At 45.5% G+C, this 57,671-nt stretch carries 60 protein-coding genes (1 of these 60 running past the window's edge); 4 read left to right on the top strand and 56 right to left on the bottom strand.

Translation table 11 applies throughout. From position 1 onward, the window contains the following. The 8 genes in view from lpdA to H8S18_RS00275 are tightly spaced (at most 15 nt apart) and all read right to left on the bottom strand, a layout consistent with a single transcriptional unit that may run on beyond the window. Positions 1–844, bottom strand: partial view of a dihydrolipoyl dehydrogenase gene (gene lpdA / locus H8S18_RS00310; protein ID WP_186856332.1) — the 5' portion only. Its footprint begins 824 nt before the window's first position; the window shows 844 of its 1,668 coding nt (coding positions 1–844); the start codon lies at positions 842–844; its stop codon lies beyond the left edge, outside the window. A 15-nt stretch (positions 845–859) separates the two neighbouring features. Further along, positions 860–1,807, bottom strand: a complete 948-nt coding sequence (locus H8S18_RS00305; RefSeq protein ID WP_186856331.1) for a dihydrolipoamide acetyltransferase family protein — start codon at positions 1,805–1,807, stop codon at positions 860–862. A 9-nt stretch (positions 1,808–1,816) separates the two neighbouring features. Continuing rightward, positions 1,817–2,794, bottom strand: a complete 978-nt coding sequence (locus tag H8S18_RS00300) for an alpha-ketoacid dehydrogenase subunit beta (protein WP_186856330.1) — start codon at positions 2,792–2,794, stop codon at positions 1,817–1,819. Further along, entirely contained in the window at positions 2,791–3,762 is a 972-nt protein-coding gene (locus H8S18_RS00295) for a thiamine pyrophosphate-dependent dehydrogenase E1 component subunit alpha (RefSeq protein WP_207721604.1), read from the bottom strand. The genes H8S18_RS00300 and H8S18_RS00295 overlap by 4 nt, the downstream gene beginning before the upstream one ends. Next, positions 3,759–4,631, bottom strand: coding sequence for a MurR/RpiR family transcriptional regulator (locus H8S18_RS00290; RefSeq protein ID WP_186856329.1), 873 nt, complete (start codon positions 4,629–4,631; stop codon positions 3,759–3,761). The genes H8S18_RS00295 and H8S18_RS00290 overlap by 4 nt, the downstream gene beginning before the upstream one ends. 15 nt (positions 4,632–4,646) lie before the next feature. After that, entirely contained in the window at positions 4,647–5,624 is a 978-nt protein-coding gene (locus H8S18_RS00285; RefSeq protein ID WP_186856328.1) for a transketolase family protein, read from the bottom strand. After that, on the bottom strand, positions 5,621–6,499 hold the full coding sequence (locus tag H8S18_RS00280; RefSeq protein ID WP_186856327.1) for a transketolase: 879 nt from the start codon (positions 6,497–6,499) through the stop codon (positions 5,621–5,623). The genes H8S18_RS00285 and H8S18_RS00280 overlap by 4 nt, the downstream gene beginning before the upstream one ends. 1 nt (position 6,500) lies before the next feature. Continuing rightward, entirely contained in the window at positions 6,501–7,445 is a 945-nt protein-coding gene (locus tag H8S18_RS00275; protein WP_186856326.1) for a sugar kinase, read from the bottom strand. 842 nt (positions 7,446–8,287) lie between these two features. On the opposite strand from H8S18_RS00275, the gene H8S18_RS00270 reads away from it, so the two are divergent. Then, positions 8,288–9,280 (top strand): choloylglycine hydrolase family protein, encoded by a 993-nt coding sequence (locus H8S18_RS00270; protein WP_186856325.1) that lies wholly within the window; start codon positions 8,288–8,290, stop codon positions 9,278–9,280. Positions 9,281–9,439: 159 nt separating this feature from the next. On the opposite strand, the gene H8S18_RS00265 is transcribed toward H8S18_RS00270, so the two are convergent. Further along, a complete protein-coding gene (locus tag H8S18_RS00265) occupies positions 9,440–9,625 on the bottom strand; it encodes a hypothetical protein (protein WP_186856324.1) in 186 nt (61 codons plus the stop codon). 254 nt (positions 9,626–9,879) lie between these two features. Then, positions 9,880–10,296, bottom strand: a complete 417-nt coding sequence (locus tag H8S18_RS00260; RefSeq protein WP_186856323.1) for an RrF2 family transcriptional regulator — start codon at positions 10,294–10,296, stop codon at positions 9,880–9,882. 361 nt (positions 10,297–10,657) lie between these two features. Here H8S18_RS00260 and H8S18_RS00255 point away from each other — a divergent pair, with 361 nt between their 5' ends. Both H8S18_RS00255 and H8S18_RS00250 read left to right on the top strand, forming a co-directional pair. Continuing rightward, positions 10,658–11,209: a hypothetical protein gene (locus H8S18_RS00255; protein WP_186856322.1), complete on the top strand. Its 552-nt coding sequence runs from the start codon at positions 10,658–10,660 to the stop codon at positions 11,207–11,209. Beyond that, entirely contained in the window at positions 11,210–12,529 is a 1,320-nt protein-coding gene (locus tag H8S18_RS00250; protein WP_186856321.1) for an HIRAN domain-containing protein, read from the top strand. A gap of 159 nt (positions 12,530–12,688) precedes the next feature. Here the strand turns inward: H8S18_RS00250 and fliW (H8S18_RS00245) are convergent, their stop codons facing one another. The 7 genes from fliW (H8S18_RS00245) to H8S18_RS00210 all read right to left on the bottom strand — a co-directional run bounded on the left by fliW (H8S18_RS00245) (position 12,689) and on the right by H8S18_RS00210 (position 22,549). Then, positions 12,689–13,396, bottom strand: a complete 708-nt coding sequence (gene fliW / locus H8S18_RS00245; RefSeq protein ID WP_186856320.1) for a flagellar assembly protein FliW — start codon at positions 13,394–13,396, stop codon at positions 12,689–12,691. A gap of 85 nt (positions 13,397–13,481) precedes the next feature. Further along, positions 13,482–15,377 carry a flagellin N-terminal helical domain-containing protein gene (locus tag H8S18_RS14760; protein WP_279288421.1) on the bottom strand — a complete coding sequence of 632 codons (1,896 nt, stop codon included), beginning with the start codon at positions 15,375–15,377 and terminating at the stop codon, positions 13,482–13,484. Between the two features lie 814 nt (positions 15,378–16,191). Beyond that, positions 16,192–16,653 carry an FMN-binding protein gene (locus tag H8S18_RS00230; protein WP_186856319.1) on the bottom strand — a complete coding sequence of 154 codons (462 nt, stop codon included), beginning with the start codon at positions 16,651–16,653 and terminating at the stop codon, positions 16,192–16,194. A 7-nt stretch (positions 16,654–16,660) separates the two neighbouring features. Next, on the bottom strand, positions 16,661–18,682 hold the full coding sequence (locus tag H8S18_RS00225) for a methyl-accepting chemotaxis protein (protein ID WP_186856318.1): 2,022 nt from the start codon (positions 18,680–18,682) through the stop codon (positions 16,661–16,663). Between the two features lie 389 nt (positions 18,683–19,071). Then, positions 19,072–19,473 carry a bacteriohemerythrin gene (locus H8S18_RS00220; RefSeq protein WP_186856317.1) on the bottom strand — a complete coding sequence of 134 codons (402 nt, stop codon included), beginning with the start codon at positions 19,471–19,473 and terminating at the stop codon, positions 19,072–19,074. Positions 19,474–19,508: 35 nt separating this feature from the next. After that, positions 19,509–20,795 (bottom strand): HD-GYP domain-containing protein, encoded by a 1,287-nt coding sequence (locus H8S18_RS00215; RefSeq protein ID WP_186856316.1) that lies wholly within the window; start codon positions 20,793–20,795, stop codon positions 19,509–19,511. Between the two features lie 35 nt (positions 20,796–20,830). After that, positions 20,831–22,549 carry an EAL domain-containing protein gene (locus H8S18_RS00210; protein ID WP_186856315.1) on the bottom strand — a complete coding sequence of 573 codons (1,719 nt, stop codon included), beginning with the start codon at positions 22,547–22,549 and terminating at the stop codon, positions 20,831–20,833. Between the two features lie 196 nt (positions 22,550–22,745). Between H8S18_RS00210 and fliD (H8S18_RS00205) the strand changes: the two genes are divergently transcribed. Further along, on the top strand, positions 22,746–23,453 hold the full coding sequence (gene fliD, locus H8S18_RS00205) for a flagellar filament capping protein FliD (RefSeq protein WP_186856314.1): 708 nt from the start codon (positions 22,746–22,748) through the stop codon (positions 23,451–23,453). Positions 23,454–23,567: 114 nt separating this feature from the next. On the opposite strand, the gene csrA is transcribed toward fliD (H8S18_RS00205), so the two are convergent. The 39 genes from csrA to H8S18_RS14755 all read right to left on the bottom strand — a co-directional run bounded on the left by csrA (position 23,568) and on the right by H8S18_RS14755 (position 57,043). Next, complete coding sequence (gene csrA, locus H8S18_RS00200; protein WP_186856313.1) at positions 23,568–23,816, bottom strand: carbon storage regulator CsrA; 249 nt, start codon at positions 23,814–23,816, stop codon at positions 23,568–23,570. Then, entirely contained in the window at positions 23,788–24,279 is a 492-nt protein-coding gene (fliW, locus tag H8S18_RS00195) for a flagellar assembly protein FliW (RefSeq protein WP_186856312.1), read from the bottom strand. Before fliW (H8S18_RS00195) ends, csrA begins: the two co-directional genes overlap by 29 nt. A 22-nt stretch (positions 24,280–24,301) precedes the next feature. Beyond that, on the bottom strand, positions 24,302–24,907 hold the full coding sequence (locus H8S18_RS00190; RefSeq protein WP_186856311.1) for a DUF6470 family protein: 606 nt from the start codon (positions 24,905–24,907) through the stop codon (positions 24,302–24,304). Positions 24,908–24,942: 35 nt separating this feature from the next. Next, the gene (gene flgL, locus H8S18_RS00185; protein ID WP_186856310.1) at positions 24,943–26,466 is read right to left on the bottom strand and encodes a flagellar hook-associated protein FlgL; all 1,524 of its coding nucleotides are present in this window, start codon (positions 26,464–26,466) and stop codon (positions 24,943–24,945) included. Positions 26,467–26,507: 41 nt separating this feature from the next. Next, positions 26,508–28,061, bottom strand: coding sequence for a flagellar hook-associated protein FlgK (gene flgK, locus H8S18_RS00180; protein ID WP_186856309.1), 1,554 nt, complete (start codon positions 28,059–28,061; stop codon positions 26,508–26,510). A gap of 11 nt (positions 28,062–28,072) precedes the next feature. Next, positions 28,073–28,570 carry a flagellar protein FlgN gene (locus H8S18_RS00175; protein WP_186856308.1) on the bottom strand — a complete coding sequence of 166 codons (498 nt, stop codon included), beginning with the start codon at positions 28,568–28,570 and terminating at the stop codon, positions 28,073–28,075. A 9-nt stretch (positions 28,571–28,579) separates the two neighbouring features. After that, a complete protein-coding gene (locus tag H8S18_RS00170; protein WP_186856307.1) occupies positions 28,580–28,864 on the bottom strand; it encodes a flagellar biosynthesis anti-sigma factor FlgM in 285 nt (94 codons plus the stop codon). A gap of 14 nt (positions 28,865–28,878) precedes the next feature. After that, positions 28,879–29,310, bottom strand: a complete 432-nt coding sequence (locus H8S18_RS00165; RefSeq protein ID WP_186856306.1) for a MerR family transcriptional regulator — start codon at positions 29,308–29,310, stop codon at positions 28,879–28,881. Positions 29,311–29,332: 22 nt separating this feature from the next. Further along, a complete protein-coding gene (locus H8S18_RS00160) occupies positions 29,333–30,097 on the bottom strand; it encodes a flagellar hook-basal body protein (RefSeq protein WP_186856305.1) in 765 nt (254 codons plus the stop codon). Between the two features lie 12 nt (positions 30,098–30,109). Further along, a complete protein-coding gene (flgF, locus tag H8S18_RS00155; RefSeq protein WP_186856304.1) occupies positions 30,110–30,868 on the bottom strand; it encodes a flagellar basal-body rod protein FlgF in 759 nt (252 codons plus the stop codon). Between the two features lie 72 nt (positions 30,869–30,940). Next, a complete protein-coding gene (locus tag H8S18_RS00150) occupies positions 30,941–31,423 on the bottom strand; it encodes a DUF6115 domain-containing protein (protein WP_186856303.1) in 483 nt (160 codons plus the stop codon). A 17-nt stretch (positions 31,424–31,440) separates the two neighbouring features. Continuing rightward, on the bottom strand, positions 31,441–31,776 hold the full coding sequence (locus H8S18_RS00145; RefSeq protein ID WP_186856302.1) for a hypothetical protein: 336 nt from the start codon (positions 31,774–31,776) through the stop codon (positions 31,441–31,443). Between the two features lie 31 nt (positions 31,777–31,807). Continuing rightward, complete coding sequence (locus tag H8S18_RS00140; RefSeq protein WP_186856301.1) at positions 31,808–33,451, bottom strand: DUF342 domain-containing protein; 1,644 nt, start codon at positions 33,449–33,451, stop codon at positions 31,808–31,810. A 36-nt stretch (positions 33,452–33,487) separates the two neighbouring features. Further along, positions 33,488–34,282 carry a sigma-70 family RNA polymerase sigma factor gene (locus H8S18_RS00135; protein ID WP_186856300.1) on the bottom strand — a complete coding sequence of 265 codons (795 nt, stop codon included), beginning with the start codon at positions 34,280–34,282 and terminating at the stop codon, positions 33,488–33,490. 43 nt (positions 34,283–34,325) lie between these two features. Next, the gene (locus H8S18_RS00130) at positions 34,326–34,904 is read right to left on the bottom strand and encodes a flagellar brake protein (RefSeq protein WP_186856299.1); all 579 of its coding nucleotides are present in this window, start codon (positions 34,902–34,904) and stop codon (positions 34,326–34,328) included. A 31-nt stretch (positions 34,905–34,935) separates the two neighbouring features. Beyond that, positions 34,936–35,841: a MinD/ParA family protein gene (locus tag H8S18_RS00125; RefSeq protein WP_186856298.1), complete on the bottom strand. Its 906-nt coding sequence runs from the start codon at positions 35,839–35,841 to the stop codon at positions 34,936–34,938. A 1-nt stretch (position 35,842) separates the two neighbouring features. Continuing rightward, positions 35,843–36,970, bottom strand: a complete 1,128-nt coding sequence (flhF, locus tag H8S18_RS00120) for a flagellar biosynthesis protein FlhF (RefSeq protein WP_186856297.1) — start codon at positions 36,968–36,970, stop codon at positions 35,843–35,845. A gap of 24 nt (positions 36,971–36,994) precedes the next feature. Further along, the gene (gene flhA / locus H8S18_RS00115) at positions 36,995–39,034 is read right to left on the bottom strand and encodes a flagellar biosynthesis protein FlhA (RefSeq protein WP_186856296.1); all 2,040 of its coding nucleotides are present in this window, start codon (positions 39,032–39,034) and stop codon (positions 36,995–36,997) included. 45 nt (positions 39,035–39,079) lie between these two features. Continuing rightward, a complete protein-coding gene (gene flhB, locus H8S18_RS00110; protein ID WP_186856295.1) occupies positions 39,080–40,147 on the bottom strand; it encodes a flagellar biosynthesis protein FlhB in 1,068 nt (355 codons plus the stop codon). Between the two features lie 7 nt (positions 40,148–40,154). Further along, complete coding sequence (gene fliR / locus H8S18_RS00105; RefSeq protein WP_186856294.1) at positions 40,155–40,958, bottom strand: flagellar biosynthetic protein FliR; 804 nt, start codon at positions 40,956–40,958, stop codon at positions 40,155–40,157. Between the two features lie 14 nt (positions 40,959–40,972). After that, positions 40,973–41,248: a flagellar biosynthesis protein FliQ gene (gene fliQ / locus H8S18_RS00100; RefSeq protein ID WP_330598624.1), complete on the bottom strand. Its 276-nt coding sequence runs from the start codon at positions 41,246–41,248 to the stop codon at positions 40,973–40,975. Between the two features lie 39 nt (positions 41,249–41,287). Further along, complete coding sequence (gene fliP / locus H8S18_RS00095) at positions 41,288–42,076, bottom strand: flagellar type III secretion system pore protein FliP (RefSeq protein WP_186856293.1); 789 nt, start codon at positions 42,074–42,076, stop codon at positions 41,288–41,290. 32 nt (positions 42,077–42,108) lie between these two features. Continuing rightward, positions 42,109–42,699: a flagellar biosynthetic protein FliO gene (locus H8S18_RS00090; RefSeq protein ID WP_186856292.1), complete on the bottom strand. Its 591-nt coding sequence runs from the start codon at positions 42,697–42,699 to the stop codon at positions 42,109–42,111. A gap of 21 nt (positions 42,700–42,720) precedes the next feature. After that, positions 42,721–43,032 (bottom strand): flagellar hook-basal body complex protein FliE, encoded by a 312-nt coding sequence (gene fliE, locus H8S18_RS00085; protein WP_186856291.1) that lies wholly within the window; start codon positions 43,030–43,032, stop codon positions 42,721–42,723. Between the two features lie 18 nt (positions 43,033–43,050). Further along, positions 43,051–43,488 carry a flagellar basal body rod protein FlgC gene (gene flgC / locus H8S18_RS00080; RefSeq protein WP_186856290.1) on the bottom strand — a complete coding sequence of 146 codons (438 nt, stop codon included), beginning with the start codon at positions 43,486–43,488 and terminating at the stop codon, positions 43,051–43,053. Between the two features lie 12 nt (positions 43,489–43,500). Beyond that, the gene (gene flgB, locus H8S18_RS00075; RefSeq protein ID WP_186856289.1) at positions 43,501–43,902 is read right to left on the bottom strand and encodes a flagellar basal body rod protein FlgB; all 402 of its coding nucleotides are present in this window, start codon (positions 43,900–43,902) and stop codon (positions 43,501–43,503) included. Between the two features lie 37 nt (positions 43,903–43,939). After that, on the bottom strand, positions 43,940–44,902 hold the full coding sequence (locus H8S18_RS00070) for a chemotaxis protein (protein WP_186856288.1): 963 nt from the start codon (positions 44,900–44,902) through the stop codon (positions 43,940–43,942). 47 nt (positions 44,903–44,949) lie between these two features. Then, positions 44,950–45,357, bottom strand: coding sequence for a bacteriohemerythrin (locus H8S18_RS00065; protein WP_186856287.1), 408 nt, complete (start codon positions 45,355–45,357; stop codon positions 44,950–44,952). Positions 45,358–45,372: 15 nt separating this feature from the next. Beyond that, on the bottom strand, positions 45,373–46,608 hold the full coding sequence (locus tag H8S18_RS00060; RefSeq protein WP_186856286.1) for an EAL and HDOD domain-containing protein: 1,236 nt from the start codon (positions 46,606–46,608) through the stop codon (positions 45,373–45,375). 21 nt (positions 46,609–46,629) lie between these two features. Then, positions 46,630–47,346, bottom strand: coding sequence for a lytic transglycosylase domain-containing protein (locus H8S18_RS14900; protein ID WP_186856285.1), 717 nt, complete (start codon positions 47,344–47,346; stop codon positions 46,630–46,632). Between the two features lie 14 nt (positions 47,347–47,360). Next, positions 47,361–48,173, bottom strand: coding sequence for a CheR family methyltransferase (locus H8S18_RS00050; RefSeq protein ID WP_186856284.1), 813 nt, complete (start codon positions 48,171–48,173; stop codon positions 47,361–47,363). 11 nt (positions 48,174–48,184) lie between these two features. After that, entirely contained in the window at positions 48,185–48,637 is a 453-nt protein-coding gene (locus H8S18_RS00045; RefSeq protein ID WP_186856283.1) for a YaaR family protein, read from the bottom strand. A gap of 12 nt (positions 48,638–48,649) precedes the next feature. Continuing rightward, complete coding sequence (locus H8S18_RS00040; RefSeq protein ID WP_186856282.1) at positions 48,650–49,075, bottom strand: hypothetical protein; 426 nt, start codon at positions 49,073–49,075, stop codon at positions 48,650–48,652. An 11-nt stretch (positions 49,076–49,086) separates the two neighbouring features. Then, positions 49,087–49,494 (bottom strand): flagellar export chaperone FliS, encoded by a 408-nt coding sequence (gene fliS / locus H8S18_RS00035; protein WP_186856281.1) that lies wholly within the window; start codon positions 49,492–49,494, stop codon positions 49,087–49,089. Positions 49,495–49,566: 72 nt separating this feature from the next. After that, positions 49,567–51,117 (bottom strand): flagellar filament capping protein FliD, encoded by a 1,551-nt coding sequence (gene fliD / locus H8S18_RS00030; RefSeq protein ID WP_186856280.1) that lies wholly within the window; start codon positions 51,115–51,117, stop codon positions 49,567–49,569. A 19-nt stretch (positions 51,118–51,136) separates the two neighbouring features. Beyond that, positions 51,137–52,738 (bottom strand): sensor domain-containing diguanylate cyclase, encoded by a 1,602-nt coding sequence (locus tag H8S18_RS00025; RefSeq protein WP_186856279.1) that lies wholly within the window; start codon positions 52,736–52,738, stop codon positions 51,137–51,139. A 216-nt stretch (positions 52,739–52,954) separates the two neighbouring features. After that, positions 52,955–53,536, bottom strand: coding sequence for an IbrB-like domain-containing protein (locus H8S18_RS00020; RefSeq protein WP_186856278.1), 582 nt, complete (start codon positions 53,534–53,536; stop codon positions 52,955–52,957). Positions 53,537–53,616: 80 nt separating this feature from the next. Next, positions 53,617–54,942, bottom strand: a complete 1,326-nt coding sequence (locus tag H8S18_RS00015; RefSeq protein ID WP_186856277.1) for a phosphoadenosine phosphosulfate reductase — start codon at positions 54,940–54,942, stop codon at positions 53,617–53,619. Between the two features lie 268 nt (positions 54,943–55,210). Continuing rightward, the gene (locus H8S18_RS14755) at positions 55,211–57,043 is read right to left on the bottom strand and encodes a flagellin N-terminal helical domain-containing protein (protein WP_279288420.1); all 1,833 of its coding nucleotides are present in this window, start codon (positions 57,041–57,043) and stop codon (positions 55,211–55,213) included. Between the last annotated feature and the right edge of the window lie 628 nt (positions 57,044–57,671).

The following is a 57,671-nucleotide window of genomic DNA, read 5'->3' as shown; positions in this document are numbered from 1 at the left end:
CACATCCGATCACGCCTCCGCCAATAATGGCGATAGAATCCGGAAGCTGCCCCATATCAAGAACCGTATCCGTTGTCTGGAGCTGTTCCGCCGTAGCTACCGCATGCGCGGCTTTGGCCCCCGTTGCCAGTACAATATGGCGGCAGCGGTAGGTCTTTCCGTCAACCTCTACCGTATCTGCTTTGCGTATCACGGCGTTCCCGTTGATTCGTTCAATACCGTTTTTACGGAGCAACGTTTCAATTCCAATGCGCAGTCTGTCCACAATTCCATTCTTACGCTCTAAAACACGTTCCCAATGGAAAGAAGCATCCTGAATTTCGATTCCGAACTGTGCGCAGTCCCATACCTCCCGCCAGCGGCGGGCGCTTTCATAATACGCTTTGGTTGGAATGCAACCCCGGTTCAGGCAGGTTCCCCCGGGCATATCCCGTTCTACAACCGCAACCTTCGCGCCCAATTGCGCGGCCCGCAGCGCGCATACATATCCTCCCGGCCCGGCTCCAACCACGATCAGATCGTAGTCGCAGGCCTGCTTCTGCTGCCCGGGCGCCGTATTTTCTTCCTGAAAAACGGTTTCGTTTCCTACGTCCGGAATCATTTCTCCTTCTTCGCCCACAAATGCAACCGGACTATTTACGGGAACCGTTTCACCTTCTTTGCGGTATATTTTCAGAAGTACTCCTCCTGTAAGCGCATCTGCCTCAAGGGAAGTTTTATCCGTCTCCACTTCAAAGATTGAATCGCCTTTTCCGATCCGTTCCCCTTCACAGGCCAGCCACTTTACAATTTTTCCCTCTGTCATCGTCATTCCGAGTTTCGGCATTGTAATAAAATCGCCCATGTTCAATCCCTCCAGTTACTCCATGCGTTCCGGGTGTTCTATCAATTCCGAAAAATCCCTCAGGAATTTTTCCCCGGTTGTTCCATCAATGTGCCGGTGATCTATCGTAAGGCTAAGACCCAATTGGGGCCGCGCTTCTATCGCTCCTTCGCGAACGACGGGCCGCTCCACCATATTTCCAATCCCCAGTACCGCGCTTTCCGGCTGATTGATGATCGGTGTGAAAAAACGGACCGCAGAACGCCCGAAGTTTGATATGCTGAACGTCCCGCCCGCGTAGTCGTCCGGCTCAAGCCTGCCTTCCCGGGCGCGTTTTACCAATTCCGCGCGCATCTGTACAATTTCACCAAGCGTCTTTCGGTCTGCATTTTTGATATTCGGAACGATCAATCCACGCTCTCCAAGCGAAACTGCAAGGCCGATGTTAATATCCTCATGAATCAGTATATGGTCCTCCATAAAGCGGGAATTAAGCATCCGGTTCTCTTTCAGTGCCAGTGCCGCTGCGCGGATAAAAAAATCAGAATAGGTCGGCTTTATCCCTACCCTTTCCATACAGCGTCCCGAGAATTCCTTCATTTTCTTTTGCAGCGCTCCACAGTCTGCTTCCCCCATCAGGGTATACTGTGCCGATACGGAGAGGCTTTCCCGCATTTTTGCAGCAATCGTCCGGCGCATTCCGTTTACTGGAATCCGCTTCCCTCCGGAGGCAGTCCCTTTCGCTGCAAGCACATCATTTTTGCGGATTACCCCATCCGGCGCGGAAGCGCAAATCTGTTCCAGCGGAATTTCCAGGTATCGTGCCGCTGCACGCGCGACAAAGGTTGCCTTTTGTCCACGATGCGCAAGCACATCCGCTTCCTGAATGTAGCCTCCGGCTCCCGTTCCTCTTACAGTCCAAAGGTCGATATTCCTTTCCTGCGCCACGCGTCTGGCGGCGGGCGTTGCCATTTTGTTCAGCATGCGCGCCTCCTATTTCAACAATTCTTTGGCTTTTTCATAGATTGTTTCCACCTGCGGGACAACCTGGGCTTCCAGGGCCGGGGAATACGGAATCGGCATATCTTCACCGCCAAACCGCCGGATTGGCCTGTCCAAATAAAAAAACGCTTCACTATCTGCAATCAATCCCGCGATTTCCGCGCCGACGCCGAATTTTTGAACGCTTTCGTGCACAATCAGCACCCGCCCTGTTTTTTTAGCGGATGCAATGATGGCTCTTTCATCAAGCGGCGTTAGTGTCCGCAGGTCGAGCACTTCCGCGTCGATCCCGTCGCGTTCAAGCATTTCTGCCGCACGCAGCGTCTTTTGCAGTGTCAGAGAATAGCTGATCATGGTCAGGTCTTTTCCCGGACGCTTAATATCCGCTCTGCCAATTGGAAGCAGATATTCTTCGTCCGGAACTTCTCCTTTCGTTCCATAAAGAAGCTTATGTTCGAAAAACAGAATCGGGTTATTTTCCCGGATCGCCGCTTTCAACAGCCCTTTTGCATCATAAGGCGTGGACGGCATCACCACCTTGAGTCCCGGGATATGACAAAACCATGCTTCCAGGCTTTGCGAATGCTGTGCGGCAGCTCCTGTCCCGCTTCCCGCAGGCGTGCGTACAACAAGCGGAATATCCACCTGCCCGCCGAGCATAAACCGCTGCTTTGCAGCCTGGTTGCAAATCAAATCCATAGCACATGTCACAAAGTCTGAAAACATGAATTCTACGACCGGGCGGTATCCCGCCATCGCGGCACCCACTGCCACACCCATAAATCCGCCTTCCGAAATCGGGGTGTCCATAATGCGTTCCGGACCAAACTCTTCCAGGAAGCCGCGCGTTACGCCAAAGCATCCTCCGTAAACGCCCATATCCTCTCCCAGAAGAAATACCTTTTCATCCCGGTGCAGTTCCTCCCGAAGCGCATCCGAAACTGCCTGTACATACGTAATTTCACTCATCTGCATTCCTCCGCCCTAAACACAAGCTCTTTCGCTTCCTCCAGCGTCAGTGTTTCCGCCTTTTGGGCATATTGCACCGCCTCTTCACATTCCCGCTTCACGCGCTCCTCGATTTCGTCAATCTCTTGTTGGGAAACGCCGTGTTCCAACATATACGCTGCGAAGGACCGAATCGCATCCTTCTTCTTCCATTCCGCTTCCTCCTCCCGTGTACGGTAGGCGCGTTTATCACTTTTGGAATGTCCAAGATAGCGGTATGTTTTGGCTTCGATCAGCGTTGGTCCTTCCCCGCGCCGTGCACGGTCCGCAGCTTCACTCACCGCATCCATGACCGCAAGCACATCCATCCCATCCACAATAACTCCCGGAATTCCATAAGCCTGGGCACGGATTGCAATATCCGGTACAGATACGCTTTTGGAAACCGGAGTAGACATCCCATACAAGTTATTTTCACACAGATACACAATGGGAAGCTTCCACAGTGCCGCCATATTGAGCGCCTCATGAAAAAGGCCTGAATTCGAAGTTCCATCTCCGAAATAATCCAGAATCACCTTACCGCTCCCTTCCTTTTTAATGGCCAGCGCAACACCCGTTGCCATCGGAATGGAAGGCCCCATCACGCCGTTCGCCCCGAAGTTCCCCACTGAAATATCTACAATATGCATAGAGCCCCCCAGCCCTTTGCAAAAGCCGTCCCGTTTTCCGAGAAGTTCGCACATCATTCGTTTTAAATCTGCTCCCTTGGCAATGCAATGCGCGTGCCCGCGGTGGCAACTCATAATATAATCGTCCGGTCTGAGTGCATTGACCCCTCCTGCCGCCGTCGCCTCTTCGCCGACAGCGAGATGCGTCGTCCCGTGGATCATCCCCCGCATAAACATTTCATTTACGCGTTCTTCAAATGTCCTCGAACTGAACATCTGGTCATAAATTTTTTTCATCTGTTCTTTGGTCAGGTTCATATTTTTTCATCCTTATTTGTTTTTTTACGCGTAATGCGTGGAGGCATACCCGTCTTTCCCTTTAGCACCATACATTCGGCTAAAATCTCAAGCACGCACATTTCGGCCGCGCGTTTCGACGTATTTTCCCCGTAAACCAATTCCGAAAATACCGCTGTTAAGAGTACTACATCGGAAATCTTTGCGAGGGGAGACGCCGGAAAATTTGTGATACTGATTACCTGGGCGCCGTTCGTTTTTGCCCGCCGTGCCATTCGCAGGGTCGGGTCCGATTTACCCGAATGCGATACCGCAAAAAACACGTCGCTTTTTCCCAGATGGAATGCCATCGTCGCTGTAAAATCCACGTCCTCTGCAAACTGAATCCGTATCCCAAGCTTCGCAAGCTTATACTGTATTGCGCGCGCCACCACGCTTGAGTCTCCCACACCGTATACAAGACAAGTCCGTGCGCCGATCAGAGTCTCCACTGCCCGCTCTATTTTTTCGCCGCTTAGCGTTTTAGCGGTATCTTCAAGCCCCTGGGCGGCGGAATGAAATACCTTTTCAATGATTTCATCTGTGGAATCCCCTTTTTGGATGCCGTCATAAAAAACGAAAGCGCGCTCGTTATTTGCTTTCCCAAGCTCGTGCTTCAATTCCGGGAACCCTGTATATTCGAGCTTTTTGGCAAGACGCGAAAAGGTAGGCTCACTGCACTGCGCGCGCCGCGCAACTTTTGCAATGCTGGAAGTCCGCACAAACTCCGGATCTTCAATCAGCAGGTCCGCCGCTTTCCGCTCTGCCGATTTCAATGTATCATAGATGGAAAAAAGCCTGACAACGCAGTCATGCGGAATCATCTCCAGGCTCTTTTTGCTGATATGCATAAGTCGCCCTCCTTCTTACCTTCTTGTAGAACGCAGCGCTTCCTCTGCCGCCAACACGATATTTTCTTCCGTAAGTCCGTAATCCGCAAGCAACTCACCAAGCTGTGCAGAATGCCCATAGCGGCCGTGCACGCCGACGCGCCGCAGTACAGTCGGCATTTTTTCACTCAAAAGCTCTGCGACCGCGCTTCCTACGCCGCCGGTAATGTCGTGGTTTTCCGCCGTTACAACCGCATTTGTCTTTTCACAGGAGGCGAGAACCGTTTCTTCGTCCAGCGGCCGGATCGTCCCCAGGTCGATGACTTCGGCAGAAACGCCCCTTCTTTCGAGTTCATCCGCCGCCCTCATACAGCGCACGGTCATCATGCCCGAACCAATAAGTGTCACATCCGTTCCGTTTCGCAAGATTGCTGCTTTTCCAATTTGAAAACGATAACTTTCAGGCAGGATATTCTTTTCATACTCTGGCAGATCTGCCCGTATAACGCGAATATAGGTAGGGCCCTCATGCTGCACACATGCGGCCATCGCCTGCGAAAGCGCATTTGCATCCGCACATTCGATGACGGCAATATTCGGAATACTCCGCATAAGCGCAATGTCGTTAAAGCTTTGGTGCGTCGCGCCTGTGCTTGCCGTGCTGATTCCTGCATAGCATCCCATCAGTTTCACATTTGCGTTTGGATATCCAATCTGCACAAACAGTTGATCATAAGCACGTCTGGTCAAAAAAGCCGCAAAAAGCGGAAGATAGGGCACCAAACCGCAGCGCGAAAGCCCATAGGCCATACTCACCGCACATTGCTCGGCAATTCCCGTTGTGATAAACCGCTCCGGAAACTGTTCTTTGAATCCCATTAAATTTGTAGCTACTGCTGTTTCCGCATCCACAACCACAATGCGTTCATCCTGCTCTGCCAAGTGCAGGAGAGTCTCGCCAACCGCCGCCCTCGCGCCTTGTATCTTATGTCCAAAAATGGTTTCTGTCGTCATTTTACCAATTCCTCCATGCAGGCCGTGTAACTGTCCTTCGTGACATGCGCCGAGTGGTAATTCACGGGAGTTTCCATCATAAAGCCAACCGGATAACATTTTTTCGTTTTTGCAATGCATACACGCGGTTTTCCTGGTGCGAAGGACGGCTTTCTCATTTCCGAAAGCACGTTTGTAAGCATCTCGGTGTCGTGTCCGTCCACCGTGCGCGCTTCCCATCCGAAAGATTTCCATTTTTCTTCAAGCGGCGCAAGCCCCGATACTTCGTCCGTTTTTCCGGTCAAGATATATCCGTTGTAGTCTACAATTGCCGTGAGGGAATCTAATTTATATTTTGCCGCAAACATGGCGCTTTCCCAAACCTGTCCTTCCGTACATTCCCCATCCCCTAAAATAACGAACGTATGGTAGTCCTGTCCTTTCTTTCGCGCTGCCCAGGCAAACCCACAGCCCACCGAAAGGCCCATGCCAAGCGACCCTGTAGGGGCCTCTATACCCGGAATCGAAGGATTACTGTGCTCCTGCAGGATTCCGTCCAGCCGGTTCATTTCGGTATAAAGCTGTTCCCGCCGCAAAATTCCCCGAAAAACAAGCGCGGCATATTGAATGGCAGAATTATGCCCTTTGGAAAGAATCAGCCTGTCCCGTTCCTCCCATTCCGGGTCTCCCTGTTTCATACGAAGAATCCCGCCGTATAAAACCGCCATAATATCCGCCGCCGACAGCTCCCCGCCAAGATGTCCTGAATGGGTTCCCGAGCAGTTTGCAATATCGACTGCATCCCGTCTCAGTTGGAGGGCCAGATCCTGTATTTCTTCCGCCTCCATGTTTTCATGCCACGTGCAAATCGGCTCATAATAAGGCTTATACGTCATTTCAGTTCCCCCCTTTTTGCCGTTCCATCAAATCCACAATTTCTTCATAAGATGGGCAGCTCATCGGTCCAGGCTGCGTTACATGCAGAGCGCCCGCTGCATTCGCAAAAAGCGCTGCCCGCTCAATTGCCTCTCCTTTGCACAGTTGTGCCAAGAACGCCCCCGCAAAACTGTCGCCTGCACCGGTCGGATCCGTTTCATCGACATGATACGGCGGAATATAAATATCCTGTCCTCCGGCCAATATTCTTGAACCCTGCGCCCCGTATTTCAGGACGATAATTTCCATTTCACAAAAATGGGCAGCCGCCAGCCCTTGTTCTACGCTTTGCGTTTCTGAAAGCGCCATAAGCTCTGATTCACTTCCCAAAAATATGCTGGTACATGATATAAGCGGCTCCCATAATTCTTTCAGAGATCCTTTGTGAAGCTCCGCGCGTACATTCGGATCAAAGACAATTTTTACGCCCCTCTCCATTGCGCATTCAATACACCGCAAAGACGCCTGCCACATGCTTGGCGTCGCCATGGCGTTTGATCCCGAAAAGAACATATACTTGCATCCGTCGAGCATTTCTTCTTCCACATCTTCCGGACCCATTTCCCCCATGGCGCTATTGGCGTAATGGAAAATATATTGCCTGCTTCCATCGCTGTTATACGTCACAAAATTCGCACCTGTCGGCGTACGTTCGGAACGCTTGACTCCCCGCAGGCTCACACCGTCTTTTTGGAGCCTGCCCATCACAAGCTGCGCAAACCCGTCACGCCCCACCTTAGCAAAGATTCCGGAGGACACGCCCGCCCGCGCCGCCTGGTCTACAAAAATTGCCGCGGACCCGGACTCAAACGGTCCATCGAAACTACCTGTCTCAGAAAAGCTTTGATTCAACTGAGTCCCCAGGAATTCAACGACAATATCTCCAATCGCCATAATATCCGGCATATCTTTTCCCTCCCGGTTTTAAGAATCCAGCCTAGAACTAATTACATTTTTATATATGTCTTTTTGTAATTATATGGAATACCGCTTTCCCTTGTCAAGCAATGTTTTTTATTACACTTTTCATCCTACAAATGTATTTTCCTTGGTTTTTACCATGTATTTTGCGAAGCTTCTTACACTTTTTATTTTCAAATAGCATTCTTACTAAATGTAAATATATTGTGAATTTTTTACTGGGAATAGTTTTCTGCGCTATCTTTCGGCATCCATAAATCCAGCCGCACCATAGCATATTTTCAAACGATACATACGGATATGGCATCAGCACTGTTTTATGCCAAATGAAAATAACGCATAACGGTGAATTTGCCGCGCATGAAAAATTTGAGTATTTGTTTTTACCGATTACCTGGTCCGCCCATACGTAACAAAAAAGAACCTACCTCAACCGCCGCATTCAGGCAAGCCTGAACCGCAGCCACGCCAAAACGGTTCCAAATCAGCATCGCGGAACTGATCTTGTTAATCGGCGCACCCTGATAAGATTGTTCTACATTCTAGGTGTTTTGCTTCCTGTCATTTTATCCCCGAACTCCAGCTCCCGTTTCATTGTAATCTGCGGCGTCGTAATAACATCAATTCTTCATGGCATTTTTTTACTGTGCTATTATTCAGTTTATATTACAATGAAACGTCGCCGGTAATTTCAGAGAACTCCGATGCAATACAGATACATTCGCAGATAATCCCAGTTCTTAAAACCGCAGGCTTCCAGACGGTTTTGCAGAGGTGTTCCCGGTTTAAAATAATGGTATCGAAGCTATCGAAATGGAGAAAAGAAAATGTGTACCAGTTTTACTTATCAAATCAAAAACGGTTCTAATGCCCTTGCGCGTTCCATGGATTTTGCTTTTAAGCTCGATCCCGACATCGTTTTAATTCCAAGGGGATTTTCATGGCAATCCCAGCCGGATCGTGCTGTGCGGACGACAACATACGCATTCACCGGTCTTGGCCGCCACTTGGGCGAATATGTTTTTGCCGACGGTGTGAACGAGCAGGGCCTTTGCTGCGCCGTCCTTTATTTTTCAGGATATGCATCTTACCAAAAGGAACCGCTTGAAAATAAAATCAATCTTGCCCCGCACGAAGTCGTATTTTGGCTCCTCTCCAGTTGCTCGACAGTGGGCCAGGTGCGTGAGGCCGTAAAGGATCTCAATATTACAGCTTCCGTAATCGACCTGCTCGGGCTTGTGCCCCCTTTTCACTGGATTGTTACAGATCGTTCAGGCGACACGATTGTCATTGAACCGCTCGAGGACGGTCTGTCCGTTTGTGATAATCCGGTGGGCGTCATGTCCAACAGTCCGGATTTTAGCTGGCACATGACAAATATCAGAAACTACATTGGTGTTCGCCCTTACCAGCTAAAACCGGTTACATTGGGCGGCGTTACTTTTTCTCCGTTTGGCCAGGGCTCGGGCACAATGGGAATCCCCGGAGACTACACGCCCCCTTCAAGGTTCCTGCGCGCTTTATTCGGTAAGGAAACGATCAATCGCGCGGAGAATGAATTAGATGCCGTAACCGCAATTTTTCACATTCTTTCCTCTGTTGATATTCCCAAAGGAAGCGTCGTAACAGACAAAGGAATTGATTACACGCAGCATTCCTGCTGTATGTTTTGCGACAGCGGCGCTTATTATTTCAAAACGTATGATAACAGCCAGATCATCAAGGTGGATTTATTTGCCGAAGACCTGAATGCTCCCGCAGCGAAAACATGGCCCGTCCCTAAAACACAGCAAATTAATGCAGTGAATGCAAGGCCGTAAGCGGCGAAGTAAAGGATTCCCCCTGTGATACCGGCGACGTTACAGTCATCATATTCTCAGGCCGGAACCGATTTTGGCATACCCTTTTCCGGCTGCAAAAGAAAAAGGCCCCGGCTATCCACTTCATTCCGGAGCACCGGCGCCTTTACATCAATATGCCTAGTTTACATACTTCTTGCTTCCATCCATATATTTCAGATACGCATTTCCATATTCATCCGCGCATGCAACGGGAATTCCCCGCGTAATCCTTTTTTTCCGTGTTACAGTGCTTTTTTCCGATTCGGCTGCCTGCTCCGGATGATCTTCTTTTTTGTAAAATTGAAAACTAATTTGTTCTGCCATGCTTCCGCCCTCCCCGTGGAGTTTTCATTATACCCTTTCATCCCTGTGAAGGCAATACTGATTTTTGTAAATAAAATAGTTTACCCCTACATGACCGTATGGCCCACCAACCGTTATTTTGTTTCCTTTATGCGGCTTTTCCAGTGTGGCCGCCAACCCGAAATTCTCTGTTTAAAAATTTTTCACCGCATTTGAGAACTATTTTTCCATTCATCAGCTATTTGTTCTCATATGGGAATCTATTGCCGTTTCCGTTACATATATTGGTTATAAAATTCCTGAATCGTAGTTTTTTTCATCTCTATCAGCAACTTGCTTTCCAATATCCGAAAGTAACTTTCGGAAGCGACAAACCATGGGGTTGTAATAGCGGGGGCAGTTTCATTTACGCGCCTTCCTTTTGCATAAGGTTGCACGCGTTTTTCCATTGCAATTACAATATCATATATAAAGGTTTTCTCCGGTTCTTTGGATAAACGGTACCCGCCATACCGCCCCTGCTCTGAGGAAAGCAAATTTGCATCCAATAGCCGGTGCAAAATTTTTATTAGATAAAGCGGGGTAACGCCTACTTCTTCGGCAATCTCCTTTGCGGTTTTCAACTGGGGATAACTTTGGGACATATACGCCATGACCCCTACTGCGTAACCCGTTGTCATATTAAAATTCATAATTTGTATTTCACCCCTATGGAAAGATATTATTGATACAATGCCGGCAAAGTAACATTTTGCCAATTATCCATCCCCTTCTCGATGGAGGCATTTCTATCAATACCAGCCAGCTATATCGATTCTCATATGTTTTTCGTGCGCAAGTCCGTCAAAGAGAAACGGAACTATAAGACAACCTATAAAATTTATATCGTGTATTATTACAAAATCTTTAGTGTATGTCCAAAATTTAAGCGATTCAAATTCTGATTTTCAAATGCCCACAGCAAGCACCACGGCTAAAGTTTTTCAAAAACAAAACGATATAGATAATATGGAACCATTTAAAACAACGGCTTATACAGGAATATGCAAAATTATGGAACCCATATTTATAAATCAATATATTGTATCTGAAAATACAACTCCAAACTATCATCACGCAGTGGCACAAGGCCAGGGAGAACCCGCTTCTCCTCATGACCGGGACCGGCCGGGAAAAATAGTGCGGGGAATCGGGCTTGCAGCTGCCGGGATTCTTTCTGTTTTCTGTTTTCTGATCGAAGCATATGGGCTTATGGCAATCGGCCTGCTGCTTACGGCAGTATACATCTTCAGAATTTTTTTTGCGAAGCGCAGGCCTGAAAGCAATTTAAACAAACTTACTTCAGTCAATCCCCTGAATGAACTGAAATGGATTCGTATTGTAAAATTTTATGAAACACAAATCGAAGTCGAGGATCCCAGATATGGCGGTAAGTACCAATATGATACCATTATCAGGCGCAGCGAGGATCCTTTATACTGCACGGTATGGTTTGCGGACCGCACCAGCATCCGTATTTTAAAAAACGGCTTTATTTCCGGGAATTATACCGATTTCGAGACGTTTATCGACCGCATCATATTGAAAAATAGAGGAAATGAATAAATGGGTATCTTTTCTAAAAAATTAAAACAAAAGGCAAAACCCGGCCTTGAGCTGGAAAATTCATTCCGGCCAGCGGAAGAGGGAGGCTCTGTCCTGCCTGATGCATCTAACCAAAATGAATTTGACGGAAATGGTTATCGCCCAGACATCAACACGCCGATTGATATTTCCGCAGATTTAAATCAGGAAATACTCAAATACCGTTCTTCAGACGGCCAATATCAATTTACATTGGCTTTATATGCAAATTATCCTGACTTGAAAGCGAATTTTGAAGGCACTTATGGGGAAATCCCGGATATCATTTATAACTTGTTTTTGCTGGATGAAGGTTATGCGTATAAAATTTGGAAATGGTTATTGGTAACCTTTCGTTCAACTTTAACTTCCCCCACTAATTCGTACAGGCTAATAAGCGGCGCCTTATATACATTGGTCCGGCAGCAGTCTTTTTTTGAATATTTTTTGCCCTGTTTGAAATCGGACGCTGAATTTTCAGAAATCCTGTTTCGGGAATCTACGTATGTAGACAAGCGTCATGCCCTTATACTGGCTGCCTGCATTGAAAAGCAGGAATATGGGCTTTTTCAGGAATTAATGGCGTTTTTGAGAGAAAACTCTCATTTGGGCCACGAGAATGCGGTGACTTTGGAAAATATTTTGCAAACGGTCCTTGAAGAAATTCCATCCCCGGCTGTCAATCATGATTCCTATGATATTCTATCGGGTTACATCAAGAAAAGCGCAAAACCCATGCTGCGCAAAATTTTATTTAAGATTTTAGACAGTAAGATGGAATATTTATTGAAAGAGGAGGCGCGTGAAAAGGCCGAAAAAGAGCGCGCAAAGCGTCTTGAAGAACAAAGCCTCAAGCATCAAAACGATGTAGCGTCCCGCTTGAATTTAAGAAATACAAAATTGAAATATCACGAACTAAAGCTTGCCTGTATTTCTCAAAGAAAAAAAGAACCGTATTGGGAAAACGGCCGTTTCATTGATTTCCAGGCGCTTGCCGGAACGATGATCGCCCTGAAGGAGCGCATCGAGGTACTGGATTCCCTTTTGCCGGGGGACCGGGTAGAATTGGTTCGGGAACCATATCATATAAAAGACCCAACCTCTATTTCCGTCCAGGATGAGTCAGGTGTAAAGCTCGGTTATATCTCCAATCAGGCAAATACGCTATTATCCTTCATCATGGATTGCGGCAGGGAACTCTTTGGACGGATCTATTCGCTCGGTAAAGAGCCAGGTTCCGATATTGTCCAAATATGTATCGAAATATTTATGAAAACGCCTGACAGGAACGAACTAATATAGAGGCTGACTATTTTCCGCAAAAAATATTTTTTCTATTTGCGGCTTTCTTTACGCAACTGCAAGGCCTTACCGTTCCCATAACCCGCCAAAGAAGAAAGAAAGCCAAAACACTCCCAGGGCTGCGCAAAAACCATGATATCAAAAGACTGTATTTCCCCGTCACCTGCCGCTGGCTTTCACACTCCGCAGTACCTCTTGCAGCCGTTCGGCGTTCGCCGTCCCATTCGCGCGGATATTCTCCTCCTGCGGCGTGACGCGCGTTTCACCACGCAATACGTTCGTTTTGCGCGGCGCGTTCACGCCCAGCTTTACACTGCCTCGCGCAAAGTCAAGTACCTCTATGATAATATCATCCCCTATATAAACTGTTTCATTCAGTTTGCGCTGGATGACCAGAGTGCCACTCCTCTCTTCTTCCGCCCCGCAGCCGGTCAGCTCCCGGTGGATCAAGTACCGTATCGGCTTGCGCTGTAGCCCGGGCGGGCCGTATTGCATTCCCGTACGCGTTCTGGAGTTCAGAAAGAGCGGTGTGCGCAAATTCATGGAAATATGCCGGATGTTTTCGGGAACGCTTACGATACAAAACAGGTGTTCCTCCCCCAAGCTAGCGCGCAGGAACGACAGCTTTTCATTTTCGTATACGAGAGACTTCAAATTATAACGGGGCAAAATTTTTTCCGGACGCACCGCCAAAAATTCCGGACCGCCCGCGTCCACGCAGATCAGCCAGTACATCAGTTCCTCCCTGTCCGCGCTGCGCAATATGTAGCGCGTATCGTCAGGAAAGCCAATCAACCCGTCTTCAAATGTAAATACCTCTCCCGCGCTGTATTCTATTGTCCCCAGTATCTTTGATCGATGGTTCATGTTTGCACCTCCATTGATGAAAAACAGGAAAAAGCGCGGACAATCCGCGCTTTTCCCCATAAATAAGTTCCGTAGGTGAGAGAACTTATCTCAGCAGTGTCAGAACATTCTGCGGCAGTGCGTTTGCCTGCGCCAGCATTGCCGTCGCCGCCTGCGACAGGATGTTGTTCTTTGTGAACGTCGTCATTTCCGACGCCATATCTACGTCGCGGATACGGCTTTCCGCCGCGCTCAGGTTCTCCGAAGATACCTTCAGGTTGGCAATCTTGTGGTCCAGCCTGTTCTGCATTGCGCCCAACGTTGCCCTCTGGTCGGATACCTTGTTGATCGCGTCGCGTACCGCTGTGATCGCGGATCCTGCGCTATCCTGCGTGTTCAGGTTCTGATCGTCCAGTTTCAGGCCCGCCGTGTTCATCGAATCGATGGATACCGCAAGCTGCTCACCCTCGAGAGCGCCTACCTGGATGCGGATCGCATTGAATGCATCGTCCGCTACCGCTGCACCTTCAAAGCCAATTTCCACTTTTGCGCCTTCAATGATAATTGCATTGCCTTTCGCATCAATACCAAGGGCTGTGCCATCAGCAGCTACGAGTCCTTTTGCAATGTCGGCAGCCTTGTCGCCTTCCTTGAATTCATAGCTGTATTCCGTGCCGTCCACCGTCAATTTAACTGTATCCCCGGCCTTCATTTTCACAACGTCGAACTCGATTGTGTTCTTGTCGTTGCTGCCGTCCCCGGCCGCGAAAGTTACTTTCGTGTCAACAGCCGGATCGCCTTCTTTGCCTGTAGCCTGCGTTACCGTGAAGGAAGTTCCGTCCGCGCCAGCGGCAATAACGAGATCCGTCGGTGCATCCGCCGCTGCCAGCAGGGCGCCTAAATCATCCGTGCCGTCACCCTTCCAGGTAATAGCCGTATTGCCGGCACCTGAAGCTGTGCCGTCTTTTGTGATCTCATATGTCTTATCGCCGATCGTAATCGTATCGCCATATTTGATCTTAGTAGGATCTACAGTCGCCGTTTCTACCTGCGCTACCGCTGTAACCGCAGCAGCCGCATCTTTACCTTCCGTCACCGTTACGGTGCTGGCGGTTGGCTGCGTGGTAACAGAACCCGCGCCTGTCAGCGTTGCGTTTCCCATGGTAACCGTTCCAAGATCAGTCGCTCCGGTATTGCCAGCCGTCAGCGTAATCTTTGTGCCTGTTACTGTAGCGGTATAAGTCTCGCCGTCGATCTGAACCGTCTGGTTCGCAAACTTACCGGCAATCGCAGCATCTGCCGTGTCACCGGTGGCTAATGCTTGTGACGTCAATGTCACTTTTGTTCCATCCCCAAGGGTAAGGTCAAAGGAAATCGTATCCGTGCCGGCAGCATCGGGAGCTGCCACCATACCAGCAAGGTCAAACTCAAGTTTTCCAGCTTCAGCAGTAACTGCCGCGCTGCCCTTTACGCCCGCTGTTGTGATTTCGGATGTTATCGCGTCGCCTGCCGCCGCTTCCATCGCCGTTACGGTGTTGTTGATGCCTGCCGTCGCTGCGCTGCGCTCCGGACCCGAATAGGAAAGGGAGCCGTCCAGAACCTTCATGTTGTTAAACGTCGTCTGTTCCGCAATGTCGTTGATTTCGCGCTTCAGCTGGTCAAATTCCTTTGCCAGCGCGTTACGGTCGAGGTCTTCGTTCGTTCCCGTCGCCGCCTGTACCGCAAGCTCGTTCATTCTCTGCAGCATGGAGTGCGTTTCCTGCAGCGCGCCTTCCGCCGTCTGCACCAGCGAAATAGCGTCCTGCGAGTTCTTCGTCGCCATGTTCAGGCCGCGGATCTGGCTGCGCATTTTCTCGGAAATGGCAAGGCCTGCCGCGTCGTCGCCCGCACGGTTGATGCGGTAGCCGGACGAAAGCTTTTCTGCGCTCTTGGATACGTTGTCGTTGTTGATGGTGTACTGGCGGTGTGTGTTCATTGCCATAATGTTGTTTTGAATTCTCATCGTAAATACCTCCTGTATTCGGTTTGATTTACCCGGGCAGACAGAATTCGGTATCTGCCGGGCATCGGGCCTCTTATTTTGCCGCTGTCAATGCGGAAGCCCTTTTGCGGAAACAAATGATGTGCCGTTTCAAACGCCGAGTGACGTCCCCCGCCGTTTCATGCCCTGTACTTTCAAATAAATAAGAAGTACAGTCACATTACATTTGTTCCCTCTATATCCTATATCGCAGTTTCTTAAAAAAACTTTAGCAATTTTTCGTAAAATTTGCCGTCAAAATAAAAATCTTTTGGCAGGGCCGAAGAATCCTGCGGCGCTTTCCGTAAGCGCGGGAGTATGGGCATTTTCCCAGAGTACAAATTTTCAAAATAAATCTCTGCAAGCGAGGACATGTTGCCGCCAGGATGCAAAATGCCCGGCAATTAGGGCACAAATTCCGTTTTCCGCAGGCAGTCAGGCATAAATCACCGGCAGCTTGCTGCACTGGCTCTATAAAGGTCTGGCCCCCCCTGCGCCTGATGGCGCTCAAATTGTGCCCCCTGTACCGCCGCCGTTAAAACGGTAATATTGCTCTTTTCATTATTTGTTTCTATCGCGGCTGCCATTAAGGGGGAAGAACGCATTGCGAAAACAGCGGACACTTCCTTTTCCGGCATGATCAAAAAATTTTCACGCTTCAGCTACATACAAAAAACCAACCCGTTTCCGCTGCCCGGGTTGGTTTTTGTTCTTTTACCGGATTGTACTGATATGTTTTCTTCCTGCTGCAGGAGCACAAAGCAAAAAAATATCATTGCCTGCCGCCCGCTTCGCTTCAGCCCGGTACAATTGCAATTTCCGTATTCCCTGCTTTTGCATGGTCGATCACCGCTTGTGCCAGATCGCCAAAGCTGCCATACGAGGTAGTGGCTCCGGCAATTGCGTCAACCGCATCCGCCTGCTGTGTTTCCAAAAATTGTTTCGCATAATTTCTGGTATATTGATTTGGATAGGTTCCCATGTTTGCATTCATGAGCCGCATATAATCCATATCCCAGGATTTAATGAACCCGCTCGCATTCCGCGCATTATATTCTGCCGAAACAATTTTTCCCCCACGCACAAAAACAGTCAGGTATTCCTTCCATCCATTGTTATATTCAGCCATTTCAGCCGTATAATACCCGTCTTTCAGTGCGTTGGAACTTTGTGAGCAGCCGGTAAGGCATACAATTCCCACGCTTATCACAATCACTGCCAAAATAACCGTTATAATTCTATAGCTTCTCTTCCTCATAGCTTCCTCACTTTCTCAGCCTGAACCGGTTCGCCATCTTTTGGAGCGAGTCCGCCTGATCGGTAAGCATCTTGCTCGCCTGTGCGCTTTCTTCACTGGACAATACGTTTTGCTGCGCCAGCCCATTGATGGAAGCAATTTGGCCGGTGATGGCCTGAAGCGATTTCTTTTCGCTTGCTACCGCATTCTCCAACTGAATCGTAATATCCGATATCTCTTTTGTGATCTCGTAAATATCCTGCATGGATTTTGCCATCTCTACGGCGAAACCAGATCCTTCGTCCACGACTTCCTGCGATTTTCGAATCATCTCGGTTGTCTTGCGGGAAGATTCGCCGCTTTTGGCCGCAAGATCCCTTACTTCTGTCGCCACAACGGCAAAACCAGCCCCGGCTGCTCCGGCATGTGCCGCTTCGACGGATGCGTTTAATGCGAGAACATTTGTCTGGAAGGAAATATCCTCGAGGAATTTGCTGATCTTAGTGATTTCCTCCGAGCTGTTCCCAATCGCCTCCATTGCATTCAGCATATCATCCATTTTATGTTTGGCAATATCCAGCCGTTCTATCGCTTTATGCATAAGCTCATTGACATTATCCGTATGCTTGCTTACTTCGTTGATACTTTCGGAAATCAATTGCGCTTCGTGTTCGAGTTCATTGAGGGAATCGGCCTGGCCGGTTGAACTTTCACGGACATTCAGTGCATTTTCCGATACCAGATGCGATGTATTGGAAACCTGGACGGCCGCGCTTTGAATCGCTTTCATAATTTGATTCAGGAAGTCTACAATCTGGTTCAGCGAATCTTTCATAACGATGAAGTCTCCACAAAAATCCCCGTTTACCACAACATCCAGATTGCTTTTTGAAAGTTCATCCAGAACCCGCGACAGTTCAGACGTATACCCATTGATGCTGTCAACAGTATCGTTGAGCGCGCGGGACAACGTTTCCGTCTCATCTTCCGTCTGTTCAACGTCGACCGGCGAATGTAAATCTCCGCCGGAAAGTTGGTCGATTCTTCCGGTTACGCGGCTAAGGGGCCGCTTAATACGCCTTGCCAGCCACAAAGTAGGCAGAATCGATAGTCCCAACAGGATAATTGTAAAAATAATACTCGTCAGGATTGCCTTGTTTGTCGCAGCCATAAAATCACTTTGCGGCGCAGTAATACCCAGGCTCCAGTGCGTTCCGCGCACTGGCGAATAACTGAAATATTGATGATTATAGAATCCGCCGACTCCCTGCGAACCAGTCTGCCCTACTATCATCTCATTGAATATGCTGTCAATGGCATCACTGTTTCCATAATTATCAAATATTGTTTTTTGCTCCTTGACCATATTCACATCCTGATGTCCAACAAATTCTCCGGCTTCATTGATAATAAAGGCCGTTCCATTCGCACCGATGTTGATATTGCTCAACACATCATTCAACACATCATACTTATAGCTTCCAACGAGGTAATAGGCAATCTCGTCTCCTTTGGTAATTGGCGTGCCAATGATAACCTGAAGTTCATCGCCATTGGCCTCCGTATCGCTGATCACCAGGTTTTGCGTTTCCTTCATATCGGTATAAAATTCGCCCGTGATGTTTGCGGGACTATTCTCACTCCCGGTATACAACCGTCCGTCTGCGTCATAGAGGGCAAGCCATCCGAATTCAATTCCCGACTGCGCATAATCTAAAACGCTCTGTTTATCCTCAAGGGTGGCCTCGTCACTGGTGAGCGCTGCATTATCGGCAATCATAAAAATCCTGTCAGCCATCATATGCAGGTTGCTTTCAATATTTTGTGAGGCGACTTTTGCGGTCGGCTGCAAAATATCCAACAGAATAGTATTGGTTAAATCCGCCATAAAGTAAGACATAACCGCCACCAGGGTAATGGATACCACCAATAAAACAATAATGGTATGAATAACGATTTTTTTGCTGATGCTCGTTTTTTGCCCATCTGCAGTCCGGGATATCCAGCCGTCCTGCTTTTTGGCCTTGCTCAAAATCTTGTGTTTTGCCATTGTTTTCCGCTCCGGATGATTCATTTTTTATAGGTCCATTTAATTACTATCGGAATATTTTCTGGAATATTTAGCCGTTTTTTTATTTTTTGAAAAATAAAAAGGAAAATAGTAAAACAAATTTGATACGGGAGGAATCCTGCTACAACGCCTTGCCCGGCCAGCATGCAGCACCGGTGGCCAGTTCCAGAATTAAAAAATCAATGTGGGCCGGCCAATATCATTCGGCAGTAAACGGTATCAAGGCGTGTGGCCGCGGCATCTTCCATACAGCGTGCGTGCGCAAAAAAACGGCTGGGAATATAAAAATCCCCAGCCGTTTTCACCGCACTTTTTGCGGGAAGCTTTTCTTGCCCTTTTGCGTATTTACAATCCTGCCAGCCATTCAATTATTTAGCGGATTTTACATGCTGTGCCAGCCGTTTATCTTCTGTGCGTATATGCGTAACCAGAATCCCCGCTGCTTCATTTACCTTCCCAACAGAAGAAATGTTTACCCCATTTGCTGCCAATTCGTTGGTTACTTGCGCCATTTTTTGCTTATATCCTTCGTGGAATCTTTTGTGCGCTGGGTAATCCGGGTATTTGCTTTCTACCTGCAGGCGTTCTTCGTCGGAAAAATGTTTCCCTACATAACTATTTAAGAATTGGATCGTGCTCTGTATTTGTGCACGTCCTTTTCCCTGGGAGCAAGCGTCCAGCAAATTGTTAATCGCCTGAAAGAGCTGCCTGTGCTCGCTGTCGATTAGTGTGTTTCCTGTTTCTAAATCCTTTGTTACTTCGTATGCCATTTTTTAACCTCTCCTTTTAAAAAATTTATTGATTTTTATATTTTTGCCAATTGATTTGTATTTTGGCGCATTCTTTCATATTCCTGTTGAATATCATGATATAACTTTTGCTGCGCATGGCCGACTTCATTTGCCGCAAGATAGATCTTTTCACAGTGTTCAAGCGCAATATCCGTTACATAAGGGCATAATTTTCCACCCGTTTTCATTTCATTTAAAATCTGTTTGATCCGGTTGAGTGAAAAAGGCTCTTTATAGCTTCTTTTCCCAGCCAGGGCGCTTATTACATCGGAAACAATCACTATGCGCTGCATCAGCGTAAGCTGTTTTCCCGTTAAACCGCGGGGATATCCGCTTCCATCCATTGCTTCATGATGGCGTATTGCTATTTGCAGGATCTTGTCATTTACATTTCCTTCCAGAATTTCCTTGGTTATATTTACATGGGCCTTCATAATTTCCCACGCTTCACCATAAAGTTTTCCCCGGGATTCCAGAATATATGTGGGAATCGCAATTTTCCCCAGATCATGGAACAGCGCTCCATAATGCAATGTATTCCTATTGTCCGGGTCTATCCCGCAAAAATCCGCCAGCAACTCGCAAATCCGTATCATTGTCGCACAATGAAATACGGTATATCTGCTCCTGAAATCGATGGAGCTCACAATCGTCTGTAAAAGCCGTTCCTGCTCGTGTTCTGAAATTGACACATGTTCCATATATCCCAAAAACAAAGGCCGGACCGCCCGGCGGCCATCTTGTGCGGCAAACACGGTCTCTTCCTGCCCCAATAGCTTCATATAATCGGTAACGGCGTCACCGTCAAGTTCCCCGCTTTTGCACAAATTATATAGCTTCGCGGACAATTCCCTTTTATCGATATCCGGCTGGGAAAGGATGAGTAAATCTGCGGCGTCCGCAACCCGTATTTGCTTGATTGCCGTCCGCAATGCTTGATCCTGAACGCAGTGATCGATCATCCTGCAGGAGGAATGGTGGTACAAAACAATCGGCGCATATTGCGGAAAAGGGGTAAAATGTTTAATAAAGACATAGCCGTATTGCGCATGGGAAAAGCGCTCTTCATTTTCTATCCTGAGCAAATCGGATATATTCTTTTTTTCCCAGCCCCCAATATCATGCAATAAGACAATAAGCCCTATTTTTCCAAGTTCATCATTGCTGAACATGCGTTTGGACTCCAACAAACGCAAAACGGCATAGGCAACACGCTCGCCGTGGCCAACCAAATTATTATCGATTTTATCCAAAGAACCAATAATGATCTTTAGGATGTTTTGAAATGTTATCGTTTCCATGTGGTGCGCTGCTTTCTTCTATTGGAAAAGCGGTATCACACACCGCTTGTTTCCAGCCTGTTTGCTGTATCAGTATGCGCCAGCAGATCATATAGGTCGTCCAATTCTTCCGGAGAATAGAAATAGTACCCCTGAATATAATCACATTGGGTGTCTCTGACAACTGCTAATTCCTGTTCCGTTTCCACTCCTTCTATACATACAGATTTCCCCGCATGGTGGCACGCACAGACAATGGCTTTTAAAAATTGCAAATTTTTTTCGGATTTTTGAATTTCCCGTACAAGCCCTCTATCAATTTTAATAATATCCGTAGGATACTGGAAAAGGAAATTAAGCGATGAATATCCATTTCCAAAATCATCCAATGCAAACTCCATGCCCAGGCTTTTACAGTTTTCCAGCCAGCGCAGCATGACTTCCGGCATACTGTCAAAGTGTGTCTCCGTCAATTCAATAATCATGTTTTTTCCAGACACCCCATATTTTTCCAAGGTTTCACGCATGAAGGGGAAGAGGGATTCGTCCGTCACTTGTAAGTAGCTTACATTAAAAGATAATTTGAAATCGGGAATATAATTCACAATGACTTTGCATGCTTTTACCGCTTGCTCAAAAATCCATTTCCCGGTTGGGATAATCAGCCGGCTCTTTTCCAGCAAAGGAATAAATTCATCCGGTGCAGCCGTCCTCCCTTTATAGACCCAGCGGAGCAAGGCTTCTCCTTTTGATATAGCGCCGCTTTGTGCATCGACGATCGGCTGGATCACAATATGAAAATCACAGAAGTTCCGATCCACGCACTCATTCAGCTTTAATAGCATCTCCGCTTCTTTTTGACGCTTGCGCAAGACGTCACGCGAAAAAAGCATATAGTCTAATTCAGGAAATAATTTTGCTTCGTTAATCGTTCCAACCATTTCTTCAATCAGTTCGAAGGCGCTGTTGCCGTCTTCCGGGCATTTGATATAACCAATTGAACACGGATAATCGAGCCAGATATTCCTGGATTGGTAAACCGATTTTACAATAGACCTGATTTCATTGGTAAGCCTATCCATGTCAATTTCTGCGATCATATCTTCACTGCATAACGCAATAAATCTTAAGCCGTCAATTCGGTAAAATATAAAATTTCTTCCAAACCGTTCTGTCAGTTGCCTGAAAATATCACGAAGCATCCTATCCGCAATAAAACGGCCATTGGATACGTTTACAAACGAATAATAATTCAGGCCGATTCCCACCATCAATGTGGCCTTTTTTTCATTCAACAGGCAATTTAGATCGCGCAGCGCAACCGAATAGCGCAAAACTCCACTGATTGGATCGACCTCGGATTCAGATTCTAAATTAGATGCGCTCCCAGAAAAGAATAAAGGCTTTTTCCGCTCTTCATCCCACCGCATAATTCCACGATAATGCAGCCATACGGAACGTCCGCTCGCATCTATTGCCTTACAGCGAAAGTTATATTCCCCGCGTTTCAGGGCGATCATTTCATCGACGCTGTGAAAATAGTGGCTTCTGTCCCTCTCGCAAATCCGCTTTCCCCATTCCCTGAACCAATCAAATACAATACTGCTTTCAAACCCAAAATCCCGGCGCATATTGTCAGAAATCAAAAAAACATTATTTTGTATGTCGCCGCAAAACGTATATATTGGGGAGTCGTCCCATGAAATCGAATCCCAAAAAGCACTGTTGTCAAAATAATATGAAGTTACAAATTCTCGAAAGGCTGCCCTGTTCATGCTTTCTTACCACTCTTTTGTAATTTTAACTCCTAAATTATTTTATCGTATATTTTCAAAAAAAGTTTAATCCAATCCACATGGTTACTTCTTGCCTGAAAAATAAAAAATTTATGTTTTACGCTTAAGTTTTAAGTAATATTGACGATATTAAATACAAGGTAGTTAAAGTTACGCTTTAAGGAGGGCCTCAATTATGATGGGAGTTTCTTCAACATACGATTTCAGCAGTATTGGAAACGTTGGGCTATATGCCTCCAATGTCGTAAAAAATTATATGGCGGCTTCAAAGTCATCTTCTGCCTTGCAGCAGGATAATTCGTTTGCCTCCGTTACAAATAATGCCGTAAAAAACACAACTGCATTTGCCAGTCAAAACATTTCAAACCTTCGCCTGCTGAAATCAGCAGCCAGTGGGTTAAGCAGTGCAGCACACGGTTTAGGGTCTTATTCATCTGGGCAAGACTTAGTCGCGTCTGCGCAGAATTTTGCTTCGGCGTACAATAAAACGGTCTCTTTCCTGACATCAGGGCTTGCCGATGGCGAAGGTGTTTCAAAGGCATTAAACCTGGTAGCAGATAACCGAATGACAGAGCTATCCATGGCGGGTTACGGTACATATGCCGTCCACCGCCTATCTGCGCTCGGCATGTCAATTGATGAAAATGGGATGATGACAATTGATGCCCAGAAGCTTGCCGACGCCGCTGCAAAAAGCCCGGCCAACGTAAAATCAATGCTGACCGGATACGGCAGCATTACGGAAATGACCCAGAATAACGCTTCTGAGGCTATGCGGATACCAGCTGCAACCTATACCGATTTCAGCAATATGAAGGTTTCAGACAGCGTGATCGATATGTTGTTGCCCAAAACCGGGTTTTTATTTGATTTTTCGCTGTAAATGAAAAATTTGGCCTATATTTCATTTTTGCTAAACCAACCCTAGCGAATAAAGCAAATGCCAGCTGTTTTTTCAGCTGGCATTTGCTTATGCTGTGATTTTCAAAACAGAGTGTCACTTCTCGTTTCGGTCTTGTTTTGCGTTCTTTTTTAAATTTGCCAGATCTATCAGGTTTACGTTGACGCTTGCCGCCGCCTGATTTTCCAAAACTACTTTTTTTATCGTCTCATACCGGAACACCCGCATACTTTTGGGTGCTTCAATCCCCAGTTTGATGCGATCAGAATCAACGCTCAGTACGGTCACTTTAATATCATCCCCGATGAGAACCGCTTCATTCGCCTTTCTCGTCAATACCAACACTGGAATCCACCCCCTCTTCCTGATGATAATACTTTTGTAATGCTTCAAATGCGGGGAAACGGATGGGAAGGGTTTTATAATCCATCATCATCTGGGCGCCAACCATTTCTTTGATATTGATTAGCAGCGGAGCCATAAGGTTGGCCGTCATTTTTGTAATATCTTCCGGTATCACCATAATACTGAGTACCACTAAATCTTCTTCCTTATGGGTCTCGATTAAATCCAAATCATCGTCGTCCACTTCAATTTCATAATCTGGCTTTAATATAAATGGATTGACGATTGGAATGGCAATATCCTTGTCGTCCAAGCTCTGCAGCCATTGTATTGGCTCTGTTTGATCGCAGCGTATAATTGCATACCGATCCAACTCCTCAAATCCAGGCAAACCACCGACAAAACGAATAATACTATTCTCGTTAATCTCTATTTCGCCAAAGCGTGTTGATTCAATCTTCACATTAAAATCCTTTCAACTTTTATCAAATCTTTTTATCAACTTTTTTACCGCTGGTCTTTGGTAAATTGTTTTCATTTACACTGATTTTAACATCTGCATAGTTTCGCAGACGAATTTCTACAGAATGTGGAGTGACCGTTATATCCGGCATGAATTCATCCTCCCATACAATTTCCACATCGCCCGGTTCCCATTCAATTTTAATGCTTCCTTCTGTCCACTGAACACTGGGTGACGGCACTCCTGCAGACATCCCCACTTCCGGCACAGAATTTAACATCTGCTCATACGCCCAGTCTCCGATTGGGCTTTGCATCGTATGAAAATAGTTTTCAAGCTGAGCCATATAATTGCCGCTTGCGGTCATATTCTGTACGGCTTCATTCACAATTTGGCGCGCTAATTGCCGCGTATACTGCAAAAAATGTTCTGGCGAGCGTACCCCGCGGTTGGCCCAGACCTGTTTCCAGTCAACTTTAATCTGCGGCCTCTGCCGCTCTACATGCATCTGCGGCCGTGTTGTTTTAACCCGAAAACTCCTGCGGACATGATTCTGGATATTTAATTGAGCGCGTGTTGTATGAATATCAAGTGCAGCGCGGCTGGAATGAATATCAAGAGTCTTCATACAACGTCTCCTCCTTTTTTATTTTATCATAAAAGCTAGTTCAGAAAGTCCATCAATGTGGGCTGGATAATCATCGCGCCCGTTGCCAAGGCCTGTTTATAAATTGTTTCGGAATACTTCATATCCATAATTACTTTTGCCTGGTCAATATCTTCCACATCCGAACGGGCAGCTTCATAACTGATTGCATCCAGCGAATAGCGGTTTTTCATGGTCTCAAGTTTTGTCGTTCTCGTACCGCATTCCACCATACAGGTGATAAGGCGGTCCTGTACGTTTGTCAGTGAAGTCAAATACGTAGAAATTTCTTCGTTTGGCGCTCCACTATTTAGGTCATTGACTAAATTAATCAATACGTTGAACATGTTGTCTTCTCCCGTTCCGACAACGTCAATGCCCGTAAAAGAAACGTCAAAATACATATTATATCCAATTTCAAACTGGATATCCTGCGTATGTTCTTCTCCATACGCGGATGTAACAAATTCAGCGCTCCCGATTAGTTGAGCCAATTCTTCGGGGTTCGCGGGAGTACCCGTCCAACTGACGATGCCGAGACCTTCTGCCGTAAGGTCGATCTGCCCGGCAGCAATGTCCGCATCAGTCACTTGCCTATGCGCAACTTCGCTTCCATGTGAATTATAGAACGTTATCGTATCCCCTTCTACTGCAATTCTATATTTCTCGTTTCCCGTGATCTCGCCCTTCCATTGCAGGGATGCATCCGCGCGTTCCCCTATTACCGCAGTGCTCGGCGTAGTAATAGAGCCTGCCGATGCGATTGCTCCTGCAATTTCATTTGCAGTTGCGGCTACCGGATCGGAATTTTCCCAGGTGATTGTTCCCAGGCCCTCCGCAGATAAATCGATCTTGCCGTCCTGGATTTCCTGTGCGCTGATCGTATGTGTTATCTGATTTCCGTCTGCTCCCGTAAATGTCAATGTATCTCCTGCTGCGCTGACCGAATATTTTTGGTAATCCGTCATACTGCCGGTCCACTGGAAATTCGAAGCATGATCCGTGTTCGCGATCTTTTTGCCAAGAATGACTGCATTTCCGGGCAGTGTGAGATCATATCCATTGTACAGTACGCCCGTCAACTTTCCCGCGCCGTCACGTATGGCTTCAAAAGGCGCGTTTGTTGTGTTGAAACCAGCAAACATATGTTTATCCCCAATCACGCCGTTGCATGTTTCAAGCAGATGCTCCATTAATTCCTCTATCTGCGTAGCAATATTTTTCTTATCGTCTTCATTGCGAACGCCAGCCGCTTCTGTGGTTAATTCCTTAATATTAACAATCGTTTGTTCCATTTCATTGATGGCGTTTTCTGTTTGCACCACCCATTTATTTGCCGCCGTTACATTCTTCTGGTACTGGTTCAATCTTCTTATTTGTTGTCTTGCTCCCAGACTATTGAACACACCGACCGGATCATCTGAAAGGTTGACGATTCTCCTGTTGCTTGAAAGCTGGCTATTATATTTACTAACACGCCCCAATCCGGCATTCAAATTCGTTAGCAGGTTATCTATCATCATGGAATTGGTAATTCTCATATGCGGCTCCTCCCTTTTCTCTTACGGATCGACTTCATTGGTTATGCCCTGCCAACAAGTCCCATTTTATTAATCAAATTATCAAGTTCTTCATCAATTGCCGATATAACCCTTGAGGCAGCATTGTAGGCATGCCCAAACCGGATAACGTCAGTCATTTCCTCGTCAAGGGATACATCGCTTATCGAACGCCTTTGCTGCTCCAAATGATTTACCATAACGGCCTGTCCCTGGTATGTGCTGTGTATATGATCCATTTCAACGCTGATATTGTTCAGTATATTTTTATAATATCCATCGATGCTGTCATCATTTCCGGATTCATTTTTCTTATTAATTAATCCGCACATTTCCAGTGCAATCCTGCCATTTCCTTTTTGTTCGTTTTCACTGCCATCCGCCGATACTTTCATATCCGATGCCGCTATATTATAAACGTCATTCATAATATCGTCGCTGATTCGGAAATTCTGCGCGGTAATTTTGCTGTAATCTTTTTCTCCGTTTTCATCCACCGGAACATGGAAGAAATCTATGCCCGTTTTGCTTTCCCCATTATCGCCATTCGGTATTGTATAGCCCTTCTCATGAATTTCGTTCATGTCGGCTGCGATCTTTTGGCACAATCCGTTTAACTGGTCAATTACGTAAGGAATACCAATTGAAGTCTTGGAGTTGCCATCGCGAATATCCATATAGCCTTTCAATGAGCCGCCCGTAATTCCAACCGTGCTGGTGGTTGGATTTCCCTGGCTGTCTTCCCAATAAACTCCATATAACTTCTGGCCGCCTTCTATGGGGTTTTCTATATCATCCACTGTAGCCATCTGCTTATAGTCAGCATGACGCACTAAATTTTTACCGTCGACCTGTACGATTAGCTGACCGTTAGTGTCTTCAAAAGTCTCAATGTCTATGAGGCCGGACAGAGTATCCAGAAGTGCATTTCTCTGGTCGCGCAAATCATTTGCTTTGGCGCCGGAGAGCTCAAACCCGTATATCTGTTCATTGAGTTGGGCAATTTCCCGGGCAATCGAATTTATTTCGTCAACGGTTATCCGGACGCTTTCATTTAAAGTATCCTGTTGTCCAACTAAATCGTTAAAATAATTATTAAGCGTATCGGTCATTACAATCGCTTTTTGCTGCACATTTAAACGAATCGCTTTATCTTCCGGCTGCTCCTGCAGTTCATACAGCGCATCATAAAAATCCGAAAATATTGCGGAAATTCCGGTAGACGTTTCAATTGCATCTAATTCATTGTTGAACAAAGCCTCAACATATTCAAAATATTGCTCTTTCGTCTGCCATTTCGATGTAACCGAATTTTCTTTGCGAAACTGATAATCCAGAAACGGATTCCGGATTTGTTCAACGCAAATTGTCGTAACACCGCGCCCAGAGGTTCCCTTGATGTCCGTCGCAATCAAGCTGGTGCCAATTGCCGGCGGCAGCGACGCTATGCTCAGTCTTTGCCGCGTGTATCCTTTTGTATCTACATTGGAAATATTATGCCCCGAAACGTCAAGCTGGTTCTGACTGATAAACAGACCAGTCTTAGCAATTTCCAATCCATAAAATGTTGATCTCATATTGTCTCACCTCATACCTGATTATCAATAATCGCTCTGTTTTCTGTATCGTCATTCGGAATCTCGCCGGAGCTGCCATATATATTGCTGACCTGCGGTTCCTTCAGCACTATATTGACCATATAATCCATATACTCCAAATGTAAATCAATCAAGCCCTTATTTTCATTGTTAATTTTCTTTTGTTCTGCAATCAGTGTCTTAAGTTCCCCGGCAGTCTCTTTCAGCGCACGGGTTTCACCTTCATCCGCATATCGTTCCATATCCGACAATGAAACGCTCTCATTCGGATCCACATCATTTTCTATTAAAATTTTGCGTGTAATCCGCATTCGTTCTTCTTCCAAATTTGAGATTTCAGACAGTAATTCCCATTCCTGTTTTACAATTTCACTTACCGCCTGTATATCCCCATCAATAATCGCCTGCTTTTTTTGCAATGAAATGTCGAATATTTTCTGGTAGATATTTTTTAAATTTTGCAGATTGTCAATCAACTCTTTTACCATTTACAACTCCTAAATATACATCAGAATTGCATCGGCTACCTGGTCTTCATAGACAACATAAGACCCATTCCGAACGTCATAGCGCATTTGTTCGATATTCGAAACCGCTGGGTTGGTATCCACTTCTTCCAGAACTGCTTTTGCCTTATTAAATATTTCAGCAAAGGAAACTGCTTCGTCTGAAATATCGATGTGGTCTTGCGGTGCCTCGGTAATATTGGGGGCAACATTTCTGTTGATTGTATTATAGTATTGTTTAATTCCATAAACTGAATTTGTTGCATCTATTTTCATATTTGCCGCTCCTTTTATTTACGCTTGGAAATATCTACATGCAAGCCGTCTGACCGATCAGATTTCAAACCATAGGACGCCTTCTTTTGTGGCGCCGGTTTGCTTTGCTTCGGCAGCACACTCCCCAGAGCCCGGGATAATGATTCTGAACATTTTCTGCACAGCCGCCCACTCTTGATAGGCGCTCCGCATTTCTCGCATGCAAGGGATCCATCCGCTACAACCATTTCCAATCGTCCATCCCGCAGGAAATGCAGGATCAGCTTTTCTTCAATTCCTGTTTCATTCGATATCTCTGCAACGGAAGCTCCTTGATTCTTATATAAGTATTCCTTAATTATTGTAAACTTTTCTTCCCTGTCTTTCATACAACGCGGGCATTCATTTCCCCCAGTCGATTGGAAGATCGTACCACAATATTTGCATTGTTTATATTGGAGCGCCATAGCTTATCCCTCCATTCATTTGTCAGCCTCTTATAGAATTTGCCGTACCATCCATTTCATCGGCCGTTGATAACGCCCTGGATGACAGTTGCATCGCCCTGCTTGCACGTATCAATTTTGAAAATTCATCCGCCAAATTTACGTTGGAACCTTCTACTACTTTTTGGATTACAGTGGTTTCCGCACCTGCTTGCTGTGCCGCGCCGGAGGAAGCCGAAGCAGCATATAGGTTGTCCGCTACTGCAAGCAACCCTTCCTGGTTCAGAAAGGTGAATATTCCAAGTCTCGCATAAGCTGGATTCTCTGTCCCGTCCGACAGATATCCCTCGGACGAAATATTTAATTCTGTTCCTTCCAGGCGAATTTTCTGGCCATTCTGGTCAAGAACATAGTACCCCTGGGAAGTCACCAGATACTCTCCATCCGCTTCGGAACTCTTCCTGAAACTGCCGTCCCGAGTATAATAGGTCTGCCCTTCCGGCGCTTGTACCATGAAGAATCCTTCCCCCTCCAGATAGCAATTCGTATCAATTCCTGTTTCGATATACTGCCCTTGTGTGAAAAGCCTTGTGGAACCCGAAACCAACGTTCCATGCCCTTTTAGCATATTTAGATCATCCTGCGGTTGTTCTACACGCTGCATATTCTGGTATAAGGCGTCTTTAAAATCTGTACGCGACGCTTTAAAGCCATTTGTATTAACATTTGCAAGATTGTTTGCAATTGTATCTAAACGTTGCTGCTGGGACGCAATCCCAAGAGCCGCCGTATAAGTTCCCTGCATCATACTCGTTACTCCTTAAAATCTTCCTATATCGTTTACGGTCTTCGACAGTGATTCATCCACCATCTTCAATATCCTCTGATTACTCTCATATAACCTATTGGTTGTCAGCATCTCGGCCATTTCGCGCCCAATATCCAAATTGGATCCCTCCAGCGCGCCTTGCACAACGTTGGGGTTCTGCATCACGGCAGGATTCTCTCCATTATAAGCATAATAAAGATTATCCCCAGTTTTTCTCAGGACGCCGTTATCATTAAATTGCACGATCCGCAGCCTTCCTACATTTTGTCCCTGGACAAATATATCGCCGCTGCTGTTAACTGTAAACTCCCCGGTTCCGACATTAATCCGTCCGCCATTTGCGCCTAAAACATAATACCCTTCTTGTGTCAGCAGGGTTCCATTTGCATCGACCTGAAAATTCCCGCTTCTGGTGTAGCGAACTCCTTCCGGCGTTTGAATACAGAAAAAGCCGTCTCCCGCTATTGCCATATCCGTTTGTATATCTGTTACTTCCATAGGACCCTGCGTAAAGTCAACAACAAGCTCATCAACATATACGCCGGTATTCTGGCCGCCAACATAGGTCGTCTGGTTTAAGATAGAAGGATCATTCAGGCGGTCCAGCAACAGATCTCCAAAAGAGCGAGAGATCACCTGGTCTTTTTTATACCCGGTCGTATCGACATTCGTAATATTATTAATAATAACATCCATTTTAGAACGCTGTGTCAGCATGCCGGTGCCGGCGATATAAAAACTTCTTAGCATATTGTCCTCCCGTTAGGTAACTCTACATATATTATCGGCGATTCTCATAAAAACTTTAGATGTGTCGAAATATCACTTTCCAGACAGCTTTATAATAAAACGAACTTCGCTTCGGGATATCCTGTATTTCTCTGCAATTTCATCTTCGTCTTCCCCGTTTTGGTAACATTCCATGACTTTTTTATGGAGGCTTTCGTCTTTCCAGTCAACTTCTCTTTCCCGCTCCTTTTCTTCCTGCTTCCCATCGCTTTCTATACGTTCTCTTTTGCTGGCATCCAGCGTGCTTTTTAGGTGTATATTGTCCGACAGGGCCTCCAGCTTTTCTGTTTTCAATCTGATCGTTTCATCCGTATGGCCAATGTATTCTTTCAGAGAATTTAGCATATCTTCCACCTCAAAATACAATAACATCACCTTTTTTTCTTGCTCTTCAAGTGCAGATCGATCTTTCCCATTTTGGGAGCCGGCTTTTTTGAACCCTTTAAAAATGAGGAATAATACGGCAACTACCATTCCGAAAATCATAAGTGCAAATAAAAAATATTCCGTTTCCATTTATATTGCTTCCTCCATTATATATTGATATCAATCGAACTTCCTAGGCCTTCTTGCGCTTCAATTTCCGCTTCCAGGTCATCCCCTGCTGCCATCCTGTCCTCCGGCTCTCTATGCGCATCCTGCATAGTCCGGGAATTTTGACTGTCCTGTCCTTCCTTTTCTCTGCGTATTCGTTCCTGCTCCGTTTCTTCTGTTTGGCTGACCGTTTTGTCATTGTGTTCCATCTGCGCTTTTTCCATCTCTGCGATGAAATCTTTTGCCTGCTGGACATTGCTGTTTTGGTCGGTCAGTTGTTTGGCATAATCGATAGATTTGTTTATCATAATTTGGCTGTCAATTCCACGTATCATAATTTTTTCGCCCTTTCATTTTATTCGCTTGTTACTTTTCCGGAATAAAACGGCATGCCGCTGTCAGAACGTCCTTTTTATCCTTATAGTAAGTCACGTATTCATTGTCATATGGGACGATATAACAAATTTTCCCGAAGAAAATTTTCACGCCTTTATAAATCGTTTCCAATACATGTACATTGCCATCTTTTGTTTCTTTTATCAATTCTTCCAATTCTGTCTTTTCCTGTTCCAACCGCTTCTTCTCTTCTTTCATTTTTGATAGGGAAATAACGAGTTCCAGCCGTGCTTTGCCGGCTATATTTGAATTCTGGTTATTCAGCGCCAGATTCATCCTTCCGATATTTGTGGATAACGCATTGATTTCAGGCTCCACCTCTTCCAGGCGTCTGCGCTTTTGGGCAAGCATGCCAATGTGGATTTCTGTTTGTATTCCGGCATCAGAGCCAATTCTTTTGGCAACGACATATTTCCCAGCGCTGACTTTCCCTCCAATTAACCGTCCCCGGCCTCCGGATACATCTACATATCCCTCGCTAACGACAGTGCTGTTAACGATTGTACCCGCAGTTACGTTTCCTTCGGCAGTAATTTTCATCCGTTCAATAAACAAAGCTGAGATATTTCCTTTTGCGGTTGCTTCGCCGCGGTCCGCCCCTTTGATGCCTCCCTTTGCTATGATATTCCCGCCGCTTTCAAGCGTGGCGGCTTCAACGAACCCGTGGACTATAATGTCCCCTGAACTTTTAATCATAAAACCCTGGTTAACGTTTCCTTTAATTACGATATCTCCATCAAATTCGATGTTGCCAACAGACATGTCAACATCCCCCTCAATGGTCACGTTTGGCAGAACAGTAATTCTTCCTCCGCGGATCGTTACCTCGCCGTCTATGGCTGAAAAAATTTCCGTCTTATCTTTAGAGATGCGGACGTTCTTGCCAACTTTGGGCAATGCAGCTTCTTTCCCCTTCATCGCCGGTAACGTTTTTCCGCAAACATTGATTCCCTCCACACCATGTGTAGCAAGAATGCGTTTCACCAATATCTGCCCATCGGTCACTTTTTCAAAAGTCAGCATATTTTTAAAATCTGCCCGTCCCTTTTCATCGTAGGTAATTTTTCCTCCAGAATTTTTATGGTTGAAATAATATTCCAAGCTTCCGTCTTCCCCGCGTTCAGGTTCACGTCCAGTTGCAATCAAAAATTTCTCGCCGTATAGTTTCCTGTCAAAAATTTCGTTCAGCTTATCTTCATCGACTCCATAGCTAACATGGTACTTTTGCTCTAAAACGGCCTTTGCATCTTCCCTGGAAAGTTTTTTTCCTCCTATATCCGGTGGCAATAAAGTCAGGTAAGCCTGCATTTGGTCGGCAGAGAGTTCCACACATAATTCCTCATCCAAAATTACTTCGTCCTGTGTCTCGGCAATTTTTTCTTCTGCGTGCCGTATGTTGGAAACCATTTCACTGATGACGTCAAAATAAGGATTCTCTAATTTTTTGCGTTTAATATATTGAATCATCCGATGTAGATTCATTTCGTTTTGATTAACGGCGGAGGGATCGATTGCAAGATACACTCCATCTTCCCGGTAATAGAGCCTGTATCCATTATTCTTTACAGGTGCTCCCAGTTCTTCTTGCCTCTTTTCCATGTCAATTTTTTCCATTTTCGCTACGCTCCGTCTGTGAAATTATTTGCCAAGCTACTCCTGATATTTCTTTTCATACATGTCAGCAATTTTACGAATTGCCGACCTGTGTATCTGTGAAATACGCGACTCAGTTAAATCCATTATGTGAGCTATGTCTTTTACCTTAAGCTCCTTAACATAATATAAATCCAAAACAATCCGCTCATTTTCAGGAAGTGTCCGCAGCAGTTCAACCAGTTCCTCATGCGTCTCTTTGCGCAGTATGTTTTCTTCCGGTGTTTGCCCGGCGCTGGATTTTTGATGCCTCAGCAAATCCGGTTCCGGATTTACAAACTCGGAACGATAGGTCACTTCGTTGATAATATCTTCAAAGTGCAGCAGGCTGTATTGATAGTCGTTGAAAAATATCTTTTTTACTTTTCCTGGTGAAATACCCAGCCGCTTTGCCACTTCTTCATACTCCGGAGGCCGCTGAAGTTCAAGAATCAAGTCGTCGTAAGCTTGCTTTACTTGTTTGATTTCTTTTCGCATATTGTTGGGAATCCAATCCTGTTGCCGCATATAATCGAGAATCGCCCCGCGGATCCTCCGCTGGGCATACGTCTCGAATTTAATATTGCGTTTGGGATCAAATTTTTGTACTGCATCCATTAATCCCAGGACTCCATTGCTGATTAAGTCATCGTAATCGCGAAAGGTCGTCTGGTACAGCGGGGACATCCTAAGAACAATTGCCTTTACCAAATATAGATAATTCTCAACTATTTGATTCCTGTTTTCTACAGTTGGATCTTTGATGTATGCGTCCCATAACTCCTTAGGCTCTCTTTCATGTTTCTTTGTCAACCAGTTTTACCTCCGCTGATGCCGCCCTGTTCTTCTTTCCGATTCACTTCCTTTTTGCCGCCTGCTGCATATAGATATATTTTCTGATACCCTTTTTCATAGGCTCCGGTAAGGCTACAAACCTTACTCCAACTTTAAACATCACATTTCCGGAGTCCGGAGGTATCACGCGTACGATTTCTCCTGTTAGGAGATACTGTTGATCTCCAAGTGTAAACTCAAAATAAAACACCTCGCCGCACGGATATGCCCCCCTGGAAAGGAACCCTAATCCCGTGTCCGAAATATCAACGCCATATAATTTTTGTTTCTTCTCTCCGTCCGGTTCGGTGAGATATAAATCAAAGGACTGTCTTAAACGAAATGATTCCCTGCGCTCATTTTTAACGGGCGCCTCCAACAGGACAATGCGTGTCATGGAAATCCCGTCAATAAAATCCTCTTTATATTTGACCTCCGCTTTCAAGAAATAGACGCTCGTGTCCATAAGGTAGATCGCCTCGATCTTCTTTCCGGCCATGCCGGCTTTTTCAAGTTCATTGGATATGTTGAGTACCCAAACCGAATTGCCTGAAATCTTTTCAACTTTCGTTTCTATCCTTCCGGTCTGCGTCAGTATCATAAGCAGGCCTCCGACTTTCAAATGTTGTTTCTTATCCAGCATTGCGGTTCCCTCTCCCTCTGATTAGCCGTAAAATAAAATTTTTTAATCCGCCTTCTTTTTTCTCCGGATGTGAATTGGTAATTCTGCTTGCAATTTGCTGGAATTGGTATGCTACGGCGCTTCCCGGATATTTTACGATATACGGAACCATAGCGGTGATGGCCTGCGGAACCCGTGAATCAAAAGGTATGAACCCAAGCATATCGACATCGCATTTTAAATATCTATGGACTACGTTCGAAAAATTGTGAAAAGTTTCCACTGCCTCTTTCTCGGAAGCCGCTTTATTTATAACGGCCGTTACATTGCCAACCGGCATCTCTTCACTGGCTGTCTTCAGCACGACATAACTGTCCAAAATAGATGTGGGCTCCGGCGTCGTGATAAGAATCGCCTGATCGCTGGCATGAATCATCTTCATAATATTGTCATTCATCCCGGCCCCGGTATCAAAAATGATATAGTCCATTTCCCGTTCAAGGATACCCAATTGTTCAATTATTTTTTCCATTTGATCGTCGCGCATTTTCACGAGTTCCGATACCCCGGATCCCCCGGAAATATACCAAACATTCGGATAGCACTCTTCCATTACATCTTCCAGCCGCTTTTCACCATGCACTATATGTTCAAGTGTATATTTCGCATTTTTCCCCAACATAATATTCACATTGGAAAAGCCAAAATCGCCGTCTATGATAATCACTTTTTTTCCGCATTTTGCCAGCGCAAGAGCGAAGTTAACTGAAAAGCATGTTTTTCCCACTCCCCCTTTGCCGCTTGTAACGCAAAAAATATTTGCTTTTTTAGCGGAATTATTGAATTCTGATCTTCTATTTCCTAACGACGCTTGTTTTGCAACGGCATCACGCAAGGTTCTTTCTTGTTCGCTCATACTATTTTCCCAATACTGTTTTTACGATTTCAGCGGTATCTACTACTTTGATATCATCCGGAACATTTTGCCCTATCGAAACATAGGAAAGAGGCATTCCGCTCATTTTTGCAATATAGAAAAACACTCCCCGATAGGCAGTTTCATCGATTTTCGTAACAATCACGTTGTACTTTTGTAGAAATTTATAGTTCTCGATTGTTTTCTCCAAAACCCGTGTTGAGGTTGAAGCTGAAAGCGTGACATAAATATCGTCAATCTTTCCGCTTCCCACGATTTTTTCAATATCTTTGCGGTATCCAAGATCATCCGACACCTTGCCGGCCGTATCAATCAAAATTACATCTTTATCCTGAAATGCTTTGATGGCATCGGAAATTTCGTCCGGTTTATACACGGTCAACAAATCTGTTTGCAGGATTTCACAATATGCTTTCAAATGTTCCTGCGCGGCTACGCGGAATGAATCCGTATTGATAACCCCGACATTCAGTTTCTCCTGATATACCAGCATGTAGGCCAGCTTCACCAATGTTGTCGTCTTGCCCACTCCTGTCGGCCCTACCAGCATAATTACCCTCTGTTTATATTTTGTATGCTCAATTGGCTGGGGTTTTCCCAACATATCTTTAAGCAAATTGGCGGCGACGTCACCGGCGTTTGCCTTTCGATTCACCACTACCGCCTCAGTTTGCGCGCAAATTTCTTCGGCGATTCCTGCACCGATGTCATTTTTTACCAGGTTTCGGTAAATGGCCATAACGTTTCTTGAATACCTTTTTTCGACCGGGCTTTCCGCATGATCTACGCGCTCTGAAAGCCTGGCGATCATTCCTTTTAATTCGTCCAAGCTTCCGGCCAATTCTGTATCATTTGTCGCGGTAGCTCCAGCATAATCAGCAGTAGGAAGCCTTTCCTGAGACAGCATGCTTTGAAAATTAGTTTTCACCGGCTTGTGTTCTTCATATCCTGCCACCACTTCGAATTCTTTTTTTGAAAACAGGCCTAAAATTCCTTTTTTCTTATTGACCTGTTTGCTGCTCATGATGACTGCATCCGGTCCAATTTCATCTTTGATAATTTCCATTGCCTGTGCCATGTTGTCCGCACGGAATTTCTTGAATTTCATCTTTTTTCCCTCTTCTTTCAAAATTTACAATCCTATTACGCCATCCGAAAAAACTTCTACATTGTTTTCCAGTTCGTTATATGACAATACAATCAGATCAGGAACCATCGTGCTCGTTATATTTTTGAACTGCCGCCTGACCAAGGGCGAGGTCAGTACAATAGGAGTTATTCCCAATTGATTCATTTTTTCTATCATTTCCTGTAAATGCCCATAAATCCGTTGCAGTTCATCCTGCGAAAGGGCTACATAAGTCCCCTGCTCCGTCTGTTTTGTCTTCTCTGCAATCAGGTTTTCCAGAGCCGGATCAAGCGTAATTACCCTTGCCTTATCGTTTGGGACAAAACGTTTTGATATAGCGCGCCGTAAACTTTTACGCGTATATTCAGTTAGGAGATCCGTATCGCGCACAACCTTGCCGCAATCAGCCAGCGTCTCTACTATCGTCCCCATATCCCGGATCGGAATATTCTCATCGAGCAGGTTGCTCAATACCTTTTGAATTTCGCCTAGTGAAAAGAGCTTTGGAATCGCTTCTTCCACCAAGGCCGGCTGGGTTGCTTTCAGATTATCCACCAGCGTCTGCACCTGCTGGCGTGTCAGCAGTTCGGAAGCATGCCGCTTGATCGTTTCTGTCAGGTGAGTCGCAATCACCGACGGCGCGTCTACTGTCGTATAACCTAGAAGCTCAGCCTTTTCCCGCTCGCTTTCAGGAACCCAGACCGCCGGCAGTCCAAACGTAGGCTCGACTGTATCAATTCCCTGGATTTTTCCTTTCACTTCGTTTGTGCTCAGTGCGAGAACATGGTCCAGCATGACCTCGCCTTTCGCCACTTCAACGCCTTTGATTTTTATTACATATTCATTTGTTCCAAGCTGGATATTATCCCGTATCCTGATAACCGGAACAATAATTCCAAGGTCAATCGCACATTGCCTGCGAATCATAATGACCCTTTCAAGCAGGTCTCCGCCCTGGCTGGTATCCACCAGGGGAATCAGCCCATATCCCAGTTCAATCCCTATTAACTCTACTTGCAGCAGGGATGTGACGTTTTCCGGCTTTCTTTTTTCTTTTGCCGCGGCAATCGCTTTGTCTTCCTCAATTTTCGGCTGCACGGTCTTTTTATCGGCCCGGATCAGCACCAGGCCAATCGCAATAACCAGTCCGGCAATAACAAAAATGGGTGCTTTGGGCAGGCCTGGAATAAAACTAATACATATCAGCATGACCCCAAGTATCAAAAAAATATAAGGTTGGTTTGTAAATTGATTGATGAGGTCGCGTCCCAGGTTGTCTTTCGATGCCGATCTGGTTACGATAATACCGGTTGCCGTCGATACCATCAGCGCGGGGATTTGGCTTACAAGGCCATCGCCTATCGTTGCAATGGTATATGTCTGCAAAATTTCATCAAAAGGTACTCCCTCTCCGGACATAGCGCCAATAATCAGTCCGCCGACAATATTAATGACAGTAATAAGTATGCCGACAATAGCATCTCCCTTAACAAATTTGCTGGAACCGTCCATAGCGCCATAGAAGTCTGCTTCACGCGCAATTTTTTCGCGCCGTTCTTTTGCCTGCTGTTCATTGATCAGTCCTGAATTCAGATCGGCGTCAATCGCCATTTGTTTTCCGGGCATAGCGTCCAGCGTAAACCTTGCCGACACTTCCGCAACGCGCTCCGCCCCTTTTGTAATGACGACAAATTGTATGACAATAATAATGAGGAATATAATAATTCCAACAATCAGATTGCCCCCGGTTGCAAAGCTGCCGAATGCTTCAATCACGCTGCCTGCGTCTCCTCCATTCCCCAGAATCAGCCGTGTGGAGGCAATATTCAGCCCCAGTCGGAACAGCGTTAAAATCAACAGTAAAGATGGAAACGCAGCGAAGTCAAGCGCTTCATGTACATAAAGCGTCATCATCAGCACAAGTAAGGAAACAGATATATTAATTACCAGCAAAACATCCAGCATAGTGGGGGGCAGCGGTAATATAATAAGCAATACAACGATTAAAACTACGCCTGCGATTAATGTATCTTTTACTTTCATCCAAAACCTCTATTTACCGGGATACCGTTTTTATTTCCGTCGGCATCAGCCATGTCTTTTTTTATATACCTGAGCAAGAATTTCAGCCACAACCTGATACATCTCAACAGGTATTTGTTCGCCGATTTCGCACATTACATACAAGCTGCGTGCCAAAGGCTTATTCTCAACCATTTCAATTTTATGTTCCGCCGCAATCTCTTTAATTTTCTGGGCAATCATATCTTTCCCTTTGGCCACCACGATTGGAGCGCTGCTTTTTTCTTCGTCATATCGCAGCGCAATTGCATAATGCGTTGGGTTCGTAATAATTACATCCGCATCCGGAACATCCTGCATCATGCGCATCATAGCCATCTGCCGCTGCTTCTGCCGGATTTTCCCTTTGATTTGCGGATCTCCTTCCTGCTGCTTCATCTCCATACGCACTTCATATTTTGTCATCATGAGGTCTTTCTCATATTTTCTCCGCTGAAACATAAAGTCCAACAGTGCAATCGCCGAAAGGAACAGCATAATCTTGAATCCGGCGTTGAAAATTAATTCCGCCACCTCCAGAATCGTAGAGGTCAGGCTGGGCGACAACATCATGGAAAACGCCGGCAAATCCGCCTGGATTTCCGTATAAATGACTACGCCGATCACTACTATCTTCAGAATTGCTTTCAGGAGTTCAAATAACGTTCTCCCGGAAAACATCCGTTTAAATCCTTCCGCAATATTAAGCCGGCTCATTTTAGGTTCCAGGGCTTTTGTGCTAAACAAAAATCCCGTCTGGATAATATTAAGCAATACCGCCCCCAGCACCGCTATTGCCAGGATGGGCAACATGATTTGCAGGAAGCCAAATATCATTTCCTGCATCACCGGGCCAATGTTGTCTGCATTGAGCACTTCATTTGTCAAGTATTGCCCTGACAGGAACGACGCGGAAAAATTCATGATGTTCCCTGCAATCATCGGCGTTAAAACTTTCAGTGCGCCGAACATAATGAATAACGAGCCGGTCATTACCAGCTCCATACTCTTGAGCACCTGTCCGCGTTCCCTTGCGTCTTGCCGTCGCTTAGGGGTAGCGCTTTCGGTCTTTTCACCAGTACTGTTGTCAGCCATACGTTATCTATCCTGTCAGTGTTGCAAACATCTGTTCCAATCCCGCAAACATTTGTTCAAATAATTGCGGCATATAATTCACATATACCGGTATCAGGGCAAGGAGCACGAGAAAACCAAGTATAATCTTTACCGGTATTCCGATGGAAAAAGCGTTCATCTGCGGAACCATCCTCATCAGAATGCCAAAACACGCCTCCCCCAGCAGTCCAGCTCCTATGATCGGCATTGCCACAATAACGGCGAGCAGGAATACTTCGACAAACAATTGAAGCGCAACCCATCCTATCTGGGGGTTAAACGTCACGCCTCCAATGGGAATCTGCTCAATCGTCAGCGCCATAATCCGTAGCAATTGCTCATATCCCCTGACTGCAAAAAAAACGAGCAGCATGATAATATTCAGGAAATTCCCAATCATTGGTATGCTCAGGTTGCTTTGAACGTCAAAAACATTGACCATACCAAACCCCATTTGCATATCAATCATTTGCCCCGCGGTAAAGGCCAGCATCTGAAAAAACAGGTTCAACACATAGGCCAATACGATGCCAAACAGCAATTCCTTGACACACAGCAGAATGAAGAGGAGAATATCCCCTCCATAATCAAACGCGGCCATCTGTTCGGTGATTTGGGGGGCAGACATAAAGAACAATACGGCAATGCAGGCACAATAACCAATCTTCACAATATTGGGAATATTCGTTCTGCCAAAAATCGGAGATGAAAAAATCAACCCCGAAATCCGTAAAAACAGGAGCAAAAAGAACTCCCAATTATTGATAAAGGTATCAAAAAAATCTATCATACGCGTTTGGCTCTTTAAGTAATCATGACTGCATATTCATAAATTCTGCTTGCAAATTCTGTCAGGTTGTTCAGCATCATCCCTCCAAAAATCAACAGTGCCACTAAGATTCCGATGATCTTAGGGACAAATGTCAGAGTCTGTTCGTTAATTTGTGTTGCGGCTTGGAAAATCGATATGATGATACCGATTATCAAGCCGATTAGTATCGGAGGCAAAGCAACTGTTAAAATCGTACTAATTGCATCCTGCATTACAGTAATGATCGTTGCCTGATCGATTTTGACCACTCCCTCGCTGTATAGTATTGAAAACTGTTATATTCCCGGCTATGTGAACGTATTGAAGGTTGCCAAAAGCGTTTGCATCGTCAGCGTCCACCCGTCAACCAAAATAAATAATAATACTTTGAATGGCAGCGAGATCACAATCGGCGGCAGCATCATCATACCCATAGCCATAAGCGTGCTGGATACCACCATATCAATCACAATAAATGGGATATATATAAAGAAGCCAATCATAAACCCCCGCTTGAGCTCGCTTGTAATAAATGCGGGCATAATTGTTGTAATTGGCACCTCATCAATAGACTCGGCATCCGTTACATTGGAAAATTCCATGAACATATTCAGGTCTTCTTTATAGGTCTGCATCAACATAAATTCACGGATCGGCTCTTCTGCCGCATCGGCCGCTTCTTCAAATGTAATCTCCTGAGCGATATAGGGATCGATCGCTTCTGTTTTAATCTGCCCGAACACTGGAGACATAATGAAAAATGTTAAAAACAGCGCCAATCCAATCATGACCTGATTTGGAGGCATCTGCTGCAGCCCCAGTGCATTCCGCGTGAACGACAAAACGATTACAATTCTTGTAAATCCTGTAAACATCAACAAAATTGATGGCGCGATTGCAAGAATTGTAAGAAGACCTACGATCTGCAAGCTGGTTGACCGGCTCCCAACCAGTTGAGCAATAGGGCCGCCTCCTGAGTCAACCGTATCCCCTTCTTCTGTTTGTGCAGCGGAACATCCGGAAAAAACAATCAATACCGCCAACAAAACGACAATTAAAATAACCAGTTTTGCTGCTGCTTTTTTCTTCAATCTCATATACTCCTTAATGATATCTGGATGCCGTTTCTTTATTTTTTCTCATTTTCCTGTTCCTCTAGCTTCTGTCTTAGCTCCGTATCGAAGGATGCCGTTTCTTTATTTTTTCTCATGCTTTTCGGCAAATAGCTCTGCAAAACAATTTTCATACACTTTTTAAATCGTTCCGTAAACGTTCCTTGTCTTGTATCCTCTCCGCATTCCCCGGGCTGTTGCTGTTCATCTGCCGGTTCGTCCGGCGATGGTTCAGCGGTTTCATCAGCCGCTGTTTCCTTAACAACATCAACCGCTATATCAACGGAATCGATGCATTTTATGTCCTGCGCAGTTGTGCCGATTAAGTAATGCCTGCCTTTGAATTCAACAACCATGATTGTTTTATCCCGGTCAATCGCGATTCTGTCAACAACCGCTACCAAATGTCCAAGTTCGGCATTCTTTTTCCTTGTTCCCCTGCCCGTCGAAGAGGTTGTGCTTCTCATTCCTTTTCGAAGGGATTTCCTAGCAATAAACTTGGTCAGAAAATATGCCGCGATAATAATAAGGACCAGATAGAGGATGATCAACAGCACGTTGGAAACATCGATTCCGGGCGCAAACGCTACTTTACTTTCGTCCACCATTCACCTTACCCGTCTCTGTCTTTATAAGGACATGCGCATGACTTCGTTATAGGCATCCAGTACTTTATTGCGGATCTGGATAACCATATTAAGCGAAAGCTCCGCTTTCGTTCCGTCAATCATGACCTTGGCAATGTCATCTACTTCGCCTGACAGCAATGCCTGAGTTCCCTCTTGCGAAACGGCCTGCAAATTATCTGCCTGTCCGATTGCGTCAGACAACATATTCTGGAAGCTGACATTACCTGTTTCCGCTTCATTAGCGGTTTTAACAGGTACTTTATTTGCCTGATAAATTTCAGATGGTGATATAATTGATGTAATATTACTCATTTTTCATTGTTCCTCCGGTTACTTTCCAATTTCAAGGGCATTCATCGCCATACTTTTCGTAGAATTCAAAACCGTGATATTTGCCTCATAAGAACGCGTCGCAGACATCATATCTACCATTTCCCGCGCCAGGTCTACATTTGGCATACGCACATACCCAAACTCATCGGCGTCCGGATGTGTCGGATTATAATCCAACTTGAATGCAGAAGGATCTTCCAATATTTCTGTTACACGCACTCCGCTTCCGGCATTTCCGGCCAAGGATTGGTTGAGCTGTTCGGAAAAAGATGCCTTTTCTTTTTCCTGAAAAATTACATATCTGCGCCGGTAGGGTTCTCCCTCCGCTGTCCTTGTCGTATTGATGTTTGCTACATTTTCTGCGACTACATCCATTCTGAGCCGCTGGGCTGTCAGGGCCGAACCTGAAATATCGAGTGAAGATAAAAAAGCCATATGTTTCCCTCCTTACTGTCCTTTGATCGCCATACGCAATTGGGTAAATTGACCATTGATTTTCCGCATCAAAGTATTGTAGTAAATCACATTTTTTGCAAAATCGGTCATTTCTTGATCGATATCCACATTATTTCCATCCATCCTATATGTTGTGTCTGCTTTGGGAACAACGACCCCCTGCACTCCATCCGCGTCACCCGTCCCGCCGATGGGCATATGGGTTTCGCGGGTCTGTTTAAATTGAAAGTCATCGTCGCCAAGCGCTTGTTTATATAGTTCCTCAAATTCTACTCCGGAAGCTTTAAAGTCCGGAGTATCATTATTTGCTACATTGTTTAAAATCGTTTCATTCCTGAGCCAAGAGGCCGCAATACCGTTTTCCAGTCCTTTTAAGCTATCGAACATTCCCATTTATATCGCCTCCTTAAAACTGCAATGCACTTTTTGCTTATTGTTCAAAATCCCCCGGCATCTGGAATGATGAACGTTCCAGAAGGTGATCTATTACCGATACCAAGTGTCCAATTTCCGGCTTTGAAAGCTGCTCATCCGCGCCAATTTCCTTCCCTTTGATCCGCATCTCGTCGTTGATCAGCGATGAGAAAATAATAACCGGGATCGTCTTTAAAAACTGATCGGTTTTTGTTAATTTAGTCAGGTGATGACCATCCATCTGCGGCATCTCAATATCCGTAATCATACAGGCCACCTTTTCCCTGATGGGAATATTTTGTTCTTCGCATTCTTTCTTCACAGACGTTAAATAGTCCCATGCTTCTTTCCCGTTATCTTTTTTCTCAGTATTTGTATAGCCTGCTTTATGCAGCGCTTCCAATATCATCGATGAAAGCAGCATCGAATCTTCTACAATCAATATTGGCCTTTCATCCCGCGGGCGTTCCCCCAGTTCATCAATTTCAGATAATTGAATCCCCGTCTCGGGAGCAATGTCCGCAACAATCTTTTCAAAATCCAGTATGGTAATCAAGCGATTCTCAAACTCTGCCAGTCCGGTAACAATCCCTTCTTGTCCGCCGTAAATCGTTTTGTCCGGCTTTTGGATCGCCTGCCACGAAATCCGGTCGATTCCTTCCACCGTATCAACCCGAAAAGCGATATGCATATTGTTAAAATTAGCTACTATGAATAAATCTTTAGAACTTTCGTGTTCGCTTTCCATGTTCAGATACTGCGGCAAATTAATGACGGTAATTAGAGTATTGCGCGGTTTAAATACGCCTTCAATTGCCGGATGAACATGCGGCATGGGTTTTACTTCCGCCGAATTCATAATCTCCCGGATTTTTGCGACATTAATTCCAAATGTATTATTTGAAATGGTAAATTCCATAATTTCGATTTCATTTGTTCCTGTTTCCAAAAGGATATCTTGTTTATTCTCCCGGCTCATTTTCTTCTCCTTACTCTACTCATCTATTTGCATAACAGCTAAAATTATTATCCATTTTTGCTTTTCAGGTAGGTCCCAAACGCACCGTCTTCGCGCTTTATATGGTTTAACAGCCACATGCCTACTTTCGAATTCAGTTTGCCCACAAGCCCTATGGAAGCGCCGTCAGTACGATATTCTTTAATCAGCTCATTCACCGTCAGCTTGAAATTCTCATGATAATTTTTATGTTTTATCCTCTCCGGATAATTGTATTGCGCGTGCATTTTCTCTTCGTCTCCAAAATGCTTTGCAATGTAATTATTGAGAAAATGAAGCATTTTTTCGATTTCCTGCCGGCCCGTTCCTTTTGCGCAGGCGTCAGCCAACCGGTTCATCGCGTCGAATATTTCCCTGTGCTGTGAATCAATTACAGCGATCCCCGTTTCCAAATCTTTTGTAAAAACATATGCCATATCTTTTCCCTCCGATCATGCCTGTGATTTTTCACTCATTGCTGACAGGTTTTCCCATGTTTCATTCATCATGTCTACGCATTCAAAATATTTCTGCGAGATAATGTTAACAGGTATTCCCAATTCTTCAGCATTGTTTGACATACCGATCCAGTTGCCTTGTTCATAGTACAAGACAAGGCTGTATAAAAGTCCTGCCCTGCCTTCCTGTTTCAACAAAGCGTCTATGATATATTCTGATATACTCAATTCTTTCAGTGCTTCCGCAAGCGGAACATCAAGAAGGGAACCCAGCGTTGAGAACATTCCCATGAGGTATGCTTCTGATTTTGAAATCGGCATATCCTTTGCAAGCGGTAAGAGCTCAGCGCAAAAGTTTGCTCTCATAAACGATATTTTTATAAATTCTGACGGAAGTTCGCTGTCCGGCTGAAAACTAAGTAAATAAATCCATTGACGCAGCTGCCCCAGGCCCAAAATCACCAGCGCCTGCTGAACCGATTCTACTTTATTGCGCAAGGCAAAATAAGAAGAATTTACCAGTTTCAAAAGCGCATATGTCAATGTAACATCGCGCGAAATCAAATTCTCGATTTCATTGAAGTCAACTTCATCCTTTGTGATTGCTATCATTAATTGGAAAAAGTTGCTTTGAAGATGCTGCATCCGATGTACTTTTTCCGGAAGAATCGTGCCAATATAGCTGCCCTGCATATATTGAACGCCTATTTTTTTTGCAAGATCATACGTTTCTATATCCTCGATATTATAAGCTACAATTTCTTTTCCCAGTCCCTTCGCTATTTCAGCTACACTTTCTTTCGGAACGGTCTTCCGTTTGAAATTCAGCTTGATTATGTCAATGCTGTCCAGTGCAGAAAGGTATCTGCCGTTGAACTCAAAACCTTTCAATGCAATTTTATAATTCTGCTTGCGGTACTTCTGGATCAACTTCATCGCAAGCGGGTTCAGCAATACGTCCTCTTCAATCTGGATGACAAGTTTCTCAGCATCAAATATTTGCGGCACATTACGAAACAGCAGGCCTGGCGTGAAATTAATGTAAGCGGTTTTTCCTTCCAAAAATCCGTCGTCTTTAAACTGCATCAGAAGGGTTTCGATTGCATTCGCCGCAGCAGAGTCTTCCACAAGATTATTTCCACCTTCTTCTACATATAAAATCTCATATGCGCACAGGTCATTCTTCGCATCATGTATGGGCTGCTTAACGATATAAGATTGTGTTTGCATTATTGGTCACTCCCTTTCCATTCAAACTTCCGTTTCCAGTCCCGCATATCGCAGAACACGGTCTACATAATCCCTTACCGATTGGGGAATTGTCAGGTATTCGGCACTGGAACTGCTCGTAACATTCCTCTTTGCAATATTTCCCGGCCCGGTATTATAGGCAGCCAACGCAAGCTTCAGATCGCCATTATAGGTTTTTAAATGCCTGGCGATCTCGTCAACGCCGCAGAATATATTTTGCCGCGGATCAAACGGATCCGTAACTCCATATTCTTCAGCATTTTCCGGCATAATCTGGATCAACCCCATTGCTCCCGCACTCGAAACACAATCCGGGTTGTAGTCGGATTCAGCTTTGATAACCCCCATAATTACATTCACTGGAATCCCATAGGCTTCCGATGCATCTTCAATAATATCCATATAGGGCGCAGCTTTTTCCAACATGCCATCGCCAGTATCAACCGCCGCTGTATATTGTCCGCTGCTTCCATAGGCATTCAGTACCTCCGGCATTCCGCATTTGCTGCAATACCGGCCTGTTGATGCAATATTCCCTGAAGATAAATACTCGCTGCCAAGGGTTCCCGCTGCAGCCGCCGTTGACGATTCCGCATTATTATCCTGATTCAGCGTTTGATTTAAAATTGATTGGAATGCAGCGTTTTTCGATGAAGCTATGCTGTCAATCCTTGTCTGTATTTCCGCTACGCGCGCTTGTACGCTTTCTATTCCCACGTATATCTTCCCCTTTACCGCTTTTTCCTGTAAATCGACGGTTGCACATACTCAAAATTTGTATGGTGTTTAAGCAAGGTCTCCGACAGTCCTATGAACAAATACCCTCCGGGCATAAGCGCATCATAAAACCGCTGCGTTAATTTATTGATTGTATTGGCATCAAAATATATCATTACATTCCTGCAAAATATAATATGAAACTTCCTTTTAAACCGGAAAACAGGTTCCATTAAGTTAAATTTGCGGAAAATAATTTCCTGCTTAATTTTAGGTTTTACTTCAAATTCATCTCCGCCAAGATGCTTGAAATATGCTTTTTGCCAATTCGGAGGCATTCTCGTCATGCGGTCGTCATGATAGACCCCTTTTTGTGCAATATTAAGCACTTTATCCGAAATATCCGTCGCCAATATCCGCTTGTCCAAATCCGTTCGCCTTCCCTGGAAATATTCATCCAGAAACATCGCGATCGTATACGGTTCTTCACCGGAAGAGCAGCCCGCGCTCCAAATATTGAGGTTGCCATCCCGAATCGTTGGCAATATCTCATTGAGAGCAACCTTTTTCATAAATTCAATGTGTTGTTCTTCACGGTAAAAATATGTGAAATTTGTCGTCAGCTTTGTTACAACCAAAGACAGGTCTTCCCCTGTCTTATCCTTTTCCAGATGATCAATAAATTCTGTAAAGCTCTTAAAGCCTTTCGCTGATAATGTATTGGAAAGACGGCCCTCAATCAGAGTTTTTTTCTCACTCAGATTGATTCCAAATTTCCCATACATGAAATCTCTTAATCTGCAAAATTCTCTCTCGTTTAAATCCATTGCTCCCGCCTTTAAAGATACATATCGACGAGTAATCCCCGGATATCGTCGATATCATCCAGTAAATCTATATTTTCCTTTTCTTCGTCCAGGAGTTTTCTGGTCATACTGTCCAGTTTTTCATTGACAGTTTTAATCATCGCAAAAATTTTACTCCTGCCGTTTACCCCAATTTTTCCTTCCTTGTGAAAAGCAAACCCATTGCTAACCGTTTCATGGAGCAACTGGGTAATCATCTCCCTATACTTTTGCATCTCGCCCATGTCGGCACGCTCAGCCAGGCGCTTACCCTGAGCCTCAATCGTCCGAACCAATTCGCGTATCTGCTTTTCGTACACGGATTTTGATTCCGCAGTGAGCTTGCTTCTGAAAACGAGCTCTGTTTCAGGGAAATTAACGTTTTCGTCAATATCATTTCTTGATAACGACTCAATGGGCATATTGTTGACATTCTGTATCTTCATGGAATCATTTGCCTATCTCAGTTTATTTAATATAGTGCCTTCCGGTTCATACATCTGCGTATTGCTATATGCGCCCAGCGTTTCCCGGCTTTGCTTATTAGACCTCATTTTCCCTTTATATTGCTCGAGGGCGTCTTCCATCTTTCTCTTGCTTCTCTTTTCTATCTCATCAATTTGTTTCAGAAGCTCGTGGCACAGCCATTCCTGTTTTCTCTCTGCCTCCGTTATTTCACTGTCTTGAAGCGTATTAAGCAAATCGGTGACTTCGGATATTTGGGGAATAAGTATGCCGCGTTTTTCAACATCCCTTGCCATTTGCGGGTACGCTTCATCGATATTTCCGATCGTATTTAAGCACTCCTCAATATGTTCTGTCAGCGCTAAAAACTCTTGTAAATATGCCGCATTTTGTTTCCACAGCGTAACCCGGTCTTTCATACAAAATCTCCTCATTCTTCGTTTTGCGTATATATATCGCTTTCTGCTTTCACCTTAATCTCGTTCCACGCTTCATACAGCAATGTCATCATCTCTATCACTGGATCAACCCGTTCCATATCTTTGGTGATATTTGCCTGCACAATTTCGTCCAGCATGAACTGGTAAAGTTCCAGCAGGTTTTCCGATATGGATATCGAAAGATTCAAACTGCCAACTAATTCGAGGATAATATCTTCCGCCTTTTGGAAACATTCGGATACTTTATCAAGTTCATTGTTCTCTTTGTGAATTTTCGCTAATTTAAGCTGCTTAATGCAGCCTTCATACAGCATAATAATTAAATCAATCGGGCTGGCCATCGTAATATAATCGCGTTTATACTGGTCCTGCAAATTAGCCGTTGCATAAAAAGCCATACTATCCACCTTCTTTCAAAAGAGCTAAGGAGGCACGCATTTATGAACGCGCCTCCCTCATACCGCGCTTTATTACAACGCAGACAACTGCTGCGCGAGCCACGTGCTTTGTGACTGGTATTGCGACAGGAGCGTTTCCATTTGCGCATACTGGATATACAAGCGCTCCTGTTCCTCATACATTTTCGCAATTAGATCGTTCATCGAATCATTGGTATCATCTATTTGCTGATTTGTATTCTTCAGGTTCTTCCCTTGAATCGTACTTTTGAAATCAGACATCTGGTCGAAAAGCCGCGAAACCAGCCCCGACTCCTGGTACTCCGTCAAATCATCAACGGCGTCTGAGGTTCCCGCCATTACTTTTGCGACAGCATCAGGATCCTTCTGCAACATCTCCCGGAATTTATCTTCATCAAAAGTAATTTGTCCTCCGTATTGCCCTTGGGAATATTTACTGGTATTAAAGCCGATATCATAAGCGGAAAGGCCGCTGCCTTCGACTACTGAAAAGAAATTGGACCGCAGTTTAGACAATAAATTTTTAATTGTATTGTCATTCCTGAGAATTCCTTTTTTTGCTTCAGTCTCCCATTTTTCAATATCCTCTTGAGATAAATCCGCTTTCTCATCCTGGGTTAACGGAGAATAATCGTAATCCATTTCTTCAATGGTAAGCGCATACAGCTCCTGCGTGAGCTTATTATATTCGCTGACGAATTGGGTTACTTTCTCGACAACCTGATCGATGTCCTGTTCAACCGTGAAGGTTGCCGGTCCCAAATTATCCCTGTTATTCTCCGCATCAAAATCCGCCTTCAGGGTGAATTGTATACCGTCCAGCGTGAACGTATTCGAAGACTGTGAAATCGTTTCGCCATCAATCACAATGGTTGCATCGCTTCCACGCGCCTCTCCTTCCGCGACGCCAAAGAAAGAATCCGCGCCGCCAAACGCATTTGCCCCATCCTTGTTTCCAACTGTGACGACCGCATTTCTTCCGGTCTCGCTGCTTGTAAATACAAACGAATCGGTGATTTGGCTATACGTCAGTTTTGCCTTTGCATCTTCATTACTGTTCACCTCGTTCATCATTGTCTGCAATGAATCCGTGGTCTTAAAGGAAAAATCCACACCGTTGACCGTAAAGCTGAATTTGCCATCCTTATCCAGCTGAAGGTCAATTCCCATTTTTGCAGCTGCCGTAGCAATCGTATCTGTGCTGCGGTCTATTGTCTGATACTTTGTTGTAGTGTCCTCAATAATTCCTGTAATACCATCTTCACCAAAAAAATTACTGCCGCCAATATTTTTGGTTGTTATTTCCGTTCCGCTTCCAGTCACATCGCTGCGCAGCATAAACCTGTCTTTATCCTGGTCATACGCCATGGTGACTTTCGCATCAGGATCATCATTCACAGCGTCAAGAACGTCTTTTAGCGTAGTGTCCTTGCCAAACCGGAATTCTTTTCCATTGATTGAGAAAGATACGCCTCCATCTGCACCGCCGAGTTTTTTGCCTGTAGCGTCGGCTATTTCGGCTAAAGTCATATTTTCATGAATAAGGCTCTTTGGCGTGATTGAGGTGTCCTTGATTCCAAATGCCCCGTCTTTTCCAAACACATCCGGACCGGCAACATTCTTAAATTCTTATTTCCAGATGGGTAACGAAATCATAAACTAAATTATCGTCAAAATTAAAATCATCCTTTAAATTATCCGATATATAGTACAAATTCTTTTCAAGGTCGCCGCAATAAAGGTAAAAAGGCGCGTCTGGCAGCGCAACAGACTGAAAAAAAGACTCGGCGTCAAAATAGCATTTCTCTATAAATGTGCCGAATGACGTCTGCGGCTTTTCGGCTATGCTCCTTGCCCCATAACTGCGCCGTTTTGTTTCCCGCGGCACGCCTGTCATCGGCTCTTCCTGGCTATAGTAGCTGAATTTATCTTCATACATACATTCATCAGCCGCTTTAAATAGCTGCTCAAAACCCACTTCGCCGCCGTCGGCCCAAGCGCTTCCAATCGATAAGCTTATGTTTTCCGCCCGTATCTTTTTTTTCAATTGGGAAACGGTTTGGTTAAACTCCCGTTCCTCCTTCCCATCCTCGAGAATGATAAATTCATCTCCCCCGACGCGGTAAACCTTTCCCGGAAATAAGCCGGCTAATGTTTGGTATGCCCGCACAATCAGTTTATCTCCGCTGGCATGCCCGAGCATGTCGTTCACTTTTTTTAACCCAATAACGTCGCAATAGATCACGCCCCGGCCCTTCTGCCGTTTGTCCTCTTTTTTAAGGTGCGCGTTCAGTGCATTGCGGTTGAGCGCCCCCGTCAATTGATCGTGAAAGCTGAGATATTCCAAATTTTCTACCAAATTACGCCGCTGTATAATCGAAACAATAAAATGAGACATCATCCGTCCAACAAGCGCAATATTTTTCGCCTTTTTGTCCGGCGGGTCATCGACGCGCAGGAATCCGCTGATTTCGCCATTATACAGCAGGGGAATGAACACCATGCAGCTCACCCCTTCCGGAGCTAAATAGCTGTAAAATTCCGGCATCTTTCGCTTTATGATTTCCATATCCTTCAGGATCACCGGCTCATTGTGCACAAATTTTCGTTTCCATTCCTTTATATATTCCAGAAAGTCTATTTGAAACGGAGCCTTGACCGGGCATATTCCATTTTCAAAATCCCAGCAATAAGTATGATAGAGCCAGTTGTTGTTTCGGATTTCATAGATAGATGCGCTTTTGCATCCCTTATATTGTCCCATATATTGAAGCATAAAATTCATGGATTCATTTGGTGTGGAAGCAGAATGCGTCATTGTCAGGCAGGAATTGATAAAAACTTCATCCCGGATCATTTCATTTACGCTTCTGTTCTCCTGCTCGTTTAATGTTAAATCTATCGCGATCTCAATTCGGATTTTTCTGCCTTCATAACAATACATGGTATCTTTTAATTTAAAAGAGCGCTTTAAGTAGGGATTATGGTATACCCACTCGTAAAATTCCCCCACTTTCAGCTTCGGATTTGTGCAAAAATAACAAGGCAAAGAAAACCTGCTGATAAGGCTATAGCATTTCTGCTTCTTATATTCTTCTTCCGTTATTTGGAAACTGTCACGCGCTGCTTTATTCATATAAATGATATCGTAAGTTTCCATGTCGGAAGCATAAACGATTTCATTGAAGTTTTCAAACATCTCCCATGGTGCGCGCTCATTCATTTCTCCATTCCCCCCCTCCATCAAGTACAGCAATCATATTTATGTATGAAGGAAACACCGTTCTTTTCACTTGTGCTTGTATATCAATAAAATGCCTTTTATTGATATATCGTATAGAACAATAAAAAATTTAATTATAAATATTTCACTGGCCAAAACATTCAAAAACACCCTTCCTTTATGAGGGAAGGGTATTTTCCAAGGGCAAATTTCACTTTATTTTGGTATTTCTCCATTCCCTGCTGTTTCTTCTTTGGACGCTTCCTCCTGTTCTTCGTCAGCCGGTTTCCATGCCTCTCCGAACTCCGTATCGCGGAATAACGCGGCAAGCCCCGTGATTTGTTTCAGCCTTAAAATCTCATCCTTCTCCATGCCCAAATGTTTTGAAATCCACGCGTCGGATCGTCCTATTTCATGCAGTTCCCGGATGATATTGCTCATCAGGTCCACATCGTGGCTTCCTCTCGCCCGGTTATGCCGGATGGTGCTCGCCATTCGTTTGGAAAGCGGTTTATCGATGACGGAAACGGGAAGTATTCCGTTTTCGCGCTCATAGATATCCGGATAATTCAGCATAATCTGGTAGCGGTGGAAGCCGTCTACAATAACGTAAACATCCCTGCTTTTTGCATAGTAGCATACGATCGGCATCGTATAACCGTCTTCCTTTATGCTGTCATATAGAAGCTTCATTTCCGGCGGCGCTACTTTGTTGGGATTGTATGTATTTGCAACTACTTTTTCAACCGGTACTCCAATCACATGATATACCGGGCTTTTAAATGATTTACCGCTCATCTCTCCTACTCCTGTTGTCGCTCTGTTTCCACACTGGAATGTGCTTTTTAGATTCTTTTCACTGGAGTTCGAAGGCTGTGTCAGCCGTTCTGTTCATTGATAAAGTCCAAATACCGTTTTCGAATCGTTTCAATCCTCCGTTGTTCCGTCCGGGAAAGGCCAAATCCCATAAACCGGCACATATGGTCGTTTTTCAAAATGCAAAAACACATTCTTTTCCAGCTTGGAATGTCTTTCGTGCTTTTGATATTGTCCGTGTTGTCCGGTATCTTTCCCCGGAAGACAACCCGCGTCTTTTTGTCCAGCGTATAATTTGAAACGCCGTTTCTCCTGATGTCATATCCATGTTCCAGCAGTTCCTGGATCGTTTGTTCAGATAGTCCTCCGCCTGTTTTGTGCCAAAATTCAATGGATGTTTTAAATTTTTCAATATATTGTTTGCGCAATTTCCTCGGGAGTGTTGCCAGCAAAAATTGCGTGTAGGATTTCCACGTATGCCCTTGCGGCAAAGTAATATTCCTGTATCCCATGGCTTTGGTTCTTCCATAGATGGCCCCAAAATTCGCTCCGCGCACCCGCCCTACCAGTTTTGTCCATATTTCCGGGTCAATCACACGGTAAAGGTTCAGGCTGTCTTTGGAATAATCGTTGAACGGCGATGCGACGCGCATCTGCTCGGGCGTCAGCCCCGCTTTATAGTACAAATCGTAAAGTTTGTTGTAATCGTAATTAAATTTATAATTGGCAGCCCACACATCACTCACAGACCAGTCGTAAAGGGGCGACGCGCACCATACGTCCTTGAATTGCTTTGAAATCCAGCATTCCCCTTTATAGCCATATTTCTTGTTCAAAAATCCGCTGTATCTTTGCAGGGATTCATCCGCGCGCATTCCAAGCAGGCACACGGTTTTCCCGTTTCCGTGTTCTTCTTTATAAAAGCGCCCAAACTGTTTTGCAAGGTCTTCCTGATGCATACGGTAGCGGTAATGATGAAACGGCCTGCCCAGATGAATGACAAAATCATGCTTGGGCATTGGACGTACCCAGCTTTCCTGCCTTTTGTCATCCCACGGATACCAGAACATTTCATAACTGCTGAGCGCCGTCCGGGTTGCCATGGGCAGGCACACCCAATACAGCTCCGCCTCGCCCTGGCGCTGTTGGAACGTTCTTTCTACATACTCGGTTGTCAGGCTGTATTGCGCCTCGAAATCCTGGTGGAAAATCCCTACCGTTCGTTTAGGATAATTCGCTTTCTTGAAATCCATCAGCAAGTTCAGAAGAACTCCGCTGTCTTTTCCTCCGCTGAACGATACATAGATATGATCGAATTCCCGGAACAGGTATTCAAACCGTTCCTGTAAGGCGTCGTATACATTAAGCCCCTGATACTCTTTCTTCATCACGGATCTTTTGCCCCGGCAATTTTCATTAAAAATATTATAGCATAAATAGCCGGGATGTAAACTCATCTGTGCATATTTCGCCGTGCCTGCACGGCTTTTCTGCCGAAGCGCAGGCACGCTTCTATAGATTGTTTTTGCCGCGTTGAGCTATGGACCGCCGCCGCGCGGAAGCGGCGGCGCAGGGGAACCATTCCCGGAAAATGGCAAAGAAAAAGCGCGGACAATCCGCGCTTTTTCCATAAATAAGTTCCGTAGGCAAGAGAACTTATCTCAGCAGTGTCAGAACATTCTGCGGCAGTGCGTTTGCCTGCGCCAGCATTGCCGTCGCCGCCTGCGACAGGATGTTGTTCTTTGTGAACGTCGTCATTTCCGACGCCATATCTACGTCGCGGATACGGCTTTCCGCCGCGCTCAGGTTCTCCGAAGATACCTTCAGGTTGGCAATCTTGTGGTCCAGCCTGTTCTGCATCGCGCCCAGCGTTGCCCTCTGGTCGGACACCTTGTTGATCGCGTCGCGTACCGCTGTGATCGCCGCGCCCGCACTGTCCTGCGTCTCGAGATTCTGGTCGTCCAGCTTCAGGCCTGCCGTGTTCATCGAATCGATGGATACCGCAAGCTGTTCGCCTTCAAGAGCACCAACCTGGATGCGGATTGCGTTGAAGGAATCCTCATCTTCCGCTGCCGGATCAAACCCGACTTCTACCGTCGTTCCATCGATGATCAGCGCATTGCCTTTTGCTGCGATGCCAAGCGCATTACCGTCAGCATCCACAAGGCCATTCGCAATGTCGGATACCTTATCGCCTGCCTGATAGGTATACGTATATTCCGTTCCGCCTACCGTCAGCTTAACCGTATCCCCGGCCTTCATCTTCACAGTATCGAATTCGATCGTATGCGTGCTGTTTGCTCCGTCCGCCATTGCATAGGTTACTTTGGTCTCCCCCGTGCCTGCTACGGCCTGCGTTACCGTAAAGCCGTCCGCTGTATCGGCAATGGTAAGGCCAGTCGGTGCATCCGCCGCTGCCAAAAGCGCGCCCAGATCATCCGTACCGTCGCCTTTCCATGTAATGGCCGTATTGCCGTCCGCCGCTTCAGCGCCGTCCGCAACCAGTTCATACGTTTTGTCGCCGATTTTAATCGTATCGCCGATATTCAGTTTGCTCTGGTCTACTGTCGCCGTCTCTACACCCTGTACTGCATCTTTCTTCTGTACCGCATCTTGGATGGCGGCAACGGTGCCCGTCGCTCCGCCGGTAGCGGTCGCTGTGATCGCATCAGGCAGGTCTACATCGCCTGTAGGCTGTGCATCTGTCGTAAAGGTAAGTTTGCTGGTATTGTCAGACGCAATGGTAAACGTCTGTCCGCCGATTTCCACAGTTTTTCCATCGAACAGGTCCACATAATCTGCCACAGTGTTCACAGCCGCGCCGGTAGCAGGGTCACTCGTGATCGTATAGTCTTTTCCGTCAATTTTCAGCGTCAGGGTCGCCGTAGCGTCTTCCGCTACATTGATTGTACCAGCCACAGTAACTTCAAAAGAACCCTGCTGCGCCGCCACCTGAGCCTGGCCCTGAGCGGTGACCTTGGAAGATACTGCCGAACCCGTAACATCCTCTGTCACGGTTGTCATGTTGATGCCTGCCGTCGCTGCGCTGCGCTCCGGACCCGAATAGGAAAGGGAGCCGTCCAGAACCTTCATGTTGTTAAACGTCGTCTGTTCCGCAATGTCGTTGATTTCGCGCTTCAGCTGGTCAAATTCCTTTGCCAGCGCGCTACGGTCGAGGTCTTCGTTCGTTCCCGTCGCCGCCTGTACCGCAAGCTCGTTCATTCTCTGCAGCATGGAGTGCGTTTCCTGCAATGCGCCTTCCGCCGTCTGCACCAGCGAAATAGCGTCCTGCGAGTTCTTCGTCGCCATGTTCAGGCCGCGGATCTGGCTGCGCATTTTCTCGGAAATGGCAAGGCCTGCCGCGTCGTCGCCCGCACGGTTGATGCGGTAGCCGGACGAAAGTTTTTCCGCGCTCTTGGATACGTTGTCGTTGTTGATGGTGTACTGGCGGTGTGTGTTCATCGCCATAATGTTGTTTTGAATTCTCATAATAAATACCTCCTGTATTGTTCGATATACCCTCCGGGGCGGAATTCGGTACCCCGGCGGCATCAGGTTCCATAGTCGCTTTCTTAGCGGGAACCCTTATGAAGCTTTGTGCGTTTTGACAGTGCCCTTTCGTTCCCGGAGTGACGTCCCCCCGGGAAACGAAAGAGTGTCAAAGATGGCACTTGTTATGCTTCTGTATAATAGTATCGGACGTTTTTTCGTTTTATTTAGCGGTTTTTTAAAAAATATGGATATTTTTTTATTTTCACTGCAGGCGGCGCTTGTGAAGGCCCGGCAGGTTTTGAAACCCCGCCTGAAAAACACCAGGCAGGATGGACTGCCTGCCTTTGGGTGTTCCAGCCAATTTGCGAAAAATTCCTGACAGTACCGGCAGCACCGGTCATCCGGTATATTCTCATTCGGCGGCGCGGGCTAAATCCTGTCTCCCGCCATTTTCCTCGCCGGGATCCGCCGCAAAAGCGGCAGTATGGTTATCTTTTAGCTAAAGCATACGTTTCGGGAAAAATTAAATGTTCGATAGAATCGTGTTTGCGGCATACTTTGGTGCCGTTTTTTTGTGCTTTTGCATCTTCCTGTAGAGCGTGCTGGGCGGCATTCCCGTTTCTGC

This window comes from Christensenella tenuis (assembly GCF_014287795.1).
Classification (GTDB): domain Bacteria; phylum Bacillota; class Clostridia; order Christensenellales; family Christensenellaceae; genus Christensenella; species Christensenella tenuis.
Note: the sequence above shows the minus strand (reverse complement) of the source record. Positions and strands in the feature narration are given on the sequence as shown.

Excerpts from the sequence above, each read along its gene's own strand:
- H8S18_RS00305 (WP_186856331.1), bottom strand. The coding sequence starts at position 1,807 with ATGCTGAACAAAATGGCAACGCCCGCCGCCAGACGCGTGGCGCAGGAA.
- H8S18_RS00300 (WP_186856330.1), bottom strand. The coding sequence starts at position 2,794 with ATGAGTGAAATTACGTATGTACAGGCAGTTTCGGATGCGCTTCGGGAG.
- H8S18_RS00295 (WP_207721604.1), bottom strand. The coding sequence starts at position 3,762 with ATGAACCTGACCAAAGAACAGATGAAAAAAATTTATGACCAGATGTTC.
- H8S18_RS00290 (WP_186856329.1), bottom strand. The coding sequence starts at position 4,631 with ATGCATATCAGCAAAAAGAGCCTGGAGATGATTCCGCATGACTGCGTT.
- H8S18_RS00285 (WP_186856328.1), bottom strand. The coding sequence starts at position 5,624 with ATGACGACAGAAACCATTTTTGGACATAAGATACAAGGCGCGAGGGCG.
- H8S18_RS00280 (WP_186856327.1), bottom strand. The coding sequence starts at position 6,499 with ATGACGTATAAGCCTTATTATGAGCCGATTTGCACGTGGCATGAAAAC.
- H8S18_RS00275 (WP_186856326.1), bottom strand. The coding sequence starts at position 7,445 with ATGCCGGATATTATGGCGATTGGAGATATTGTCGTTGAATTCCTGGGG.
- H8S18_RS00270 (WP_186856325.1), top strand. The coding sequence starts at position 8,288 with ATGTGTACCAGTTTTACTTATCAAATCAAAAACGGTTCTAATGCCCTT.
- H8S18_RS00265 (WP_186856324.1), bottom strand. The coding sequence starts at position 9,625 with ATGGCAGAACAAATTAGTTTTCAATTTTACAAAAAAGAAGATCATCCG.
- H8S18_RS00260 (WP_186856323.1), bottom strand. The coding sequence starts at position 10,296 with ATGAATTTTAATATGACAACGGGTTACGCAGTAGGGGTCATGGCGTAT.
- H8S18_RS00255 (WP_186856322.1), top strand. The coding sequence starts at position 10,658 with ATGGAACCCATATTTATAAATCAATATATTGTATCTGAAAATACAACT.
- H8S18_RS00250 (WP_186856321.1), top strand. The coding sequence starts at position 11,210 with ATGGGTATCTTTTCTAAAAAATTAAAACAAAAGGCAAAACCCGGCCTT.
- fliW (WP_186856320.1), bottom strand. The coding sequence starts at position 13,396 with ATGAACCATCGATCAAAGATACTGGGGACAATAGAATACAGCGCGGGA.
- H8S18_RS14760 (WP_279288421.1), bottom strand. The coding sequence starts at position 15,377 with ATGAGAATTCAAAACAACATTATGGCAATGAACACACACCGCCAGTAC.
- H8S18_RS00230 (WP_186856319.1), bottom strand. The coding sequence starts at position 16,653 with ATGAGGAAGAGAAGCTATAGAATTATAACGGTTATTTTGGCAGTGATT.
- H8S18_RS00225 (WP_186856318.1), bottom strand. The coding sequence starts at position 18,682 with ATGGCAAAACACAAGATTTTGAGCAAGGCCAAAAAGCAGGACGGCTGG.
- H8S18_RS00220 (WP_186856317.1), bottom strand. The coding sequence starts at position 19,473 with ATGGCATACGAAGTAACAAAGGATTTAGAAACAGGAAACACACTAATC.
- H8S18_RS00215 (WP_186856316.1), bottom strand. The coding sequence starts at position 20,795 with ATGGAAACGATAACATTTCAAAACATCCTAAAGATCATTATTGGTTCT.
- H8S18_RS00210 (WP_186856315.1), bottom strand. The coding sequence starts at position 22,549 with ATGAACAGGGCAGCCTTTCGAGAATTTGTAACTTCATATTATTTTGAC.
- fliD (WP_186856314.1), top strand. The coding sequence starts at position 22,746 with ATGATGGGAGTTTCTTCAACATACGATTTCAGCAGTATTGGAAACGTT.
- H8S18_RS00190 (WP_186856311.1), bottom strand. The coding sequence starts at position 24,907 with ATGAAGACTCTTGATATTCATTCCAGCCGCGCTGCACTTGATATTCAT.
- flgL (WP_186856310.1), bottom strand. The coding sequence starts at position 26,466 with ATGAGAATTACCAATTCCATGATGATAGATAACCTGCTAACGAATTTG.
- flgK (WP_186856309.1), bottom strand. The coding sequence starts at position 28,061 with ATGAGATCAACATTTTATGGATTGGAAATTGCTAAGACTGGTCTGTTT.
- H8S18_RS00175 (WP_186856308.1), bottom strand. The coding sequence starts at position 28,570 with ATGGTAAAAGAGTTGATTGACAATCTGCAAAATTTAAAAAATATCTAC.
- H8S18_RS00170 (WP_186856307.1), bottom strand. The coding sequence starts at position 28,864 with ATGAAAATAGATGCAACAAATTCAGTTTATGGAATTAAACAATACTAT.
- H8S18_RS00165 (WP_186856306.1), bottom strand. The coding sequence starts at position 29,310 with ATGGCGCTCCAATATAAACAATGCAAATATTGTGGTACGATCTTCCAA.
- H8S18_RS00160 (WP_186856305.1), bottom strand. The coding sequence starts at position 30,097 with ATGATGCAGGGAACTTATACGGCGGCTCTTGGGATTGCGTCCCAGCAG.
- flgF (WP_186856304.1), bottom strand. The coding sequence starts at position 30,868 with ATGCTAAGAAGTTTTTATATCGCCGGCACCGGCATGCTGACACAGCGT.
- H8S18_RS00150 (WP_186856303.1), bottom strand. The coding sequence starts at position 31,423 with ATGGAAACGGAATATTTTTTATTTGCACTTATGATTTTCGGAATGGTA.
- H8S18_RS00145 (WP_186856302.1), bottom strand. The coding sequence starts at position 31,776 with ATGATACGTGGAATTGACAGCCAAATTATGATAAACAAATCTATCGAT.
- H8S18_RS00140 (WP_186856301.1), bottom strand. The coding sequence starts at position 33,451 with ATGGAAAAAATTGACATGGAAAAGAGGCAAGAAGAACTGGGAGCACCT.
- H8S18_RS00130 (WP_186856299.1), bottom strand. The coding sequence starts at position 34,904 with ATGATACTGACGCAGACCGGAAGGATAGAAACGAAAGTTGAAAAGATT.
- H8S18_RS00125 (WP_186856298.1), bottom strand. The coding sequence starts at position 35,841 with ATGAGCGAACAAGAAAGAACCTTGCGTGATGCCGTTGCAAAACAAGCG.
- flhF (WP_186856297.1), bottom strand. The coding sequence starts at position 36,970 with ATGAAATTCAAGAAATTCCGTGCGGACAACATGGCACAGGCAATGGAA.
- flhA (WP_186856296.1), bottom strand. The coding sequence starts at position 39,034 with ATGAAAGTAAAAGATACATTAATCGCAGGCGTAGTTTTAATCGTTGTA.
- flhB (WP_186856295.1), bottom strand. The coding sequence starts at position 40,147 with ATGGCTGACAACAGTACTGGTGAAAAGACCGAAAGCGCTACCCCTAAG.
- fliR (WP_186856294.1), bottom strand. The coding sequence starts at position 40,958 with ATGATAGATTTTTTTGATACCTTTATCAATAATTGGGAGTTCTTTTTG.
- fliP (WP_186856293.1), bottom strand. The coding sequence starts at position 42,076 with ATGAGATTGAAGAAAAAAGCAGCAGCAAAACTGGTTATTTTAATTGTC.
- H8S18_RS00090 (WP_186856292.1), bottom strand. The coding sequence starts at position 42,699 with ATGGTGGACGAAAGTAAAGTAGCGTTTGCGCCCGGAATCGATGTTTCC.
- fliE (WP_186856291.1), bottom strand. The coding sequence starts at position 43,032 with ATGAGTAATATTACATCAATTATATCACCATCTGAAATTTATCAGGCA.
- flgC (WP_186856290.1), bottom strand. The coding sequence starts at position 43,488 with ATGGCTTTTTTATCTTCACTCGATATTTCAGGTTCGGCCCTGACAGCC.
- flgB (WP_186856289.1), bottom strand. The coding sequence starts at position 43,902 with ATGGGAATGTTCGATAGCTTAAAAGGACTGGAAAACGGTATTGCGGCC.
- H8S18_RS00070 (WP_186856288.1), bottom strand. The coding sequence starts at position 44,902 with ATGAGCCGGGAGAATAAACAAGATATCCTTTTGGAAACAGGAACAAAT.
- H8S18_RS00065 (WP_186856287.1), bottom strand. The coding sequence starts at position 45,357 with ATGGCATATGTTTTTACAAAAGATTTGGAAACGGGGATCGCTGTAATT.
- H8S18_RS00060 (WP_186856286.1), bottom strand. The coding sequence starts at position 46,608 with ATGCAAACACAATCTTATATCGTTAAGCAGCCCATACATGATGCGAAG.
- H8S18_RS00050 (WP_186856284.1), bottom strand. The coding sequence starts at position 48,173 with ATGGATTTAAACGAGAGAGAATTTTGCAGATTAAGAGATTTCATGTAT.
- H8S18_RS00045 (WP_186856283.1), bottom strand. The coding sequence starts at position 48,637 with ATGAAGATACAGAATGTCAACAATATGCCCATTGAGTCGTTATCAAGA.
- H8S18_RS00040 (WP_186856282.1), bottom strand. The coding sequence starts at position 49,075 with ATGAAAGACCGGGTTACGCTGTGGAAACAAAATGCGGCATATTTACAA.
- fliS (WP_186856281.1), bottom strand. The coding sequence starts at position 49,494 with ATGGCTTTTTATGCAACGGCTAATTTGCAGGACCAGTATAAACGCGAT.
- H8S18_RS00025 (WP_186856279.1), bottom strand. The coding sequence starts at position 52,738 with ATGAATGAGCGCGCACCATGGGAGATGTTTGAAAACTTCAATGAAATC.
- H8S18_RS00020 (WP_186856278.1), bottom strand. The coding sequence starts at position 53,536 with ATGAGCGGTAAATCATTTAAAAGCCCGGTATATCATGTGATTGGAGTA.
- H8S18_RS00015 (WP_186856277.1), bottom strand. The coding sequence starts at position 54,942 with ATGAAGAAAGAGTATCAGGGGCTTAATGTATACGACGCCTTACAGGAA.
- H8S18_RS14755 (WP_279288420.1), bottom strand. The coding sequence starts at position 57,043 with ATGAGAATTCAAAACAACATTATGGCGATGAACACACACCGCCAGTAC.